This window comes from Vibrio sp. ER1A (assembly GCF_000733315.1).
Classification (GTDB): Bacteria; Pseudomonadota; Gammaproteobacteria; order Enterobacterales; family Vibrionaceae; genus Vibrio; species Vibrio mediterranei.
Genome location: NZ_JPJA01000088.1, coordinates 300,267 through 340,963, shown reverse-complemented (window position 1 = coordinate 340,963; position 40,697 = coordinate 300,267). Strand labels below are relative to the sequence as shown.

35 protein-coding genes are annotated in these 40,697 nt (G+C 44.7%); 12 read left to right on the top strand and 23 right to left on the bottom strand.

The window, feature by feature from the left end; genetic code table 11:
* Positions 1-54: 54 nt before the first annotated feature.
* From HW45_RS17170 to HW45_RS17150, 5 genes are read right to left on the bottom strand one after another with little or no spacing between them, the layout of a single operon-like run.
* Positions 55-2,211 (bottom strand): glycoside hydrolase family 2 protein, encoded by a 2,157-nt coding sequence (locus HW45_RS17170; RefSeq protein ID WP_038228451.1) that lies wholly within the window; start codon positions 2,209-2,211, stop codon positions 55-57.
* Positions 2,212-2,220: 9 nt separating this feature from the next.
* Positions 2,221-2,673 carry an ATP-binding protein gene (locus HW45_RS17165; protein WP_038228450.1) on the bottom strand — a complete coding sequence of 151 codons (453 nt, stop codon included), beginning with the start codon at positions 2,671-2,673 and terminating at the stop codon, positions 2,221-2,223.
* An 11-nt stretch (positions 2,674-2,684) separates the two neighbouring features.
* Entirely contained in the window at positions 2,685-3,809 is a 1,125-nt protein-coding gene (locus HW45_RS17160) for a sugar phosphate nucleotidyltransferase (protein WP_038228449.1), read from the bottom strand.
* A gap of 35 nt (positions 3,810-3,844) precedes the next feature.
* The gene (locus HW45_RS17155) at positions 3,845-4,177 is read right to left on the bottom strand and encodes an STAS domain-containing protein (RefSeq protein WP_038228447.1); all 333 of its coding nucleotides are present in this window, start codon (positions 4,175-4,177) and stop codon (positions 3,845-3,847) included.
* 10 nt (positions 4,178-4,187) lie between these two features.
* Entirely contained in the window at positions 4,188-5,414 is a 1,227-nt protein-coding gene (locus HW45_RS17150) for a PP2C family protein-serine/threonine phosphatase (protein ID WP_051868189.1), read from the bottom strand.
* Between the two features lie 148 nt (positions 5,415-5,562).
* Between HW45_RS17150 and HW45_RS17145 the strand changes: the two genes are divergently transcribed.
* Complete coding sequence (locus tag HW45_RS17145) at positions 5,563-6,546, top strand: hypothetical protein (RefSeq protein ID WP_038228445.1); 984 nt, start codon at positions 5,563-5,565, stop codon at positions 6,544-6,546.
* 564 nt (positions 6,547-7,110) lie between these two features.
* Here the strand turns inward: HW45_RS17145 and HW45_RS17135 are convergent.
* The gene (locus HW45_RS17135; RefSeq protein WP_051868187.1) at positions 7,111-7,743 is read right to left on the bottom strand and encodes an ElyC/SanA/YdcF family protein; all 633 of its coding nucleotides are present in this window, start codon (positions 7,741-7,743) and stop codon (positions 7,111-7,113) included.
* Positions 7,744-7,971: 228 nt separating this feature from the next.
* Here HW45_RS17135 and HW45_RS28425 point away from each other — a divergent pair, with 228 nt between their 5' ends.
* Positions 7,972-8,463 carry a DUF3131 domain-containing protein gene (locus tag HW45_RS28425; protein ID WP_160171222.1) on the top strand — a complete coding sequence of 164 codons (492 nt, stop codon included), beginning with the start codon at positions 7,972-7,974 and terminating at the stop codon, positions 8,461-8,463.
* Positions 8,464-8,575: 112 nt separating this feature from the next.
* A complete protein-coding gene (locus HW45_RS28420; protein ID WP_081875844.1) occupies positions 8,576-9,040 on the top strand; it encodes a DUF3131 domain-containing protein in 465 nt (154 codons plus the stop codon).
* Between the two features lie 25 nt (positions 9,041-9,065).
* On the opposite strand, the gene HW45_RS17125 is transcribed toward HW45_RS28420, so the two are convergent.
* From HW45_RS17125 to HW45_RS17105, 5 genes are all read right to left on the bottom strand, one after another.
* Positions 9,066-10,235, bottom strand: coding sequence for a phosphoglycerate dehydrogenase (locus tag HW45_RS17125; protein ID WP_038228443.1), 1,170 nt, complete (start codon positions 10,233-10,235; stop codon positions 9,066-9,068).
* Between the two features lie 122 nt (positions 10,236-10,357).
* On the bottom strand, positions 10,358-11,473 hold the full coding sequence (locus HW45_RS17120) for a phosphoserine transaminase (protein WP_038228441.1): 1,116 nt from the start codon (positions 11,471-11,473) through the stop codon (positions 10,358-10,360).
* Positions 11,474-11,700: 227 nt separating this feature from the next.
* Positions 11,701-12,933: a DUF819 family protein gene (locus tag HW45_RS17115; RefSeq protein WP_038228439.1), complete on the bottom strand. Its 1,233-nt coding sequence runs from the start codon at positions 12,931-12,933 to the stop codon at positions 11,701-11,703.
* Between the two features lie 537 nt (positions 12,934-13,470).
* Positions 13,471-14,982 (bottom strand): CoA-acylating methylmalonate-semialdehyde dehydrogenase, encoded by a 1,512-nt coding sequence (locus tag HW45_RS17110; RefSeq protein ID WP_038228438.1) that lies wholly within the window; start codon positions 14,980-14,982, stop codon positions 13,471-13,473.
* Between the two features lie 73 nt (positions 14,983-15,055).
* A complete protein-coding gene (locus HW45_RS17105; protein ID WP_038228436.1) occupies positions 15,056-16,963 on the bottom strand; it encodes a bifunctional 5-dehydro-2-deoxygluconokinase/5-dehydro-2-deoxyphosphogluconate aldolase in 1,908 nt (635 codons plus the stop codon).
* A 527-nt stretch (positions 16,964-17,490) separates the two neighbouring features.
* On the opposite strand from HW45_RS17105, the gene HW45_RS17100 reads away from it, so the two are divergent.
* From HW45_RS17100 to HW45_RS17085, 4 genes are all read left to right on the top strand, one after another.
* Complete coding sequence (locus tag HW45_RS17100; protein ID WP_038228434.1) at positions 17,491-18,498, top strand: sugar ABC transporter substrate-binding protein; 1,008 nt, start codon at positions 17,491-17,493, stop codon at positions 18,496-18,498.
* A 63-nt stretch (positions 18,499-18,561) separates the two neighbouring features.
* Entirely contained in the window at positions 18,562-20,055 is a 1,494-nt protein-coding gene (locus HW45_RS17095) for a sugar ABC transporter ATP-binding protein (RefSeq protein WP_006070656.1), read from the top strand.
* 84 nt (positions 20,056-20,139) lie between these two features.
* Positions 20,140-21,159 carry an ABC transporter permease gene (locus HW45_RS17090; protein WP_038228432.1) on the top strand — a complete coding sequence of 340 codons (1,020 nt, stop codon included), beginning with the start codon at positions 20,140-20,142 and terminating at the stop codon, positions 21,157-21,159.
* 217 nt (positions 21,160-21,376) lie between these two features.
* Positions 21,377-22,207: a MurR/RpiR family transcriptional regulator gene (locus HW45_RS17085; protein ID WP_038228430.1), complete on the top strand. Its 831-nt coding sequence runs from the start codon at positions 21,377-21,379 to the stop codon at positions 22,205-22,207.
* Between the two features lie 46 nt (positions 22,208-22,253).
* On the opposite strand, the gene iolG is transcribed toward HW45_RS17085, so the two are convergent.
* From iolG to iolE, 10 genes are all read right to left on the bottom strand, one after another.
* Positions 22,254-23,237 (bottom strand): inositol 2-dehydrogenase, encoded by a 984-nt coding sequence (iolG, locus tag HW45_RS17080; protein WP_038228428.1) that lies wholly within the window; start codon positions 23,235-23,237, stop codon positions 22,254-22,256.
* A gap of 113 nt (positions 23,238-23,350) precedes the next feature.
* Positions 23,351-24,181, bottom strand: coding sequence for a 5-deoxy-glucuronate isomerase (gene iolB / locus HW45_RS17075; protein WP_038228426.1), 831 nt, complete (start codon positions 24,179-24,181; stop codon positions 23,351-23,353).
* 140 nt (positions 24,182-24,321) lie between these two features.
* Positions 24,322-25,146, bottom strand: a complete 825-nt coding sequence (locus tag HW45_RS17070; protein WP_006070651.1) for a sugar phosphate isomerase/epimerase family protein — start codon at positions 25,144-25,146, stop codon at positions 24,322-24,324.
* A 98-nt stretch (positions 25,147-25,244) separates the two neighbouring features.
* The gene (locus HW45_RS17065) at positions 25,245-26,078 is read right to left on the bottom strand and encodes a MurR/RpiR family transcriptional regulator (protein WP_038228425.1); all 834 of its coding nucleotides are present in this window, start codon (positions 26,076-26,078) and stop codon (positions 25,245-25,247) included.
* 76 nt (positions 26,079-26,154) lie between these two features.
* Positions 26,155-26,982, bottom strand: a complete 828-nt coding sequence (locus HW45_RS17060) for a class II fructose-bisphosphate aldolase (RefSeq protein ID WP_006070649.1) — start codon at positions 26,980-26,982, stop codon at positions 26,155-26,157.
* Positions 26,983-26,992: 10 nt separating this feature from the next.
* Positions 26,993-27,862 (bottom strand): 5-deoxy-glucuronate isomerase, encoded by an 870-nt coding sequence (locus tag HW45_RS17055; protein WP_006070648.1) that lies wholly within the window; start codon positions 27,860-27,862, stop codon positions 26,993-26,995.
* Between the two features lie 166 nt (positions 27,863-28,028).
* The gene (gene iolC, locus HW45_RS17050) at positions 28,029-29,024 is read right to left on the bottom strand and encodes a 5-dehydro-2-deoxygluconokinase (protein ID WP_038228424.1); all 996 of its coding nucleotides are present in this window, start codon (positions 29,022-29,024) and stop codon (positions 28,029-28,031) included.
* A gap of 11 nt (positions 29,025-29,035) precedes the next feature.
* A complete protein-coding gene (locus HW45_RS17045; protein ID WP_038228423.1) occupies positions 29,036-30,211 on the bottom strand; it encodes a Gfo/Idh/MocA family protein in 1,176 nt (391 codons plus the stop codon).
* Positions 30,212-30,284: 73 nt separating this feature from the next.
* Complete coding sequence (gene iolD / locus HW45_RS17040; protein WP_038228422.1) at positions 30,285-32,156, bottom strand: 3D-(3,5/4)-trihydroxycyclohexane-1,2-dione acylhydrolase (decyclizing); 1,872 nt, start codon at positions 32,154-32,156, stop codon at positions 30,285-30,287.
* A gap of 112 nt (positions 32,157-32,268) precedes the next feature.
* Entirely contained in the window at positions 32,269-33,162 is an 894-nt protein-coding gene (iolE, locus tag HW45_RS17035) for a myo-inosose-2 dehydratase (protein ID WP_006070644.1), read from the bottom strand.
* A 550-nt stretch (positions 33,163-33,712) separates the two neighbouring features.
* On the opposite strand from iolE, the gene HW45_RS17030 reads away from it, so the two are divergent.
* Entirely contained in the window at positions 33,713-35,155 is a 1,443-nt protein-coding gene (locus tag HW45_RS17030) for a sugar porter family MFS transporter (RefSeq protein WP_006070643.1), read from the top strand.
* Between the two features lie 91 nt (positions 35,156-35,246).
* Positions 35,247-36,149 carry a LysR family transcriptional regulator gene (locus HW45_RS17025; RefSeq protein WP_038228421.1) on the top strand — a complete coding sequence of 301 codons (903 nt, stop codon included), beginning with the start codon at positions 35,247-35,249 and terminating at the stop codon, positions 36,147-36,149.
* A gap of 1 nt (position 36,150) precedes the next feature.
* Here the strand turns inward: HW45_RS17025 and HW45_RS17020 are convergent, their stop codons facing one another.
* Complete coding sequence (locus HW45_RS17020) at positions 36,151-36,912, bottom strand: sulfite exporter TauE/SafE family protein (protein WP_081875843.1); 762 nt, start codon at positions 36,910-36,912, stop codon at positions 36,151-36,153.
* 2 nt (positions 36,913-36,914) lie between these two features.
* Positions 36,915-37,802 (bottom strand): sugar phosphate isomerase/epimerase family protein, encoded by an 888-nt coding sequence (locus HW45_RS17015; RefSeq protein WP_038228420.1) that lies wholly within the window; start codon positions 37,800-37,802, stop codon positions 36,915-36,917.
* Between the two features lie 194 nt (positions 37,803-37,996).
* Between HW45_RS17015 and HW45_RS17010 the strand changes: the two genes are divergently transcribed.
* The 3 genes from HW45_RS17010 to HW45_RS17000 are packed head-to-tail and all read left to right on the top strand — an operon-like array spanning position 37,997 to position 40,546.
* Positions 37,997-39,202, top strand: coding sequence for an acetyl-CoA C-acetyltransferase (locus HW45_RS17010; protein WP_038228419.1), 1,206 nt, complete (start codon positions 37,997-37,999; stop codon positions 39,200-39,202).
* A 13-nt stretch (positions 39,203-39,215) separates the two neighbouring features.
* Positions 39,216-39,869: a CoA transferase subunit A gene (locus HW45_RS17005; RefSeq protein WP_038228418.1), complete on the top strand. Its 654-nt coding sequence runs from the start codon at positions 39,216-39,218 to the stop codon at positions 39,867-39,869.
* Entirely contained in the window at positions 39,869-40,546 is a 678-nt protein-coding gene (locus HW45_RS17000) for a 3-oxoacid CoA-transferase subunit B (protein ID WP_038228417.1), read from the top strand. The genes HW45_RS17005 and HW45_RS17000 overlap by 1 nt, the downstream gene beginning before the upstream one ends.
* Positions 40,547-40,697: the final 151 nt, after the last annotated feature.

Below are 40,697 nucleotides of genomic sequence, written 5' to 3'. Positions count from 1 at the left end.
TGAATTCGGCAACAAAGCCGTGTACACCTTCAATCACATATTATTAACCGCACTCTAGTAGTCCCCTGTAGAGTAGTGATTACTAGAAATCATTACTCCATCTTTCGACCTAATATTGATTACAAATTCGGAGCTCACCTTATCTACTGGCACTGACGCAATATTCGAAATCGAGTTAGAGCCAATAAGAATATTGTTTTGCTCCCAACACCGTTTGGGCTGATGACTGTCGTCAATACATTCTAATGATATGCTTGCCTGTGAAATCTCTTCTCGTGAGTCATTGATTACACTGATATCTATAAGCGTTGAGGATATATCATTATTTATGCTGGCAACCGCCAACACGGGTTGAAATGATTCTTTAACCGCAAAGTAGGCCGGCTTTGGATTTCGCTCTACATCAAGAATTGCCCAAGTTACGGCTTGCCAACTATCGACAAACATAAATTGATATATTGCAGCGATGCCTTTATTTTTTTTCAATCTAAGTTGCTCAGCCGCGTATTTATTCACTTGTCTTTGGTATCGCTGAGAATTAACAATATAGCTATTCAGTGAGTCTCCTATTTCGACTCCTGCAATATTGAGCGTTTCATGATGCTGATAATTGTGATACGAGAGCTTCTCAAGCTGTGCTCTATTAAGTGGCCAGTTAGACTCGCCATCCAATATTTCTCCCACGGTGTCGGCATCAGGAAAAGATTGCGCCCCAAATTCACTGATGATTGGCGGACCTACAACTTTACGGTAGTCCTTGTAATGACCCGAGTACCATCCAAACCAAGGGTGCTCATGGGTGTAAGACGCTTGTCTCGCTATTCGACGGTCATCCGCTGCCTTTAGTGCCTGATAAACGGCTTTAGTGAGTTCCACATTGTGGTCAGGTTGATAACTTCCGTACTTATATTTCATCCACGTTGCATCCCACGGCGGCTCATTGTGAGCGCTCCAAAATGCGATAGAAGGATGGTTGTATAGCATATCGATCATATCTCTGGCCTGAGATTCCGCTTCAGCGACCAAACCTATTGAATCTTCATAGCCCCATTGCAAAGGGAAGTCTTGCCAAACAATCAGACCGAGCTCATCTGCTTTATCATAAAAACGCTTACCTGCAACATGAGCGTGTACTCGAACACTATTGATGTTGGCTTCTCGCATCAACATCAAGTCACGTTCATATTCTTCATTCCCCATTTCACCTAGCCACTGACTACCAATGTAATTGGTTCCACGAATAAAATAAGGCTGGAAGTTTACGTAGAAATGTTGGTTGTCCTCTGAGTATTCAAAATGTCGAAAGCCTATTTTTTCCGAGCGCTGATGAGACAAAATTCTCTCACCTTCGAATACTTCAACCCTGAGGTCGTATAATGTTGGCTTTCCCCAGTCATATGGCCACCACAGATCCCTCTTCATACTAGGAATTGTCCAAAGGATGTCCGATTTTCCTTTATTCAACGAACGAGTAAATTCGTAGCGCTCAATCGTGGCTTCAGGTCGATCTGTGTTATGACGTTGCAGTGCGATAACAATGGTTGCTTCAGTGGTAATACTGCTATTCAAAGTCAGTTTAAGTTGCCCTGTCGTCTCTCCAGCACGACTTATCTCAGGGACAAATTTAAGTGTTTTTATAGCTATAGGACCTGTTCTCTCGAGAGCTACGCTTCCCCATATCCCTCCGGAGTTAGCCTCTTGGCCTCTATCAGACCAGGCTCCTCCAGGTCGAGTATCGTGATGATTTAAAACACCTTTAATCTCTTTTTTGTTGAGAGACCAATCTTCTACTTTCTGATCATTTTCGCTTGTTACCACCACAGAGAGTTGATTGTCGTTGGATTTGATAACATTTGTGACTTCGTAATCAAACGGAGCGAAATATCCGCTATGAGGCGCGAAAGGCATATTATTGAGTGCAACTCGTGCTTGATAATCGACTGCATCAAACTTGAGCCAGTAACGCTTCGATGAATCATAATTGCTGACATCAAAGTTAGTCTGGTACAAAGCGCTACCTGAATATTCTACGCCTGAACTGTGCCAATTTGATGGAACTGCGATGCTCGTTTGCTCCGCATTTTCGGAATTAAGCCTTTTGAAATCCCAATAGCCATTCAATGACTGGGTGGCATCAGTATGAGCTAACTCGGTAGACGTACAGCCTACCAGTAGTATTCCAAGACTTAGATTTGCAATCCAACGCCACATCCCAGCCACCTATGCCAGAGCGTCATAAGACTTAATTAAATGGAACGTATTGCGGTTATCGTCGAGAGTTAGTTCGACTTTATCAACTAAGGCCGCAAGAATAATAAAGCCTCTGCCTGACGTTACCCACGTGTCAGGATCGTCCGCATCTGGTTCAATAAAATCGGCCTCAAGCGCGGACGCAAAATCATCTTTAGACATTCCTTCTCCGAAATTGGTAATATCGACGGTGATCGTTGAATCCGTCAAAGTACTTACAATTTCTATGACCTCACCTTCACGCTCTTTATAAGCATGCTCAAAAGCGTTATTTACTAACTCAACTACGCACAGCTCCAATTCATCAATAACACTGTTTTTAACCGCTTGCCGAGACCAAAATGCCTTCAGATCGTTGGCCACATTTCTTGATGTAATCAGTGAGCTTTCATAAGTGTGAGTAAATACATTGCTATCAACCATGCTTTCTCCCATCACATTTTATTGATCACATCAGCTAGACGATTCAAAGCTGGGTGTGGGCGCAGGTTAGTCCACTGAGTTTTATCCTCAACCTCACCGTCATGTCCAATGCCATATTCACCAAAGATAGTCTGTTCCTCGACAACAGCATTGGTATGAATTTGCGTGTAATCAAACACCAGAGAGTGTTTTATTGTCGCATTGGCGTCCACTTGACAGTTTGCGCCAATCAAAGTGGGACCAGTGATGGTCGCCCCCTCCTTAATTTGGCATCCGCTACCAATAACAACTGGCGGAATAATATTGCATTCTTCGAGGTCGACTTGAGTGTTAATCCCGAGCCAAATACCCGCTTTCACTTGCGTGCCCGGCACTCTGTAACCTGGAACTTTACCACTCAATACATCCTTGGTGACGCCCCAAATATCCTTGATGTTACCGACATCCAACCACTGAAAGTTCATTTCAACAGCGTAAAACGGTACATGTTGCTCTACGAGTTTAGGGAATAACTCACTACCAATATCAAACTCTTGATCGCTAGGAATATAGTCGAAAATAGCGGGTTCAAAGATATAAATACCTGTATTGGCAAGATTAGACAGCGCATCTTCTCGAGCGGGCTTTTCCTGAAAACTTTGCACCAAACCTTTATCGCCCGTCACCACAACACCATACTTTTCGACTTCTTCTTCAAGCACTCGTTTGGTAATAATGGTTGCAATACCTCCACACTTTTTATGCTTGCGAACCGCCTCTTTCAAATCAAGATCAATCCATGCATCACCGCACACCACGACAAACGTCTCATCAAAGAATCCGGAAAACTCTTGAATGCGTTTCATCCCCCCAGCCGAACCTAGGGCTTTGCTTTCAAACTTGCCGTCCTTAAGCTCTCCCTCACAAGAATAAGAAAGCTGAACATCGAAATGGTGGCCATCGCCGAAATAGTCTTCTATCACCTCAGCTAAGTGACTCGTATTAATGACAATCTTAGTAATATTGTGTTGAGCGAATAACTCAATCATTGATTCCATTACGGGTTTGCCCAGTATCGGAATCATAGGTTTAGGTATCTGTTGAGTAATGGGTCTTACTCGAGTTCCCTTACCCGCTGCCAATATCATTCCTTTCATTGCCTGTCCCCTAGCCTAATCATTAGAACTAATACTTAAACCGACGCTGTCATTGCATCCTCGACTGTGTCATAGGTTTTTACTAGCCTATCCATTCGGGTTAACTTCAGTAGATCTCTGACAGGCTGCTTGGCGCCAACAATAGCTATTTGCCTATCTCGAAGAAGCTTATAAACTGCCATTACAGCTCCTAATCCACTGCTATCCATGAAATTTACGTTCGATAGATCAAGCAACAAGTTAGGTTTAATATCGCCCTGAATATCTTCCATAGACTGTCTAAACGTTGGAGCCAACTTAGCGTCAAAACGCGCTTCTTGAACTTCAACAACCGTAAACAGGTCGTTGTTCGACACTTCATAATTCATAGTGGTTTCCCTATTGGTTTGGTGCCCATTTGCAAACTAACATACTGATATCATCATCAAAAACGTCACTCTTCTGCCAATCTCTCACCTCTGACACAATGGCATTAGGTTTGTCTTCAAAGCTCGTAGCCGCATGCTGTTGTATCCTTTTTTTTAGCCTGTCTTCGGTGTAAAACTCCCCCTCTAGTCTGGCTTCAGTGATACCATCTGTATAAATCCAGATTTCATCGTTAGGACCTAGCTTCACCGATTTTTGCTTGTAGTCTGCAAAATCAAACATACCAACTACGAAATTATCCTCACCCAAGAATTCGGTAGTTCGAGTTCCGTGTTGGTACCACACAATTGGTGGGTGCCCGGCAATGCAATAATCCAGTTCCCCTGTCACCTGATTCAACACGGCATAAACCATAGTGAAGTAAAGGGGGTTTGAGTCATCTTGGCTATAAATATCATTTAGTTTCTCTACCACCTCATCGGTCCGACGAATGACTTTTCCTGAAGACGTTTCTTTGTAAACCACTGAATTAGGACCACTTGCGATAGACAGCGTCTGTTGAACGGAAAACGATAGCAAAGCGGATGAAACCCCATGTCCCGACACATCCAACAAATAGAAACCAATATGCTGTTCATCGAGTTCGAAATAACCCAAAATATCACCACCGATCTGCGCACTTGGAATTGAGGTGTAATTCATCAATACATTATTAAATTCAAACTTCGTCGGTAGCAGTTGGCGAATAAAGTCACCTGCAGCGTCTAAATCCTGTCTTATTGTGGCGTAGGCATTATCAAGCGCTTGATTCTTCTTAAGTAATTCATTGTGCAAATTTAAATTTCTAAAGCCTGCTCTAATACGCGCATCGAGTTCATCTATGGCGGTATTTTTAGCAACAAAATCATCAGCTCCCGCATTAATTCCGCTCACAATAGAGTCATTGTCATCTTTAGCTGATAACAGAACAAAGAATATATAGCGATTGTAATCCGTCGATTTAAGAGTTTGACATAATTGAACCCCATCCATCTTCGGCATGACCCAGTCACTGAGTACAAACTGAATATGCTCGCTTTTTTTTAATATTTCTAAAGCTTCATAACCATGGCTCGCAACAGTTACGCGATATCCTTTTTTTCTTAGAAGAGAGCTCATAAGAACCTGCGTCGTTTTATTGTCTTCAACCAATAAAACCTCTTTAGATTCTGTTGTATTACTAAGCTCATTTTGTGTCATTTACGAGATTCCATCTCACTTATGAAGCATTATTTACTAGAATAGAAACTGAGAACGAAAAAACAAAAAAATATTTTGCTTTTCTTTACCTTAGAGCAATGTTGAATATCAAGTCTTGCCACATCGGCTTGCAAGGATGGCGTAATAAATGAAGAAATGCGTCAGTATTGGCTTATCTACAATCGCATTAACCTCGTCTTGTTTTGGTGATGAATATCTATCAAACACTCGCGAGCACGCGCCTGCGCCAATTTCCCCTAATCTCACTGACGGTGACAACATTCCCAATAGTAAAGATGAAAAAAGCGAGTTGGACCTAATATGGCGAGGCGTCGAAAGCTCCTTTGAGCTCCCATTTGGAGAGCTAAAGGAAAGAGAAGGACTATCAGGGCTCAGTGGCAACTTTTCGCTCAACTTACCGCTGATACAAACTCAAGACGCTAACTTGCCTTCCGGTGCTACGAATGGGCCCGCTAACGTCAATTACACAGCTAACTTGTCGTTGAAGTATGTTTTGATTGGCAATTGGTTTGCTTCTGGCACAGTTTATTATTATTTCGATAAAGACCAGCAGCAAACGTGGAACCCAGACTTTACCTATGTTTTTGGTTACAGCGATTGGCGACCTTATACTCTTAGTCTTTTGTACTCCAACTATGGAGGAAACCGCTTTTCACCTGAAACGGGCGGCTCTAGAACTAATTTTGATGAAGGTACAGTGTCGCTTGGGTGGAAGTTTCCAATTACCGGAAAGCTACTAGAGTGGACTCGAGTTTCCGAAGACGGAAGCATTGGGTGTCAAGTCGATTATAATTGGACGCCTTCCTACTTCGACCTAGCCTCCTCCAGTTATAAGGCACATCAAAGAACTGCATCCCTTGGATGTAAATACGCCATTTTTGGTAACTGGTACGTTAACGCCACCGCTTTCTACTACTTTGACAAATCACAACAGCAGCCGTGGAATCCAGATTATACCTATGGGTTCGGCTATTTTGATTGGCGACCAGGAACGATTACTTTGCAATACAACAACTACTCTGGTAACCGTTGGAACCCAAGTAATGCCGCAGAAGGAACAGGTCGTTTCCTTGATGGCTCTATTACTCTTGCTTACTCCTTCGCATTTTAGGAATTTTGTAGAAATGCGCTAAAAAAGATCCTATTTCTTATATTAAGCACATATCCTTGTGAGGCTCTGACTGCTTGCCCTTCTAATTGAGGGGCTTTTTTTGTCTTATAAGGCCAGACTTCAATCTTATAAGTATAAAGAGAGGGGAAATTATAGAGAAAAGAGAAATAAACTTTACGATTGCAAACAGCCATAAACTTTTCGTTCACAATGCTGACAATAGTATGAATGGCGGTGCGTTTTTTCGCTACAATGAGGACAAACTAGCATTCTTTTATCCTTGCTCAGTAAAATTATCACCAATCCTACTGGCCCCAGAACATACCCTAAGAGTAGCCCCGCTATTAAACGGCCTTTTAACGCGCCAATAGCACTGCTCGCAATAAAGAAAACACCATAAAAGCTAAGCCAAAAAACCATCTCCGAATCCATCGACACCACTCCGCTTTAACGATTGTTGCGACTGTTGTTTCTCTAACAGTCTAGGATTCTAGCTATTCGTGTCGAGTTTATTTGATCAATATACCTTGTTTGTAAACAAAACTTTAGGGTAGGCATAATGACTTAAGCAAGTTGTAATAGGCGACTGACATCTTGTCCAGTAACAAACTCTCGCTGGCTTTCTTTTAGCACCCAATTAATCGGGTTTCTCACCCATGGTTGTGGGTCATTTTGTGGAAAGCGGTCTACCGTTCTTAATCCAACCACGTTCAAACCTACTTGCTGACACGTCTCTATACATCGTTTGGCGTGCCATGCTTGCGCAACCACTATCACGTTACGGCCCACGGATTTCTCTAACGCTTTTCTTGCCACGTCAGTCGTGGTTTGGTAATTGTCATCAGCAATTACGTGTGCATTGGGCAAAGCCGTAATGTGCTGTGCTACTTCTTGTTGTATATGCGCGTCAAGAAATCCGTTTTCACGAACCAAATCAGTGGCTACATTGGCAAGTCGTTTGTTGACATCATCACTGTCACCGAAAGAAAACGCCACTACGCTATGTGCATCAAGTGGTGAACCAAAATTCTCGCTGACAAGCGTTGTAGTTTCTAAATACTGAGCAAGTCTCTGTTTCTGAACTGCATTGAGTTGATAGTCAAGTTGTTCAGATTTTAGAAAAGTAGCCAAGACGCTGGCTGATTGACGAACGAGAGAAACGTTAGATTGAGAGAGTAAGTCGATGAATTTTCGCATAGGAGCACCTTAAATTTCAGCTCGCCTATCCGTTGACTTTTGAAGAGTCCTTTGACGCGGTATATATTAACAGAATTATCGAAAAAGAACAGCAAAACGTTCAATTATTGTACAGCACTAGTCTCATTTGAAACCTCTTGATAAGTACCCCAAAACTAGATTAGAAAAACATTATTCATGTCTTATCATCTAGTTAAATACGGAGTCTTCATTTAAGGAACAATGTCAGTGCAAAAGTTGATGCCAGTGCTAGGTCTCTACACTGCTTTCATTCCCGTGCTCACTATTGATGTCCCTTCGACTGTTAAATTGAACAGACCGCCATGGTCCGCAACCAACTCAAGTCAAACGGTCAAACTAGACTTGTCTCGTTTAACACGCAACGATTGGTTACTCGCCAAAAAATCCATGTACTACTTTGATTTAAACTATCATCCTGAAACTGAACTCTGGGACTCGGTGCAAGGCTACCATCACGCGACCATGTGGGATATTGCCAGTGGAATATCGGCAACACTCGCGAGTTATGAACTAAACCTTATTTCCAGAGAAGAAGTGAGAGATAAACTCAGGCTTACTTTGGATACGCTTGCCACTATAACATTGTATCAAAACACCCTTCCAAATAGAGAATGCAGTGCCAAACACGGAAAACCATCAGGCAGTTACAGCGACACCAAAAGTAATGGCAATGGTTTGAGTTATTCGGTTATAACTTAGCGCAGAGCTTTACCAAACAGCACGTAGAAAAAGTGTCGGTCGATGGTATGTCTGTATATGTGGATAATCGAAACGTCCCTATTTCACTACTGATCCCTATGTACTAACTGCTATAGAAATAGGGTCAAAGAACGTATGGTGGAATCAACTTGATCAACTTTATCAACTGCATAAAAAACGTTCCAAACGGTTAGGACAACTTCAAGTATTTGCTGAAGACGCGATGAGTAAAAGTCCTTGGTTTGCCTACAACAATATTTACTATTATGGCAAACCTTGGCTGAGCGTGAGCCCCGGGAGTAAACCGATCGAGAACCCACAGACGTTCAGTTCAAGGATAGGATTCGGGCTAAGTGTTTTATATACCGATGATTTCTCACAGCAACTCTACAATACGGTTGTTAAAACCAGTCTAAGCTCTCGAAGTATCCCAACTGGTCGTTATAAAAATGGCGGCACCAACACCGCCTATAACATCAATACCAACTCTCTTGTGCTTACAGCACTATGGTATAAAGCTCTTGGTAATCATGCTCTCCACCCTTATGCATTAGAGCAGTCAAATTCCGCCAAATAGCCTGCAAGTTCGCCAATGTTGTCACCTAGAGTGTTCTTACGTTAAACACATGCTCTACATTGCTGATAGCTGAAAGGAGTTCATCGTTAGGCTCTTGCTCAATGTCGAGAATAGTATACGCGACCTCCTCTCGGCTTTTATTCAGCATATCGAGCACGTTAATATTCAAATCAGCCAACAAAGACAATACGCTACCCAAGACCCTAGGGACGTTATCATTAGCAAACGTAATTCGGTAGCCCTCTGCCCTTTCCAAACGAATCGTAGGAAAGTTAACTGAATTAGTAATGTTGCCATTTTCCAAGAAATCAATGAGCTGCTCTGCCCCCATGATGGCGCAATTTTCCTCTGCTTCGGACGTCGAAGCGCCAATATGAGGCATGAGGATCACGCCATCACGACCAATAAGAGAAGGCGTTGGAAAGTCAGTCACATACTGATCAATTTGGTGATTCTCGAGCGCGGTTATTACTGCGTCTGTATCGACAATTTCTTTACGAGCAAAATTCAGCAACACCATGCCTGGTTTAGCTGAAGACAATAAATCGTGGTTAATCAATCCTATAGTTGAAGGCAGTGCAGGAACGTGAACGGTCACGAAATCACATTTTGCAATCAACGACACTAAATTCTCCGCTCGCTTAATACGACTTGATAACCGCCAAGCCGCTTCAACACTCAGCGCTGAATCGTAACCAATCACGTTCATACCAAGATCAATAGCGGTATTAGCGACAGAGGCACCAATTGCGCCTAAACCAATTACACCAAGTGTTTTTCCTTTGATTTCAGAGCCAGAAAAACGCTTCTTTTCCTTCTCTAATAGCTTGTCCATCGCCATAGCATCAGTCATATCGGAGAGGGTATGGGAGTAACGAATACCACCCACGACATCTCTTGCCGATAACAAAAGCCCGGTTAATACCAACTCTTTCACTGCATTGGCATTAGCACCCGGCGTATTAAACACGACAATTCCATTTTCCGTGCAAGATTTTATCGGGATGTTGTTTACCCCTGCTCCGCATCGTGCAATGGCTTTAACGCTCGTAGCAATAGGTTCATCATGGAGTTTATGACTGCGAAGCAAAATTGCATCTGGCTCATTAAACTCACTACAGACTTCATATTTGTCGCGTGAGAACTTGTCCAATCCTTGATTCGAAATAGCGTTGTAGGTCTTTATTTTCTTCATTATCGCTTCACCTTAAGTTGAAATTCCATTTCTACTCATCAGCGTACTGTTATTGTCCCAAAGCTGGCTTTTTTCTGTTGTGCCAGAGACAACAAAGCACCTGACCAGCAGGTGCTTTGTAATTATTGTGTGACTTCAGCATAAGCCCAATCTAGCCATGGCAGTAACGCTTCCAAGTCGCTAGATTCAACGGTAGCCCCTGCCCAAATTCTGAGTCCCGCTGGCGCGTCCCGATAAGCGCCGATATCAAACGCGACACCTTCATCATCCAACAATTTAATCATCGCTTTAACTTGCTGCTCCGATGCATCAAGCGTGAGGCATACACTGGTGTTAGAACGTTGTGTTGGTTCTTTAGCTAAGAAGTGTATCCACTCTCGTGATTCAACGAAGTTTGTTAGTACAGCAAGGTTGGATTCCGATTTCTCAATCGCCGCACCTACACCGCCAATATCTGCCACCCAATCGAGAGTATCAATATAGTCCACCACGCATAACATAGAGGGTGTATTGATCGTCGCCCCCTTGAAAATGCCTTCTATAAGCTTTCCACCTTTTGTCATGCGGAAAATCTTCGGCAGTGGCCACGGGGGTGTATAAGACTCTAATCGCTCGACCGCTTTAGGGCTCAAAACAATGACCCCATGAGCCCCTTCTCCACCTAACACCTTCTGCCAGCTGAAAGTGACCACATCCAGTTTTTCCCAAGGCATAGGCATCGCAAACACAGCGGAGGTTGCATCACAAATAGTCACCCCCTCTCTATCATCACTAATCCAATCACCATTCGGGACTTTCACTCCAGAGGTCGTGCCATTCCATGTAAAGATGGTATCGTGTTGTGGATTTGCCTGCGTTAGATCTGGTAGCGACCCATAATCGGCTAAATAGCTATTTACTTGCTCAAGTTTCAATTGCTTGGTGATGTCCGCTAACCAACCTGAGCCAAACGACTCCCAGTGGAAAACATCGATTGGACGATGACCTAACATCGACCACATCACCATCTCCATCGCTCCAGTATCGGACGCAGGAACGATGCCAACACGATAGTCTTCTGGGATACCCAGTATTGCTTTGGTTTTTTCTATCGACTCAGCCAGAACCGCTTTGCCTAAAGACGAACGGTGACTGCGGCCTAATGTGGAAGCATCCAGTTGAGTGAGATCATACCCCGGACGCTTGCTACATGGTCCAGAAGAGAAGTTAGGGTTTTGCGGTTTGAGTTGAGGTTTCATAAGCCTCCCTGCTTGTGAATATTGAATAACTATTCATCACATTGTCGTAAAACAGACGCTAAGGCAAGAGGGTTATGCTGATCGGCAATAAATATGTGTATTTACTGTGTGAAATGAGCCGTTTTCTCTGCAAAAACAACAAAAGAGTACTTTGGATTTTTGAGACAACCCCAAATTAAAAAGGCAGTGCTTTTACGCACTGCCTTAAACTAGATACTGTTTGTTGCTTATCCCACAACACCAACAGCAGCTTGCATGATGATGCCGCAGATGTAAGCTCCGTAAGTCCCTAGCGCATAACCAAGTACTGCCATCAAAATACCTACTGGTGCTAGTGATGGGTGGAAAGCCGCGGCGACAACAGGCGCTGATGCTGCACCACCAACGTTGGCTTGGCTACCTACAGCCATGAAGAATAGCGGTGCACGAATCAGCTTAGCCACAAATATCATCAACAATGCGTGAATCGTCAGCCATGTGATACCGATAAAGAAGTAGCCCGGATTATCTAGAATCGCAGTCACGTCCATTTGCATACCGATAGTCGCCACTAGAATATAGATAAATGCTGAACCGATTTTAGAGGCTCCAGCATGTTCTAGTGTGCGCGCGGGTTTGAACATAGAAGCAATCAATGCAAATGTCGTAACAAGAACGATGAGCCAGAAGAATCCTGACGTCAGACTGTATTTCTCTAACCCTGGCGCATTGGTTGCGATCCAAGGAGCAATCAAATCAGAGCCAAAATGTGCAAGACCCGTTAAGCCAAAGGCGATCGCCACGACTTTCATCATATCTGTCGTTGTGATTGGACGAGAGTTTTCCTCTTCGTATTTCGCAACGGTTTCTTTTAGTTCATCAATAGAAGAGGTGTCAGCTTTAAGCCATGCATCCATTTTCTTTTGACGACCAGCCATGATAAGCAAGATAGCCATCCAAATGTTGGCACAGATAACGTCAACCGTAATCATCGCAGAAAATAGTTGGTCGCCTACACCGAACACTTCTTTCATTGCAGCTTGGTTAGCACCGCCACCAATCCACGAACCCGCAACTGTTGTTAGGCCACGCCATACATCACCAGAAACGAGGTCTGGATTGATAAAATCTAAAATTACGATTGCAGCTGGTCCACCAATGATGATGCCCAATGTGCCCGTTAAGAACATAATTACCGCTTTCGAACCTAAGCCGAAGATCTTCTTCAAGTCTGCAGAAACGATCAACAGAACCAAAGCGCCCGGCAGTAAGTATCGGCTAGCAACAAAATATAGCTTAGAGTCAGAACCGTCGATAATGCCCGTTGTATTAAGTAAAGACGGGAGGAAATAGCACAGCAACAGACCTGGGACAAAAGAGTAGAATTTTCTCCAGAAAGGATTTTTGCTGCTCTCGGTGATAAATACTCCACCAAGAATGGCAGCAAGTAAGCCCATTATGACTGCGTCATTCGTGATCATTATTGTTAGTCTCCTTAACTTGCATCCATTGAAACATTTGGACACATTTGGTCAGTGGCCAGAGACTATACATACATCTCTTTATTGTCACAAATTTTAACAATTTTTACCCAATCGAAATGAATAAATAGAAATTCATCTTTGCCAAAAATCGTTTAGCCTACGCGTTTTGAGTCTGTCGATTGCGTATAGCCATTCACTAGAATTAAGTAAAAACGCTATATTATCAGCAAGTTGTAATACGAACTTTATGTTGTTCAGTAATCATTTTGGCAACAATTCCTTCACCACTAATCATCAACTCCGCAATACAACTAGACGCATAAAAATTGTTAAATCGTACAAATATCAAACAAACATCTATTGATTGTTATTTGATACAAATCACATTTGAGAACATAAAAGTGTTGAATTTTAACGGTGATTTTCACGAAACTTGACACCATGTATCACATTTTCAGCACTATTTGCCGCAACTGAACCAAAAAAAGAGGAGCAAAGCTCCTCTTTCGTTTACTCGTTAACATTGAGTATAGGTCATTCCATCGTCGGCATTGAGAAAGAGCTTGTATGCTGTTCTAAACGAACACTCGCAGGCCAACGACTAGTCACGGTTTTCATCTTGGTATAGAAACGTACGCCATCATTTCCATGAACGTTTAAAGGTCCAAAGATAGAACGCTTCCACCCTCCAAAGCTATGAAATGCCATTGGAACAGGAATTGGCACATTCACACCTACCATGCCAGCTTGAACATCCTCACTAAACTGACGTGCGGTTTCCCCATCACGAGTGAAAATAGCGGTCCCGTTACCATATTCATGTTGATTGATTAATGATAAAGCCGTTTCGTAGTCACTAACACGAACCACGGCTAACACCGGTCCAAAAATCTCTTCCTTATACACTGTCATTTTTGGCGTGACGTTATCAATCAGAGTTGGGCCAACAAAGTACCCTGTTTCATTTCCCGTCACGGTAAAGTCGCGGCCATCAACAACAATTTCGGCACCTTGCTCTTCGCCGCTAGTGATATAGTCGCAGATGGTTTGTTTGTGAAGCGCAGATATCACCGGGCCCATATCGTTTTCAGTACCCTCCACAATACCTGGGCCTACTTTCATTTGTGAAATTTGCTGTGTGAGCTTCTCAATCAAACGGTTTGCGGTCTCATCGCCGACTGCCACTGCGACGGACAGTGCCATACAACGCTCACCTGCAGCACCATATGCCGCCCCCATAATGGCGTTGGTCGCCATATCCATATCGGCATCTGGCATCAAGATGCAGTGGTTCTTCGCCCCGCCAAGGGCTTGGCAGCGTTTCCCATGAGCAGAGGCTGTGGCATAAATGTATTCAGCGATTGGTGTGGAACCTACAAAACTAACCGCCTCTACTTTAGGTGACGTAAGCAAGGCGTCTACAACTTCTTTATCACCATTAACTACATTAAAGACACCATCAGGTAATCCCGCTTGTTTTAACAATTCAGCAAGAATCAAAGCCGTTGACGGATCTTTCTCAGACGGTTTCAACACAAAAGTATTACCCGTCGCTATGGCAACTGGAAACATCCACATTGGAACCATGGCAGGGAAATTAAACGGAGTAATACCAACACAAACACCGAGAGGTTGCATTAAAGAGTGACTGTCAACGCCAGTACCGACATTAGCTGAGTGCTCACCTTTCTGTAAGTGAGGGATACCACAGGCAAATTCCACCACTTCTAACCCACGAGTCACCTCCCCTATCGCATCGGAGTATACCTTGCCATGCTCATTTGAAATGGTGCGTGCTATCCGATCCATATTTGCTTCAAGTAACGCCTTGAATTGAAACATCACTCGCGCACGTTTGAGCGGTGACGTCTTAGACCAAGCTTTAAAGGCTGTACTCGCCGCTTCAACCGCTTGCTCAGCTTCATGAGCGTAACTCAATACCACTTGTTTTGTTTGTTCTCCGGTTGCAGGGTTATAGACCGCACTAAAGCGCTCACTTTCACTGTTAACAATCGCCCCTGCGACATAGTTTTGAATGGTTTCCATAGTATCTCCACAATTCTAATAAATACTCAAGCATCGAATATCACTGCGATGTACTCGGCCTGAGTGCATGTAGTTACATTCGATTTTTCCACGCTGAAACAAGCGTTAGATAGTTCGCCTTTATATTCGCTTTGAATGTGTCGTCATCTAATTGGTTAGCAAGCCACGCTTTCGAAGGCTCACCAAAGATAGTCCGCCCTACGGCAAACCCTTTAACAAGCTTACTGGCTTGAGCGTGTTTAAACCCTTCAGCCAACGCTTCTTTCGAGGCATCTAATCCAAGTAAGACAACGCCATAGCAATGGCTGTCATTGCTTGACACTAGATCTTCAACCGCTCTCCAGCCTTCGGGTAATAGAGGGGGCAGCTTCCACCAATCCGGTTTGATTCCTAACTGATAGAGTCGCTGTATCGTTTCAATATAATAGTTATCACCTTGAGGCATCGAGCTTGGCAGAATGACTTCAATCAGTAACTCATGCCCTGATTGGCAGCAGGCAAGATAAACATCACTTAGTAGGCGCTCTTGTTGCTTTTTGAGTTCATGAGCATCGTCGGGATGATAGAAGACTAAGCACTTCACAATGTGTTCTTTTGGCCAAGACACAAGTTGCGAACCAATATTGCCATGTTCAAGCTCCAAAGGACGAGAGCCTGGCAGCTCGATTGGTCTTCCAATCCACCAACCTTTACCTGTAGCTTCGTTGAGTGCAGCTTGTCCATAAGTACTATCACATAACAAACCGGCTCCGCCTTGTAACCCCTGCTCACTCACTGTTTCTGAGTACGCTTCTAGTATCAGCTTCTTGAGCTTGGGCAACTGACTCAATGACGCACCGACATCTTGAGCCATTTGCTCCAATTGAATTCGATGGTCAAAGGCAAGTATGCAAAGGTCGTCCCACTGTTTATCTCGAGTAGTCACTCGATGTAAGTGGTTCAATCTTGTATCTAAGTCTGGCCTTGGGACTTGCTCTGCACGAGCTAAGTAATCGTCCAATTCCTCTTTCGAAGGCATCGCCGGAGCACAACCATGACGAGAAACGACTAGTGCACCACAAGCATTCGCATAATCACACGCTCGCTGCCAACTTTCTTCGTTTAGGTAGCCTCGCAATAATCCAGACATAAAGGCGTCGCCAGCGCCAAGTACATTGAGCACATCAACTCTTACACCTGTTGCGTTAATTGCTCCATCAAGGTGGTTTGGAATTTGCGAATCGTAGACCGAGCAACCTAAAGCACCTCGTTTGCAAACCAATGTCGCATCAGTGACTTTGCGCACCCCATTAAGTGCTTGTAACGTCTCAGTTGAACCACCTGCAATATGGAACTCCTCTTCTGTCCCGACGATCAAATCGAACAGGCCGAGCACCTCTTGTAATTGCTCGGTGACCGCTCCTGACTCAATAAAGCGAGTCTCACCATCACCCAGTGAAGTTAGTCCCCAAAGCACCGGGCGATAATCGATATCCAACGCCGTCCTTACACCATGCTTTCTTGCATAACGAAGCGCAGTAAGCACGGCATCTCGGGTCTTAGGATTCGACAAATGCGTGCCCGTGATAGCGAGGCAGCGTGCTGACGCAATATAGTCTTCATCTACATCGTCAGACGTAATGGCCATATCGGCACAATTGTCACGGTAGAAGATCAGCGGGAAAGTATCTTCATCTTTGATACCCAGTATGACTAAGGCTGTCAGACGTTCTTTATCAGTAATTAAGAAACTGGTGTCTACACCAAGTCTTTCAAGCTCTTCACGAAGGAATCGGCCCATATGTTCATCGCCCACACGGGCCAGCATTGACGACTTTAACCCTTGTCTCGCTGTGCCATACGCGACATTACCAGATGAGCCACCTAGGTATTTCGAAAAGCTGCTCATGTCTTCTAGCCGTGAACCAATTTGCTGACCATAAAAATCGACGGCCACTCTGCCCATGCAAATCACATCAAACTTCTTGTCCTTCTGCCTCATTACCTCATCTCCTCCAAGATTAATGAAATGTTTATTTCATTTTATTATAAATTGGAATTATCGATAAAAACCGTGATCGGCCGCCAGTTTTTATGTCCAGTCTAATCAATAAACCTAAAAAACGATCGAAATCGAAAATTATTTTTCATTTAACCGAGATCGTTTATCAAATCACCTCGCCATACCTAGATCTATTTATAACTTTTAAAAAACACACGTTACATATTATTAATTTCGTTTAAATACAATATGTTAAAAACATAATTACCAATAAACAAGAAAATCAAGTGAGATCGAGATAACACTTTTAACAATTACGACACATTAACAGTGGTGATATTTTGAACATCACCTTATAGTTAAAAACCAACGGATAGTAGAAAATATTTTTCAACCAAGTTTACTGCCACCGTTAGTAATAAGTCAGAGTGAATACTGAATAAATGCTCTACAGATTTCATCTAATAACGAAATGAAATATTCATATTTATCGATAGATAAGTGTGATGGATACCAAGGAGGCATTTATGCCAACTAAGAAACAAGGGATTACTATGTTGCTGGACAGAATGTTAATACTCGCATCAAACACCAAGGCACTGCTTAAAGGAACACTATTAGTTCTTGGACTGATTGTTCTTACCGCTTGTGGTCAGGAAGAGAAAAAAGACGATGTAACACGCATCGGAGTAGCGATACCAAACTTCGATGACACCTTCATGGTTTATATGAAAGATGCCATGGATAAATACGCTAAGCAGTTTGATGGCAAAGTCGAACTCACATTTGTGGACGCCAAAGAAGACGCGGCCAAACAGTTAGGGCAAGTAGAGAACTTCATCGTTCAGCAAATGGACGCCATCATTTTGGTTCCAGTTAACACCGACGCCACACAACCTCTTACTGATCGAATTATCAAGGCAGGCATTCAACTTGTTTACCTGAACCGTCGTCCTGACTATCTACCCGATAGTGTGTTCTACGTTGGTTCTGAAGAACTAAAATTTGGCGAAACACAAGCTCAGTACATCACAGACTCAGTGGACGGCGGTAATGTTGCCATTCTTATGGGCATGCTGACTCATGAAGCCGCAATCATGCGCACTAAAGGTGTCGAAGATTACTTGTCTAAAAATCCAAACTTCCACGTAGTTAGAAAACAAACTGGTCTATGGCAGCGCTCCCAAGGCATGACGGTTATGGAAAACTGGCTCAATTCAGGAGACAAGCTTGATGTCATCGTCGCAAACAATGACGACATGGCTCTAGGAGCAATTCAAGCATTGCGCGCAGCAGGCAAGCTTGATGACACCTTAGTTGTTGGTGTTGACGCAACACCTGATGGTTTGGTTGCGGTAAAAGATGGAGCGCTAAGCGCTACAGTCTTCCAAGATGGCGGCGGTCAAGCGCGAGGTGCTATCGATGCTGCGGTAGATGCTGTTAAAGGCAAACAACATCAACAGGTCACCTGGATTCCGGCTGAGCTTGTGACTCAAAGCAATTTAGCAGCATTCGAAGCGAAACAAAAAGGTTAACCACCCACGCTCCGTGTTCTCCCCCTCTTTAGAATACGGAGCTTTTTTCGGAGTAGTAATAGTATGAGCCAAGTCTTACTAGAAATGCGTGGAATCACCAAAACCTTTCCTGGTGTAAAAGCGCTCGATAATGTGCAGCTCACTTTGAAACAAGGCCGAGTTATGGCGTTGATGGGTGAAAATGGTGCGGGTAAATCAACCCTAATGAAAGTGATGTTTGGTATTTACCAAAGAGACAGCGGTACCATTCGCTACAAGGGAGAAAATGTTGAGTTTCAAGGCGCCAAAGAAGCGTTAGAAGCTGGTATTTCAATGATACACCAAGAGCTATCTCCTATCCTGCATCGAAGCATCGCAGAAAATATCTGGCTGGGTAGAGAACCGCTAAAAGGGCCACTACGTCTTGTAGACCACGCTAAGATGTACAGCGATACCACAGAGTTATTGAGTAAATTGGACTTAAAACTCGATCCCAAAACTCCAATGAGTGAACTGACCGTCGCAACTATGCAAATGGTGGAGATTGCGAAAGCTATCTCCTATCAATCAGAGATCATCATTATGGATGAACCAACTTCCGCACTCACAGATAAAGAAGTTGACCATCTATTCGAAATCATCGAAATGCTGAAGTCTCGTGGTTGTGCGATTGTTTACATCAGTCACAAGATGGATGAGATATTCAGGATCTGTGACGATATTACTGTCTTTCGTGACGGCTGTTTTGTTGGCGAGCGCGAAGCGAAGCTTACTAACAATGACGAATTGGTACAGATGATGGTAGGCCGAGATTTAGGAGAAGTATTCCCTCCCCCTACTGCCAAACCTGGTAAAACTCGCTTGGAGGTGGAAAACCTCACTGTTGAAGGCGCATTTAGCGATATCAACTTCAAATTGCACGAAGGAGAAATCCTTGGTATCGCGGGTCTAGTAGGCGCAGGTAGAACTGAGTTAATTGAAACGCTTTTCGGCGTTAGACAAAAAGACGCAGGCACTATTCGAATCAATGGTGATTACGTCGAAATTAACACACCACAAGATGCTATCCGACACAAAATGGCATTCCTAACCGAAGATCGACGACATTCAGGGCTTTATCTGATGCTCGATATTTTCGCCAATACCTCTATTGCTCATTTGGACGCCTACCGAAACAAAGTCGTCAACGTGCTCGATGTGAGAAAGATGAAGCAAGACAGCCAAACCCACTGTGAAAAGCTAAAAGTAAAAACGCCGGGAATGTACGAAATGATCGACAATCTGAGCGGCGGTAATCAACAAAAAGTATTGTTGGCTCGCTGGATGCTGACTAAACCTGACATCTTATTCCTAGACGAACCCACAAGAGGAATCGACGTTGGAGCGAAGTCAGAAATCTACAAGCTAATGCGTCTGCTAACCGGCATGGGTAAAAGCTTGGTCATGATCTCATCAGAACTTCCAGAAGTCATGGGAATGAGCGACCGCATCTTAGTTATGCATGAAGGTAAACTCAAAGGTCTTATCGACGGCCCTGACGCGACGCAACAGAAAATCATGTCGATGGCACTCAATTAAACATTGAGACACCCCCAATTTAAAACACCACGAGTCTTTCAAACTAGGACTTGAGGCCAGAGTAGTAACTCAAGGAATGCAGTTATGATTGCTAAACTGATTAAAGCGACCTCACCTGAAGGTCAAGCTCAAACTAATTTCAAGCGCATGGTATCTAAATATGCGATATACGTAGTATTTGTCTTCATGTGTGTTGTAATGTCCATCCTATCGCCCGTTTTCCTATCGGTCGCTAACTTATTGAATGTAATGACTCAAATGGCAAGTATTGGTCTTCTTGCGCTTGGCGTTACTATCATCATCATTACCCGAGGCATTGACTTATCTTCTGGTTCAGTACTTGCGGTAGCGGCCGTAGTCTCAGCCAGTATGGCGCAAACCATCGACTGGTCAATGCGTATGTACCCTGCGATGCCAGAGCTACCTATCATCGTTCCTATTCTAGCGGCATTAGCTGTTGGCGCATTATGCGGTTATATCAATGGAGCACTCATTGCTTACACTGGTATTCCTCCATTCATTGCGACTCTAGGTATGATGATCGTTGCCCGTGGCGCTGCCCTGCTTTACTCAGATGGCCGCCCTGTAAGTAGCCTCATTGATTCTTATCAATGGATTGGCCAAGGCAGCATCATGGGTATTCCTGTTCCTGTTATCATTTTCGCTGTGATGGCATTCGTGTCATATGTACTACTGAACTACACCCGATTTGGTAAATACGCTTATGCCATCGGTGGTAACGAAACCGCCGCGTACGTCTCTGGCATCAATGTAAAGCGCTATAAGATCTTGGTTTATACCTACGCGGGTTTGTTAGCGGGTATATCTGCGCTGATTTTGGCGGCTCGAATCAACTCTGGTCAACCGGGTCTGGGGATCATGTACGAGCTAGATGCAATCGCAGCTGCGACTGTCGGCGGCGTATCGCATGCTGGGGGCATTGGTACGATACAAGGAACTATTATCGGTACCATGATTATGGGTGTACTTCAAAATGGTCTCGACCTTCTCAACGTTTCGGCCTACTGGCAGCAAGTAGTAAAAGGCTTAGTCATTATCTTTGCCGTTATGTTTGATATGAAGCGCCATAAGAAGAGTAAATAGTGCAACTACAGAATAACTTTGAGTAGGGTACGAGGCGGCTCTTATCTAGGATACCTTGGATGCCTCGGTATAGTCGCTCTCGGTTTGGCTCATCGCGCCTTTTTACAAGGCGCGTTTTTCTTCCTCGTCACACTCTCAATGAAACGAATATTTCAAACCACTATAAAATGAGGTATTTTGTACGTCTATCCTTTGATTTTGGCTTTCGGAGAACTCTATGATAGCGGCTGCTACATTAAGTGAACTACAAGAACAAATACGTTTAGAATATTCCGGCTTAAGTAAACGACTTCAACAAGTAGCAAAATATGTGCTTGATAACCCAAATGATATCGCACTGGAAACTGTTGCTATCAATGCGCAGAAAGCCGAAGTTCCACCTTCCACCTTAATTCGATTTGCCAGCGCCTTTGGTTTTAGTGGCTTCAATGAGATGAAACAGTTATTTCGTAACAAAATCGTTGAAGAGACCTCAAGCTATACCGATCGAGCAAGAATCCACAAGCAGCTACACACAGAACCATTAGCACCTGAAAGCCCAAAACAGATACTTCAAGAGTTTGCCAACGCTAACTCACAAGCCATGAATTTCCTGGCAAACCAAACCTCAGAACACGATCTTAGTAATGCTATCGATATTCTACAGAGCTGCGAAAACATCTATCTAATTGGCTTACGCCGCTCTTTTAGCGTGGCTTCCTACTTCACTTATGCACTACGTCATTTAAACAAACGTGCATTTCTGATTGATGGCCTCGGGGGGATGTACGAAGAACAACTGAGCATGATTGGTCCAAACGATGCCATTGTTGCCATCAGCTTTAGCCCTTATGCCAATGAAACCGTCGCCCTAAGTGAAGTGGCTTCCAAAGCAGGTGCGAAGCAGATAGTGATAACAGATAGTCAGGTAAGCCCCCTCGCTGCTTTTAGCGATGTCAGTTTCGTCATCAAAGAAGCCAAAGTGGACGCCTTTCGCTCTCAATCCGCTTCGTTATGTTTGGTTCAGAGTATTGCCGTTGCCATGGCGATTAATAATGAACACGAATAAAAACAGCGCCCTAAATTGGGCGCTGTTTTTATGACATCGTCAAGAACTAGATAAAGACCGTTCGCTTGCTATTCATTGACTCAATTGCGGCGTCTGCTAAACGCAGTGCAAACTCGCCATCAATACCGGAACAATTAGGCTTACCACCATTAAGAATGTCTACGAAGTGTTGCCACTCCGCAATGTACGCATCTTTATATCTCTCTAAGAAGAAGTGTAGTGGTTTCGCACATTCTACTCCTTGATCAGAAGTCATACTTATCAGGTTCTCACGGACGTTTTCCGCTTGAAGCATGCCTTTCTCGCCGTGCAGTTCAATACGCTGATCGTAGCCGTAACCAGACTTACGACTATTCTGAATCGTAGCGATTGCACCAGACGCAAAGTTCAATACAATCACTCCGGTATCAATGTCACCTGCCTTTCCGATCTCAGGGTCTATTTTACAACTGCCATGAGCAGTGACCGAGACTGGATCTTCACCCAAAATGAATCTCGCCATATCAAGATCATGGATAGTCATATCACGGAACATGCCACCAGATACTTTACTGTATTCTGCAGGTGGCGGCTCTGGGTCGCGAGAGGTAATCGTCAATGTCGCAGGCTCACCTACTTCACCTTCTACCACACGTTGTTTCAGGTTCGAAAAGTGAGGGTCAAAACGGCGATTAAAACCGACAAGTAAAGGCACCTTATATTGTTCAACAACACCCAAGCAATCACGAACTCGGCTTGAATCGAGATCGATCGGCTTTTCGCAGAAGATCGTTTTACCTGCTTTCGCGCCCAGTTCAATCAAATCAGCGTGAGTATCGGTAGCGGAGCAAATACATACCGCATCAACACTTGAGTCGGCCATTGCTTCTTCAATAGATTGACGTTTAGCACCATATTGGTCGCATAAAAGATTGGCATTGACATCATAAGGGTCAATCACCGAATACAAGTTAGTTTCAGGGTGATTGGCAATGTTCACAGCATGAACTTGCCCAATGCGCCCTGCTCCAAACAGCGCGATATTATACATTCTGCACTCCTTCCTTTGCTTGTCGTTTGTCCAACTCGATGGTGAGTCAAACCAGAATAAGTTGCTCATGAGCGGCATGGTTTCGGTAGGTAGCCATATGACACTCATCGCGATTACATGTAGTCCTCAGAATTAATCCATGCATGAGGACCCTCCCAACTGAACAGCCATTTGCGCTTAGGTCCGGCCATTACATTCAGGTAATAGCTGTCATAGCCTGCCATGGTAGCAACAGGGTGGTAACCTTTTGGCACCATGACCACGTCTTTGTCATACACCGCCATGCACTCATCTAACTCCCTATCATCGGTGTACACGCGCTGCATACAAAAGCCTTGAGACGGGTCTAAGCGATGATAATAAGTTTCTTCTAAATAGGTTTCTTGGCCGTCGATATCTTGGTCGTGTTTATGGCTAGGATAAGAACTCGTACAGCCCTCTTCAGTAAAGACCTCGACGACGAGCAGGCTGTCCGCGAGTTTGTTATCTGGGAGAATATTGTGTACGTACCTTTGGTTCTGTCGCTTACCTCGGTGCTCAGCATCAACATCTTGGGGGGCGATATGACGAGTCGGAAAAGTACCTTCACTGGGCGCTTCGCAAACCGCCAGCTCCAAATCCGTTTCAGCCAGAATCTGAACACTCTGCAGGGGTGCGACATACACTGAGTGCGGCCTAATACGCTGTTGGTTTTCATCTTTTTCAAATGGCGACATACGTTCACCAATATTACTAAACACCTGATTATTAACCGTCACAGTTGCTCTTCCCGACACCAAGACTAAACACTTCTCGGTAGCCGTTAGATCAAGCATTAACACTTCCCCTTTTGCGATCTCATAAACTGAAAAGCCAACGTATTGCCAATTTGCACTCTCTGGCGTAATCGATTGAACACGGGAATCAGGAGATGATTGAGAGTACTTAGAAAGCAGATAAGACATAGGGAGCGCTCCGTTGCCAGTGAGGCTTTGTGAAATATTTAATTCAATTATATTTATATGAAATATATATTTCGTGACATAGACAGCAAAGTCCACTTAATACGGAGAATATTTAACCGTTAAGTGGACATATCATTTGCTTAGAACAGAGCTTTCATACCTTTAAGCATCTTAGTAGCGACATCGTAATAATCTTGCTCCCACATTTGATCATTTAGATATTCGCCCGAATAGAAGCCTTGGTAACCCGTAGACTGGATGGCATCAACCCACTCAGACAAAGGAATATCGCCTTGCCCAATAAAGTGACCACGTAACTCTCTTTCATCTGGCCAAGCTGCTCCTTCTTCAGGGCGAGTACCATCTGAAATATGGACGTTGTAGATAAGGGAGGGATCAATGTTGGCGATTTGCTCGAGACTTGCGCCTCGGCATGCCCAAAAATGCCAGGTATCGAGAACAAAGCCAAAGTTGTCGCGCCCTACAGCATCTAACAAACGATAGTAATCGTCGAGCGAAGCAATGGGAGTCCATGCTGCACCCTCATATTGAAAGCGAATGCCATAATCTTTACCTATATCCGCAATCGAACGTATATTTTGAGCTGTCAGCTCAATATTTTGCTCTAAAGTGAGTCCGTTCAATGCTTCAAAGGCATTAAGTTGAATGGTAGGTGCACCTATTTGCTGAGCGAACTGACATAACACTTCCGCATCTTGGAACAATTGAGCTTTCGACGCTTTATCGGTCACTTCGATGGCGCCAATAATATCAATCGCTGTAGGCTCTATGTTGAAATGATCTAAACGCTGTTTAAATTGCTCTGCGGATAGGCCGGCTTTAATGTAGCGCCAGAGTTTTTCAGTGTGGATTTCTAACCCTTGATACCCAGTATCATGAGCTAAACGAATGTCAGAAATAACATTGCTGTGGAGTGAACACATTCCATGTAAAGCATAACGCATAGTGGATCTCCTTGAATTTTGGCAACAAGAAGCTAAGCCTTGATGCATTTGCTTTACAAGGCTTACTCTTTAATAGTCTGGATGTTCATTAATTGTGATTAATTTACTTCGCGGCACATTAAGCTAACCGCTAATGTCTGAGCTAGGTACATTGAACTACTCAACGAGCGGAACCCCATTACCTCGCCTTCTTGCACTTCAAAACACACTTCCATCTTACTGCCTTGAGGCGTCATCTGATTGTCGGTAATGGCGATAATAGGTACGTTCTTTTTGTATGCTTCGTCAATTAGGTCACTGGTCTCTTGCGCGTAAGGGTTGAATGTCACCGTGAACAGCACATCATTTTCGTTCATACGACGCGTCATGGGCGACAACATACCACCATGATCATCTAAGAGCACAACGTTGTTATCCGATTTCATTAACGCATACCAGAGGTAGAACGCTACAGGGTAAGCTCGGCGCATCCCTTGAATGTAGATGGTTTCAGCCCCTTCAAGCATGGCCACAGCACGTTCCAATTTCTGTGGCGACACCATAACTTGAAGTTGTTCAAGCGCCTCAATATTGGCATCACCAAAATCTTGAAAGATGGCTTGTGGAGAATCGTGTGGTACATCTTCCATCTCACGTGCTTTACGAACACGTTCTTTGTAGTCTCTAGGACGATTCAAATACTGATCTCTACACAATATCTGCATAGACGTGAAGCCATCAAAGCCCATCGCATTGGAGAATCGACTTAGTGTCGACAACGGTACATTGGCTTGTTGCGCGATGGTTGCCATGGTTTCTACGGCGACCAGCATTGGCTGTTCCATGACAAAGTCGGCTACCTGCTGCAGCCTACTGCTCAGGCCGTCATAGCGTTTCACGATAAGCTCGCGTAACGAATCTAAATCAGCGGGTACTTTTACTTCTACATCCATAGTGATAACGCTCTCCTATTCGAACGCAATAAATAGTCAACCGGTCCCCTTCCCAAATTAGGTTGGGGACTCTATTTTATGATAATAATTCAAAGTTGCGAATCGCTTCTTGCTTAACATACGGCATTGCTTTCTGCATAAAGTAGATTCGATCAAATTTCTGCGGTTCATCATTCATATAACCGCGCAAGTTGTGACCAAGGGCTTGACGCAAGCAGGTACCAATATTGAATTTTGATACGCGACTCTGTTTCAACTTAAGCATGTCTTCATCGCGAATACCGCTCGTTCCGTGAATGACTAAAGGTACAGTGACCTCATTGGCAATACGATCCAAACGCCCAAAGTCGATAGTACAGGTTGGCTCGGTCAAACGATGAATATTGCCTACTGAGATTGCTACACAGTCAACGCCACTTTCTTGGGCAAATCTAGCAGCATCCTCAGGCTCAGTATAGATAGATTTGATATGGTCGCGTCCCTCTTCGTAAGGTACTGAGCCAATCTCACCTTCTACAGAAGCACCCAGTGCGTGAGCCACTTCGACCACTTTTTTTGTGCGAGCGATGTTTTCATCCAGAGTCAGTTGAGAGCCATCAAACATAACCGAGCTGAAACCCGCTTTAAGCGCACGATAGACAATGTCTTCTTCATAAGTATGGTCCAAATGTAGGCAGACCGGTACACTGCTCTTGTGAGCGAGGTTGAGGAACATCGCCGCAGCGGTTTCCACACCGTAGAAATCGACAACGTCTTTATTACAAGCCAGAATGACAGGCTTACCAACTTCTTCCGCCGCTTCTACCACTGCTCTTGCGTCTTCGAAACCGAAAATATTAAAGCAAGGTACTGAATAATCAGAAGCCGCCGCATCAGGTAATAGATCATTAAGATTCACTAACATGCATTGTCTCCTATTTGAACTTCGCAATCATATCTTTGATACCTGGAATGGTATTCACTTGATATTCATGGTGAGGGTCAAAATGTTGAATCAGAGACTTGTCAGTCTTCCCAACAATAATGGTGAAGTAATACATCTCATAGCCCGGCGCCGCCACACTTGGGTGGTAACCTTTGTCGATAGCGATTACTGAGCCTGTTTTAACGTGATAAACCGGACCATGGTCATCTTCATGTTCATACAAGAACTGAGCACCAAAACCGAAATCAGGGTTAAAACGGAACTGATACACTTCTTCGTACAGTGTTTCTCGACTGCCATCTTCTTTCACACGATCTTCATCATGCTTATGTGGAGGGAAACCTGACCAACCACCAGCGCCAACCGTAAACAATTCGCTGACTAACAAACGACCGCGTTTGTCAGCATTTGATTGACCAAGAACATGTTTGATTTTACGGTGCGTTTTGGTGTCGTCTGAGCCGTATTGAACGATATCGACATTCTCTTCACGAACGCAGAACGGTTCTAGTGACGCTTCAAACTTACCGCCAGCAATCATGATGTCGGCATTCTCGCTGACACACTCTATTTGCGCTGTGTAACCAAGTGGTACATAAACTGCTTCTGGATTGCCGTCCCACACTGACGCACGTTTACCAATGTTGTCGAACACTTGGGTGTCTTGCCCATTAGTCACTGAAACACTACAAGTGCCACCAGCTAATACGATGACAGACTCATACCCTTCAACCTCATGGTTAAATGTGCCGCCTTGAGTCAAACAAACTTGGTTGAAATAACACAAAGGTGTGACTTCATCATTAATACCTACAATGGGCTCATTTTTATTATCGTAGGGTGGTATGTGTTTACCCATATTCTTTCTCCTCACTGCTCTTTTCTTTGAGCGCAGTTTCAATTCCCTAAACTTGTTCATTAATAAAAAAACCGGGCCACGATGGTGTGTATTTTCGCGAGTATCTGAGGTCGAAATACCGGCCCGGGAGACTAAATACTGTCTTCAATCACATCAGTCGATGCCACTAAACACCTTGGTTTCTTGTCTCAATAAAATCAAAAAGCTGCTCTTTCGTTGGCATAGCTTCGGTACAGCTATCCCCACTGACATTAATCGCAGCCGCAGCGGATCCATTTCTCACGCCTTCTTGCAGTGTGCCACCATTCACTAAGGTCCAAATCAAACCACCTGCAAAGGAGTCACCAGAGCCAAATGGCTTATTCACTTCAACTCGGAAGATACCTTGCTGGAACTTAGAGCCATCACGGCAATACACTTTCGAACCAAACTCACCAGCCTTAATCACCACAATCTGGGTGTTGTCGCGCATAAAGCGTTCTGCTGTGGCATCGTCATCCTTATTGCCCGGTGCAATCACCGTTTCCATCATGTCGAACTCGTCACGATTACCGATAACGATATCGGACAGGCTAGAGGCAATCCCGTAATAGATAGAAGCATCAGTATCGGTGCGCCATGAATAAGGACGGTAGTCCACATCCAAGACAACTAAAGTGTTACTGCGACGCGCATGTTGCATCGCGATCAACGTAGCTTCACGACTTGGGCTCTCAGAAAGTGCCGTGCCTGTCACCACCAAAACCTTTGAACTTGCGATATATTCAGGGTCGATTTGCTCTGGCTTTATCGTCAGATCAGAAGCGTTATTTCGATAGATAAGGACCGTACAGTCACTTGGTTTCATCTCAGTGAAAGCGACCGAAGTGCGAGAGCCAGAGTTGTCAGTCATCATACCGTCTAGGTTGATCCCCTGTCCTGACATGTAACCTTTTACATAGCCACCAAACGCATCATCAGCAACACAACCAATGAAACCCACTTTGCCACCTAGTTTGCTCACAGCGACCGCAATATTGGCCGCTGAACCACCAACAAACTTGTTGAAGCCCGACAAATCCGCCATATCGGTTTTTGATTCGCGGGCGTATAGATCCACACCCGCGCGTCCTAAAACGATGGCATCCAACGGTCTGTCATGTTGAAATGCAATTTTCGTCATCGTCGTTCCTATTATTTGTAGCTAACCCAAGCCGCGCCTTGGTCTGCAGACTCAACGCACTTCTCACACAAACGAACCCCTTCGATGCCCGCATCAATACCAGGGAACCAAATACCCGCAAGGGCTTCTTGGTCATCACGGTCAGCTGCATCAAATGCCATAGCGAAACGGTGATATAGGTTAGCCCAAGACTCAAAGTAACCTTCAGCATGACCACCACCAACACGGTTAGAGGCAACACCTTCTGCGTCTTGATACAAGTACCCCATGCCACGCTCTAGTACGCGAGGTGCTTCACCTTGTACTTCGTAACGAAGTTGGTTTGGATACTCATCCCACCATTCGATCGATGCTTTAGAGCCGACAATACGGATCTTCTGTTGATGCATTGAACCAGAGTTCACAGCCGATGCCCAAAGCGTACCAACTGCGCCGCCTTTGAACTTGATCATCACATGTGCGTTATCTTCAAGTGGCGCACGAGATTCGATAAAGCTTTGGCGCATACATGCCAAGCTATCAACTTCTAGTCCGGTCATTACCTCGTTGAGATAAAACGCATGGGTACCAATGTCACCTAACACATAAGTTGGACCTGATACTTCATGGCTCACACGCCATTTCAAACCTGGGTCATTTTTCTCGTATTCTTCATTATGAAAGCCGTGAGCGAACTGCATATTGATGACACGAACCTCACCAAGGTCACCACGTTGCACCATTTCACGCGCCTGTTGGACCATAGGGAAACCTGTATAGCCATACATCACACCGATAACACGATTGTTTTGCGCCGCGATAGTTTTTAGCTCTTCCGCCTCTTCAGTCGTAAAGGTGATTGGCTTTTCGCATACCACATGAAGCTTGGCTTCTAGTGCCGCTTTACAGATTTCGTAGTGAGTAGAGTTTGGCGTAGCAATAGAGACAGCTTGAATGCCATCTTCACGCTGTGCTTCTTGAGCAAACAACTCTTTATAGCTTGAGTAACAACGCTCTGGATCTAGGCCAAGATTGACGCCAAAATCGCGGCAACGATCAGCATCTAGGTCAAACGCACCCGCAACCAACTTAAACAATCCATCACGCTGTGCTGCATTGCGGTGAGAGTAACCAATTTGGCTACCACGACCACCACCTACCATTGCCCAACGAATTGGCTGTTCAAAATGACGCTCTTCATTAAACATGCTTGACTCCTTGTGTGGCTCCTAGTGTCTAGGAGCCGAGATTAAGTGTTAGAAAATTAAATAGAAATCTGAACTAGACACCGCGGCGCTGTGTGGCGCGGCCTTCTTCCCAACTCACCACTTTCTCTGCGACGTGGTCGTTGCGTGTTACCTCTGGTAGACCGACTTCCCACCAGCAATCGCACTTAGACCATGCTGCTGGCGATACTGGGTCAATATCAACCACGATAACGTAAGTACGGTCGGCTTCTTTAGCGCGTTGGAATGCTGCATCGAACTCATCTACCGACGTCAGCTTCTCACTGATCGCCCCTTGCGCTTCAGCGTGTTTAGCGAAGTCGACACGAGCCACTTCACCATCAGGACGACGACAGTCTTCAAGTAGGTTGTTAAAAGAGTCGTTACCCGTGTTGTTCTGAAGCTTGTTGATAACAGCAAAGCCACCGTTATCGCACACTACGACTATCATCTTGTGACCAGTAAGGACGGATGAGTAAATGTCTGAGTTTTGAATCAAGTATGAGCCGTCACCGACAAGCACAACCACATCGTTTTCTGGGTTCGCCACTTTAGCGCCCCAACCGCCGGCAATTTCATAGCCCATGCATGAGAATCCAAACTCGATATCAAACTTACCGATTTGGTAGTTTTGCCAGTTCATCGCTAGTTCAGCAGGCAGGCCACCTGCGGCTGTCAGCACGGTATCACCCGGCTGCATGGATTTGTTCAGCTTACCAATCACTTCTGCGTATGAAGACAGTCCAGGTAACAGGTCGCCCTCTTGAGGGTTGGTACGACGATGAACGACCGCTTTCCACTCATCGGCCTGCTCTTTCGCAGTTTGAGCCCAGGCATTATCACCCTGCCAATCACCAAGTAACTTCGATAACTCAACCAAGCCACGTTTGGCATCACATTTGACTGGCAGCGCGCGGTGTTTTATCGCATCAAAACGGCCAACGTTAATAGTGATAAGCTTCATGTCTGGGTTCTTGAACACACTCCACGAACCGGTAGTAAAGTCTTGCAAACGAGTACCAATTGCGACGACTACATCCGCATGAGCCGCCATGTAGTTGGCCGAATCAGAGCCTGTCACACCAATAGGCCCTGCATTGAGCGGGTTGTCTTGCAACATCGTGGCACGACCCGCGATAGTCTCTACAACCGGAATATTGTGCTGTTTTGCGAATGCCGCGAGCTCATCAGTTGCAAGTGAGTAATGCACGCCACCACCAGATACGATCAGTGGTTTTTCCGCTTTCATCAGTACCTCTTTTGCGTCCTCAAGGTCAGCAATTTCTGGCTCTGGTCGACGAATACGGTGAACTTTTTCTTCGAAGAACACTTCAGGGAAATCGTAAGCAACGCCTTGAATATCTTGAGGAAGGCCGATAAATGCAGGTCCACAGGTCTCTGGATCAAGCATGGTGTCAATCGCTTGAGGCAATGAGTGCATCAGCTGTGAAGGCGAGATAATACGATCCCAGTAACGAGTTAGTGGTTTGAAAGCATCGTTACAAGTAATAGATGGGTCGTAGAAATTCTCCGGCTGTTGTAATACTGGGTCAGGTAAACGGCTTACGTATGCGTCCCCTGAAATCAATAGCACAGGAAGTCGGTTAGTGTGAGCAATACCCGCTGCGGTCACCATATTGGTTGCACCCGGACCAATTGAACTTGTCGCGATACCAATACGTCTGCGCTGGTTTGCTTTTGCATAAGCAATCGCCGCCGTCGCCATCGATTGTTCATTTTGACCACGCCAAGTCGGAATTTTGTCTTCAATGTTCTTAAGTTGCTGTCCAAAGCACGTCACGTTGCCGTGACCGAATATGGCAAAAGCGGTGCCGAAAAGTTGCTCTTTTTTTCCATCTATTTCGATCATTTGAGCAGCTAAGTATTGTGCAAGCGCTTCTGCGACAGTTAGGCGTACAGTTTTCATTCTATTCCTCGGTAGTCTCAACTTTGTCCATTCCATGAGTAAGCTACGTTTTGCATCCCTAACCCCGTAGCTTTGTGATGGGGAGCATGGCTCCCCATCATCCAGAGCTCAATTACAAGCCGTATTTCTTCGCGTAACCTGTGATGTTCTCGTAAGCAGTTTTTGCGTAAGTTAGTGGGTGAGCTTTTGCTGGGTCTTGTTCAGCTTCAACCAATAACCAACCTTGATAGTTACGAGCTTTAAGCGCAGCAAACACGTCGTCATAGTCCACATCGCCCGTACCAGGGACAGTGAATACACCGTCAAGAACAGCATTTAAGAAGGATTTATCAGCTTCGCGAGCCGCTTTCATGACATCAAGACGAAGGTCTTTGAAATGCATGTGACCGATGCGATGACCCCAACGCTCAATCATAGTCACTGGGTTACCGCCACCGTATGTGATGTGGCCAGTGTCCAATGTTAGGAATACAGACTCACCCGTGAATTCCATCATAAGGTTGATGTCATCTTCTGTTTCACAGATAGTGCCAACATGATGGTGGAAAGAGAGCTTAATATCGTGTTCGTTTAGCAGATAGTCAGCGACTTTGGTCAACTTCTCGCAGTACATTTTCCACTCATCCATTGATAAGATGACGCGCTGTGAAAGTGGTGTGTTGATGTCGCCATGGACAGTGTTGCTCACTTCACCATATACCATTGCTTTACAGCCTGCTGCCTTAAGAAGCTTGATGTGGTCTTGCATCGCTGCAATCTCTTCATCAGCCGTCATCGTCATTAGGTTGCCGCTATACCAACCTGACGCGAGTACAAGGCCATGTTCTTTAAGTAGTGGTACTAATACTTCTGGCTCACGTGGATACTTGGTGCCTAGCTCTGTGCCTGTGAATCCAGCTTCAGCCATTTCACTTAAACACGTTTCCAAAGGGATCTCGCCACCAAGCTCTGGCATATCATCGTTGGTCCAAGTCAGTGGGCTAATTCCATATTGCACGTTGCTCATTTTTATTCTCCGACAATGTTTTAAAGATTTTCCAAGTGATTCAAAGCGCTCATGTTGATCAATTCATCGCATTAGCAAACTTTGAACATCTCCTGTTGTTTCACTGAGGACTACTTTAGCCAAAAAAAACACCAATGAAAAATATTTTTCATATCATCCAGTGAGATTTTCAAAACAAGATGAAATTGGAAAAAACCTATATAGCACGCGGCTTACCACTGTTTTTGATCTAGATCTCACTTTTGTTAAACATATATTTTTCAGACACTTATAACATTTGTAGGGTTTGAAAAAGATTTTTCATAGTTTGATGAAGATAACATTTTTGGACAAAATGACAGTTTAGCGGTAGTCGAAACAGAAAAGAGTCAATATGATTAAAACACCAGCAAAATGAAAAATAATTTTCAAACTACACAACTATAACATCTGCTGGACTTATAGAATGCCAATACTCGTACCCTACAAACCGAAGTATTGGGCGTTACCCAACTGGAACTGGTTCGATGGTAAAGGGACAGCTTTGGGGAATCTCAATAAGGAAAATAAAATGGAAGCAACATCCAAGGCAGAAGCACGAAAACACAATATTGCCTATATTGTTCGAATCTGCTGTATTGCAGCACTAGGCGGGATACTACTAGGATATGATACCGCGGTAATTTCAGGCGCCATTGGCCCTATTAGAGAACACTTTGGTTTAACCCCAGCACAAACTGGCTGGGCCGTATCCAGTGTTGTACTAGGCAGTATTATCGGCGCAGTCAGTGCCGGTTGGGCTGCTCTTAAATATGGCCGTCGCAACACCCTATTCATCGCAGCCGTGCTCTTTATGATATCGGCCATTGGTTCAGCGTTAGCCGCCACATTTAGCTTCTATGTCATCTTAAGAATTGTCGGTGGTGTTGCCGTTGGTCTGGCATGTGTTGTTTCCCCAATGTATATGTCTGAAGTCGCTCCTAAAGACTTTCGAGGGCGCGCCGTCAGTATGTTCCAACAGTCTGCCGTTATTGGTCAAACAGGTGTTTTCTACGTCAATTATCTTATCGCTAAAGGTATGTCAGAAGCTTGGTTAGTGGATCTAGGCTGGCGTTGGATGCTGGGCTCCGAAGTGATTCCGGCGGCACTGTTTGCAGTGTTACTGTTTATTATTCCAGAGTCCCCTCGTTGGTTGGTACTCAAAGGAAGAATCGATGAAGCGAAAACCACTCTGTCTAAAATCTCTAACCCAAAACATGCAGAACAACTAATTCTGGAAATCCAAGACTCCCTTAAAGACAGTTTAAGCACTGCTAAGAACAAAGTGAGTTTACGCTCTCCTCTCTTATTCGCTATTCTTGTCATCGGTACCTTTGTTGCTGCGGCGCAACAGTTAACGGGTATCAACGTCATCATGTATTACACCCCTGAGATCCTGAAACCGATTACGGGCTCTACAGAAAACGCTCTATTCCAAACTACCTTCGTTGGCGTGGTATTCATTCTAGGTAATGCGCTTGGCATGTATCTTATCGACAAGGTCGGACGTCTACCGCTAATGAAATACGGTACCTTCGGCTGTGCACTTGGTATGTTTGTTGTGGGCTATGTTTTGTATCAACAAACGGAAGGTTATGCCGCCTTGTTCGCGCTATGTCTATACGTTGTTTCCTATGCCACTTCATGGGGCTGCGCATGTTGGACCATGATTTCTGAGATTTTCCCGAACAGCATCCGCTCTAGAGCGATGGCGATCGCCGTTGGTGCTCAATGGTTTACTGGCTTTATCGTCACTCAATCTTTCCCTATGCTCAACGAAAATGCCTATCTAAAAGAGAACTTTAATGGTGCATTTGCGTTCTGGTTATTTGCGATTCTTTCTATCATCTGTATGTACGTTGTTGTTAAGTATGTGCCTGAAACCAAAGGCGTCAGTCTGGAAAAAATGGAAGAAGCCATGGCGAAAAAATTGGGCAAAAAAGTGCCACAGTCCACATCTGAAGCACGTGCTTAATCAATAAGACTCCACAACAAAACGGGAACAGGCTAACTTAAGGTCTGTTCCTTTTTTTTGTTTTTAACCTGGCCAACACAATGAGGCGTTTATGCTCGATAAAATGGCGTTTTTTGTTTACGTGATTCGCTCTGGTTCCATTTCTTCTGCGGCACGACGATTTAATATTTCCGTTTCGGCTGGCAGCCGCTGGTTACAGGAACTTGAAAACCACTTTGGAACCACTTTGTGTCGTCGTTCAAATCGACTTTTGGAAGCCACTCAGGCCGGTCAAACTCTATTTGAAGAATTCTCCCCCCTAGTCGATAGCGCAGAACGCATCAGCAGAAAGCTAGAAGATTACCAGTCACAAGAAAAAGGCCATATCGACATCGTCTGCACGCCTGTCTATGCCAATCATTATTTGATGGATATGATTGCCCAATACTCTAAGGCTCACCCAGACGTGACATTTAATATCAACGTCACACCTTGGGCGTTAGACCATGCAAGTACCTCTGACTTAATGATCAGCGCCAATGCCAGCTTCCAAGGTTATCGTGAAAAAGATTTACTGCTGGTGAAGCGAGAATTGATGCAATGTCCGTTTATTGTCGTCGCCTCTCCACAATATCTTGAATCGCACAACCTACCTTCTCACCCTAGTGACTTGGCTCAACACCCTTGTTTGATCGCCACCACGCTCACCGGAAGTAACGATTGGATCTTTCGTCAGCAAGCAGAAAATATCATTTTAAAGGTACCGAAAACCGTTGAGGTTAATGACAGTGATTTGTTGCTAAGAGGGGCTTTGAATGGAATCGGAATTGCTTACCTGCCCGAGTTTGTCGCGAGAAGGTACATTGATAATGGTGAGCTAATCGCACTATTGCCCGACTATCAAACCAGTATTTGGAGTTTAAATCTGTATTATCATTCGCCGCAGACCGCCTCTCCCACGGCGACAAAATTTAAGGATTTTTTGCTTGTCAGCAAAGAAGAACGGCATAGCTGACTTATACCATCACGAAGCTTTGTATCGCGTCGTAACATAGCTTCGCACCAGATAAAAATAAGAACGCGTAGCAAAGCTGATAGATTCGCTCCTGACTAACTTTATGAAGTAGCATTACACCAAGTTTCACTCCCACGGGAGCGAACGGAATAAGTAACAATGCAGTGAATAAATTGGTTTCATCAAACTCCCCCAGCGCCACATATGGGACTACTTTTACCACATTGATAATGGCAAACAGCACCGCCATAGTTGCGATAAGTGTGACTTTCTCTAAGCGCAGTGGCAGCAAGTAAATACTTGCTGGGCCACCGCCTGCATGAATAGCCGTACTGGAAAACCCGCCCAATGCACTCCAAAACCACGCGCTCAATTTGCCTGGAGCCGATGACGACTGTTTACCGCCAAACCAGTGCTGAAAACAAAAAGCCAAAGACAGCAAACCTATGGTGAGTTTTAGGCCAGTTTCAGGTGTCACACTTAAGAATAACCCCGCGAGCACCACACCTAGAATCGACCCAGGAAGCATTTGCTTTAAGATCTGATAATCAGCGTTCTTGTAATGATGACGAACGGCGAACGCATCCATAACAATAAGAATGGGCAGTAAAATAGCCGCTGCCTGAGTAGGAGAGATGATGAGTGCCATTAACGGAACCGCGATGATCCCCAATGCCCCTCCTAGCCCACCTTTACCTATGCCATAAATCAACACAGCAGGTATTGCCATTATGTAAAACCAAGGATCGCTGACTATCGGCATGGTTAGACTCCTAACGAAGCGAGGTAGTTGCGACTGCGCTGAAGGTCAACTTTTACCTGTTGCGACTGTTTAACGTTGTGCTCGTGTTCCACAACTAACCACCCTTGATAGTCAATTGATTTTAAACTCGCAATGACTTGATTGAGTTTGATATCGCCGTCTCCAAGTGGAGTAACCAGCCCATCAGAATAGGCATCAAACCAAAGCTGCTTATCTCTTATTGCTACACGCAACTTGTCGATAGATACATCTTTCAAATGAACATGCTCGATTCTATCCGCATACTGTCTTATCAGGCTCAAAGGGTCCATTCCATCTAAGAACGTATGACCAATATCAAGACATAATCCAAGTTCGGAATCGGAAAATTGATGCAATACAAACTCTATCTCATCTTTAAACCCGATATACCCACCTACACCGGGATGCAGTAAACAACGCAATCCATGCTTCTGAGCTAGGCTAATGATTTGTCTCATGTTGTTGATGAGGTGATGTTTCTGTTCTGAGGTTAATCTAGGTGCTGTCGCACTTTGACCAAGACTGCCAAAGCGCTCAGGATGATTGCCTTCCATAAGCAGTAGCGTACCCACTCCTAACGCCTTTAAACGAGCGCACGTTTTCTCAGTTTGGTTGAGAATTGCTGGCATTTTTTCGCTGTCACTAAAGGGTTGCTGCAGCTTACCAGCACATATTTCTAGTCCTCGCGTTCGGCACGCACTTTTGATCAGCATTGCCTCCTCTGGAAAGTAGCCGTCTGGCCCCAGTTCAATACCACGATATCCGCAGTCACTTGCCTCCATTAGCACTTTACCCCAACTTGGGTTTAGCCCATTGTCTGGCTCTTCGATACCCCAACAGCAAGGGGCGCAAGCTATTCGATTATGCATAACGTTTTCTCCAATTATCCTGATGCCAAGATAAAAGTGTTAATAATGAAAAGACGTGATCAACCACCAATTTGGTATTTGCATTTATGCAAAGCCGCTTTGAATTCTTGTCTATAACACTTTGCCGCCTCTCCCTTTTAGACTGAAACAAAGCGCTCAATCAGACGCATTATTTAAGGTATTGGGAGACAGAGATGGAACGAATTTTTATTGTCGCAGCAAAACGCACCCCTATAGGGAGCTTCAATGGTTCACTTAGCTCATTATCCGCAGTTGAGCTTGGTGCACACGCGATTCAAGCCACAATCGAGCAGGCTGATATTACGCCAGACCTGATCGACGAAGTGATCGTAGGTAATGTGTTAACCGGAGGATCTGGTATGGGTCCTGCCCGCCAAGCGGCGATTAAAGCCGGGATCCCAGATTCCGTTCCTGCTTACACCCTTAACATGATCTGTGGCAGTGGAATGAAAGTCGTAATGGATGGCGCAAGCCACATTAGAGCAGGCGATGCCGACATCGTCATGGCTTGTGGAATGGAAAGTATGTCCAACGCGCCATTTATCGCCAATGGTCAAATCCGACGCGGATATAAAATGGGCCATCAAAACCTTGAAGACAGCATCATTAAGGATGGGCTGACTGATGCGTTCCACCAATACCATATGGGTATCACGGCAGAAAATATCGCCAAGAAATTTGAATTAACACGTGAAGAGCAAGATGCTTTTGCACTGGCGAGTCAAAAGAAAGCGGTCCACGCCTTAGAAAGCGGTGATTTCACCAACGAAGTTGCCCCACTCACTATTGTAAGCCGCCGCCGTCAAACTGAAGTAAAAAGTGACGAATACCCAAAACCAGATTGCACCTACGAAGCCTTACAAAAACTTAGGCCTGCATTTACCGCAGAAGGCACGGTTACCGCAGGTAATGCATCTGGCATCAATGACGGTGGTTCAGCCATTCTACTGGCCTCTGAATCCGCAGTACAACGTCATGGTTTAACACCACTTGCAGAGCTTATTGAATACGGACAAGGGGCTATCGCGCCCGAGGTTATGGGACTTGGTCCAGTTCCCGCGATTGCCAACGCACTTAATAAAGCCAATTTGTCGATTACTGATATTGATGTGTTCGAGCTTAACGAAGCCTTCGCGGCCCAAGCTCTTGGCGTTGCTCATTCATTAGCGGAGCAACACAGCATTGATGTGCCATGGCTATTAGAGCGAACCAATTTAAGTGGTGGAGCGATCGCACTCGGCCACCCTATCGGAGCATCAGGTAACCGAATTCTTACCACTCTTGTCTATCAATTGCATCGAACTCAGAGCGATTTGGGTTTGGCTTCATTGTGCATCGGTGGCGGCATGGGCACAGCCGTCATTATCAAACGTTGTTAAAGAGGAAACGACCATGAAAAAAGCAGCATCACCTCAACAACTCAAAGACATTCTTCATGATGGCATGACCATCATGGTTGGCGGTTTTATGGCAACCGGTGCGCCAGAAAAACTTATCGACCTACTAATCGAATTCGACATCAAAGACATCACCCTTATTACTACCGATACGGCATCACCCGGTAGAGGTACGAGTCGACTGATTGCTGAAAAGCGAGTCAAAAAGCTTTATGCATCACACATCGGTCTTAACCCAGAAACAGGGGCACAAATGAACGAGGGAATCTTGGATGTCGAACTCGTCCCTCAAGGCACTCTTGCCGAACGAATTCGCAGCGGAGGAGCCGGGCTCGGTGGTGTTTTGACGCCTACTGGCCTGGGCACTATTGTCGCCGAAGGCAAACAAGTGATTAATGTTCAAGGAAAAGACTACTTGCTAGAAACCCCTTTGAGGGCAGACATCGCTCTTATCCGCGGCTCCATCGTCGACCGTCGTGGCAATGTGTTTTACAGCAAAACCACGCAAAACTTTAACCCCTTGATGGCAACCGCTGCTGACACAGTAATTGTTGAAGCGGAGTCTCTGGTAGACATAGGCGACATTCAACCAGAAGCCGTGCACACCCCTAGCCTATATGTGGACTATATCTTAACGGAGGACGCGTAATGAGCACTCAACTAGACAAACATACTATTCGTCGTCGCATCGCATGGCGTGTCGCTCAAGAAATGCGTGACGGAGATATCGTCAATCTAGGCATTGGTCTACCTACTCTAGTGGCTAACGAAGTCGACAAAGATGTCGAAATCCTTCTTCAAGCAGAGAATGGACTGCTTGGTATTGATAATTTAGCTGAAGAGCATGAAATAGATGCTGATTTGGTTAACGCAGGCGCACAACCAATTACCGCAATCCAAGGGAGTTGTTACTTCAATAGTGCAGATTCGTTCGCCATTATTCGCGGCGGCCATGTCGATTCCACCGTGTTGGGCGCATTGCAAGTGGATGAAAAAGGTAATCTCGCGAACTGGATTATTCCAGGAAAGATGGTGCCCGGCATGGGTGGCGCGATGGATCTCGTGGTTGGAGCAAAGAAGGTGATCGTTGCGATGGAGCACACTGTCAAAGGCAAAGCGAAGCTATTACGCGACTGTACTTTGCCACTCACGGCTGTAAATCAAGTGGATTTGATTGTCACGGAAATGGGCGTCATAGAACTGACTGAACAAGGGATGCTGCTCACTGAATTAGCTCCGGAGTTTTCTGTTGAAGACGTTCAGCAAGCAACAGAAGCTGAACTTCGTATTTCCTCTGCATTAAAACCAATGCCCATCCCTACCTAATTCTGGTCTTAGAACTCTGAACATAAACCAGACGCCTAGTTGAGTTTAACCACTCACCTAGGCGTTATTTTTACCCTCAACACAAAACACTGGATATTCATACAGCACAGGTCTATACTGGTTGTACATACAGTAACTACATAATTAAAAA

What these genes read in the sequence shown, in the direction of transcription:
- HW45_RS17065 (WP_038228425.1), bottom strand. Translation starts at nt 26,078, where the DNA reads ATGGATGTAGAAGTAAAAGTACCCGCTGATTTAGATTCGTTACGCGAG.
- iolG (WP_038228428.1), bottom strand. Translation starts at nt 23,237, where the DNA reads ATGTATAATATCGCGCTGTTTGGAGCAGGGCGCATTGGGCAAGTTCAT.
- HW45_RS17160 (WP_038228449.1), bottom strand. Translation starts at nt 3,809, where the DNA reads ATGAAAGGAATGATATTGGCAGCGGGTAAGGGAACTCGAGTAAGACCC.
- HW45_RS17165 (WP_038228450.1), bottom strand. Translation starts at nt 2,673, where the DNA reads ATGGTTGATAGCAATGTATTTACTCACACTTATGAAAGCTCACTGATT.
- HW45_RS17030 (WP_006070643.1), top strand. Translation starts at nt 33,713, where the DNA reads ATGGAAGCAACATCCAAGGCAGAAGCACGAAAACACAATATTGCCTAT.
- HW45_RS17155 (WP_038228447.1), bottom strand. Translation starts at nt 4,177, where the DNA reads ATGAATTATGAAGTGTCGAACAACGACCTGTTTACGGTTGTTGAAGTT.
- iolE (WP_006070644.1), bottom strand. Translation starts at nt 33,162, where the DNA reads ATGAGCAACGTGCAATATGGAATTAGCCCACTGACTTGGACCAACGAT.
- HW45_RS17045 (WP_038228423.1), bottom strand. Translation starts at nt 30,211, where the DNA reads ATGTTTAATGAAGAGCGTCATTTTGAACAGCCAATTCGTTGGGCAATG.
- iolC (WP_038228424.1), bottom strand. Translation starts at nt 29,024, where the DNA reads ATGACGAAAATTGCATTTCAACATGACAGACCGTTGGATGCCATCGTT.
- HW45_RS17000 (WP_038228417.1), top strand. Translation starts at nt 39,869, where the DNA reads ATGAGCACTCAACTAGACAAACATACTATTCGTCGTCGCATCGCATGG.
- HW45_RS17085 (WP_038228430.1), top strand. Translation starts at nt 21,377, where the DNA reads ATGATAGCGGCTGCTACATTAAGTGAACTACAAGAACAAATACGTTTA.
- HW45_RS17150 (WP_051868189.1), bottom strand. Translation starts at nt 5,414, where the DNA reads ATGACACAAAATGAGCTTAGTAATACAACAGAATCTAAAGAGGTTTTA.
- HW45_RS17055 (WP_006070648.1), bottom strand. Translation starts at nt 27,862, where the DNA reads ATGGGTAAACACATACCACCCTACGATAATAAAAATGAGCCCATTGTA.
- HW45_RS17120 (WP_038228441.1), bottom strand. Translation starts at nt 11,473, where the DNA reads ATGAAACCTCAACTCAAACCGCAAAACCCTAACTTCTCTTCTGGACCA.
- iolD (WP_038228422.1), bottom strand. Translation starts at nt 32,156, where the DNA reads ATGAAAACTGTACGCCTAACTGTCGCAGAAGCGCTTGCACAATACTTA.
- HW45_RS17145 (WP_038228445.1), top strand. Translation starts at nt 5,563, where the DNA reads ATGAAGAAATGCGTCAGTATTGGCTTATCTACAATCGCATTAACCTCG.
- HW45_RS17095 (WP_006070656.1), top strand. Translation starts at nt 18,562, where the DNA reads ATGAGCCAAGTCTTACTAGAAATGCGTGGAATCACCAAAACCTTTCCT.
- HW45_RS17090 (WP_038228432.1), top strand. Translation starts at nt 20,140, where the DNA reads ATGATTGCTAAACTGATTAAAGCGACCTCACCTGAAGGTCAAGCTCAA.
- HW45_RS17020 (WP_081875843.1), bottom strand. Translation starts at nt 36,912, where the DNA reads ATGCCGATAGTCAGCGATCCTTGGTTTTACATAATGGCAATACCTGCT.
- HW45_RS17105 (WP_038228436.1), bottom strand. Translation starts at nt 16,963, where the DNA reads ATGAGGCAGAAGGACAAGAAGTTTGATGTGATTTGCATGGGCAGAGTG.
- HW45_RS17025 (WP_038228421.1), top strand. Translation starts at nt 35,247, where the DNA reads ATGCTCGATAAAATGGCGTTTTTTGTTTACGTGATTCGCTCTGGTTCC.
- HW45_RS17125 (WP_038228443.1), bottom strand. Translation starts at nt 10,235, where the DNA reads ATGAAGAAAATAAAGACCTACAACGCTATTTCGAATCAAGGATTGGAC.
- HW45_RS17070 (WP_006070651.1), bottom strand. Translation starts at nt 25,146, where the DNA reads ATGCGTTATGCTTTACATGGAATGTGTTCACTCCACAGCAATGTTATT.
- HW45_RS17115 (WP_038228439.1), bottom strand. Translation starts at nt 12,933, where the DNA reads ATGATCACGAATGACGCAGTCATAATGGGCTTACTTGCTGCCATTCTT.
- HW45_RS17010 (WP_038228419.1), top strand. Translation starts at nt 37,997, where the DNA reads ATGGAACGAATTTTTATTGTCGCAGCAAAACGCACCCCTATAGGGAGC.
- HW45_RS17135 (WP_051868187.1), bottom strand. Translation starts at nt 7,743, where the DNA reads ATGCGAAAATTCATCGACTTACTCTCTCAATCTAACGTTTCTCTCGTT.
- iolB (WP_038228426.1), bottom strand. Translation starts at nt 24,181, where the DNA reads ATGTCTTATCTGCTTTCTAAGTACTCTCAATCATCTCCTGATTCCCGT.
- HW45_RS17100 (WP_038228434.1), top strand. Translation starts at nt 17,491, where the DNA reads ATGCCAACTAAGAAACAAGGGATTACTATGTTGCTGGACAGAATGTTA.
- HW45_RS17005 (WP_038228418.1), top strand. Translation starts at nt 39,216, where the DNA reads ATGAAAAAAGCAGCATCACCTCAACAACTCAAAGACATTCTTCATGAT.
- HW45_RS17060 (WP_006070649.1), bottom strand. Translation starts at nt 26,982, where the DNA reads ATGTTAGTGAATCTTAATGATCTATTACCTGATGCGGCGGCTTCTGAT.
- HW45_RS17170 (WP_038228451.1), bottom strand. Translation starts at nt 2,211, where the DNA reads ATGTGGCGTTGGATTGCAAATCTAAGTCTTGGAATACTACTGGTAGGC.
- HW45_RS17110 (WP_038228438.1), bottom strand. Translation starts at nt 14,982, where the DNA reads ATGGAAACCATTCAAAACTATGTCGCAGGGGCGATTGTTAACAGTGAA.
- HW45_RS17015 (WP_038228420.1), bottom strand. Translation starts at nt 37,802, where the DNA reads ATGCATAATCGAATAGCTTGCGCCCCTTGCTGTTGGGGTATCGAAGAG.